Here is a 57671-nt window from a genome sequence, read left to right as displayed (position 1 = left end):
TCATATTCCCCCTATTGCCTATGGCCTAAGGCCTAATGCCTCTTCTCTTTTCTTTCGCCTCGAAACCCTGTTTTTACCGTTTTTTGTGTCGCTGTATTATACTATGAGTCAACTACTTATATACCCTTTCTATACCAATCGTCCAAGATTCGTATAAGCTTCCTATAAGCTCTCTATAAGCTAACCCAACCCTCCTTACAGCCTTTTTTCATCAAAAGACCCCTTAGTCTCCTTCTGAAAATTTCCGTTTCCTTTCGAAAGTTCCTAACAGTCCCAACACATCACTTTTTCATCTCAAACTTTGGCAAAGTTGAATAAACTAACAATATTTTCTCATTTCCTCATTCTCTAATTCTCTCATTTCCTCATTTCCTTATTTTCTCATTTCCTCATTCCCTCATTCCCTCATTCCCTTATTTTGTACCTAAACACATTGTTAAAAATTGTAAATTAATTATAATATGCGTCTCACGCATAACAACTTCACCAAAACCGCCATATCTTTGCTCCGAGTTTTTAAAGTAAGTGCGCATAGCTTAAAAATACTCAAATAACTAAATGTTTAATTTTTTTTAACAAATTTAAAATGACATTAAAAAGAACTCAACAAGTAGAAGCTCAAGGAGTGAAGAAACTTGACAGTTTTAAAGGTTTTGAAACTTTGAACTCAAAAGAACTTCAAGGAATTGAAGGAGGTTGTGGACACCTTAACATTATGAATATTATAGAACGTGATGGTTGCAGACCAAAAGGGCACCGTTGGAAATGGTTTTGGCAAGATGAGTATTAGAAAGAAAGGGCATATGCCCTTTCTTTTCTTTGATTAAAATAATAAATAACACAGAAATATGAATAAATCATTTTTATTATTCTTTTGTATGTTTTCTTTCATTTCTTATAGTCAAAAAACATTGAAGAATACTATAAAAGATGAAAAAGGCACTCCCATCGAATACGTAAACATCGGTATTGTGGGCACTCACAAAGGTACAATTAGTGATGCACACGGCAATTTCTCCTTAGAAAAGTTACAGCCCAAGCCTACTGATAGTATTTACTTTTCACATATTAGTTACGAAAGAAGAGCTATTTGTATAAAAGACTTTCAGAATGATAAACCTATTGTCCTTACAGAAAAAGAAATAATGCTTGCGCCTATAGATGTTTCAGCAAAAACAAAGCAGCTAAAAACTTTAAAGGGAAAAGGAATTCGTTTTGTAGGGGCTATCCTATATTATACGCCTGAAGATATGAAAACGCAAGAGGAATTTCCTGAAACTATTGGTGATTTTGTGAATCTTAAAACCAATTGGGTAGCTACAGAATTTCACATTACTTGTATCAAAAATAATACCGAGAAAGCAGTCTTTCGTTTAAACTTTTTTCAGATGAACAATCAAGAAATGAGTCCTCTTACTGAAAAACCTATCTATATCACTATTCCTAAAACAGAAAGTAAAATAGACGTAGTGGAGAAATTCAGAGTTCCTATCCCAAAAGGAAAAATATGGATAGAATTACAACCTATAGACATACAAGGAGAGGAAAAAGCTCGCATTGTTTTCCCAGCTTCACGTTCTTTAGGCTATGCACGCTACGATACAACTTTTGAGAAAATTCCTTTGGGTGCAGGACTTTCTTTTGCCATAAAAGGGTATGAATACGAAGTTGTAGAATAAACTTTTCTATTTCTTGTTTTTTCAAAATAAAGTTTTACTTTTGTAACCAATTTATAAGCATAAACTATGTGCCTACGCACTTCGCTCTATCTAAGCTACATCTATTACCGAAAACTCTTCCCAAAAGGAGATATCTTAACCATTGGGTTGCTGTTAGGAGTATTATGCTATGCCTTATATGCACTTTATCTGCATTATGAAAGTTGGCAATATGCACTTTGGAGTTTGCCCTTAGGAAGTTTTATGTATCATAATAATCGAAAAGATTTATCATTATTAAAAGTACATTCACATTATAGAGCGATTATCATTACTGAATATATAATCGAAAACCTCCCTTTTCTCATTCTTATGCTCTTAAAAAAGGATTTTATAACAGCAGTTGCTATATCATTATCCTTCGTGCTCATAGGTTATTTACCTCAGAAAAACTTCACCCTAAAATATCCTTTCTCTCTCGCCGACCCTTTTTGGCATATTGCTTTTCGCAAGTATAAACTCATCTTAGGGCTACCCTTAGTTATTGCACTCATCATTATAGGAGCTGTTTATCAAAACCCTAACTTAGCTCTTTTTGCCTTAGCTCTTACCGCTTTCATCGGTTGTATCCCCTTTTTTGAAAGAGAGTTCAAAGCTCATATAAATGTTTCAGCCTATCGAGGAAAAGACTATTTATTACAGCAACTCAAAGCAGGAATATTGAATATATCCTTTCTTTTTGCACCTGTTTTCATCACTTACATCATTTGTTTTCACTGGCAATATACAGAAGTCTTACCTTTGTATATCAGTGTTCCTACCTTAGGTGTTCTTACCAAATACGCCTTTTGGAACAATTCTTTATGGCAAACTTTTGCTTTTTTAGCCGTAAGTATAGGTGCTATTTATATCATTCCAGTGATAGCAATCCCTTATTTTTGCCATTTAGCACTACAAACCATAAAAAGACAGCAATATGCTCAACATTTTCATTAAAGAAAAAAGTTATTCCGATAAACTAATTCTCAAAAACATACAGCTTTCTATTCCTCAAAACGGACTCTATGGGGTAGTAGGTAAAAATGGTGCAGGAAAAACTACTTTTTTCAAATGCTTGTGTAGTTTAACACCTTTCAAAGGAGAAGTAAGCTATCAGCAACAACCTTTAACGCCTCAACAAATCGGGTTTCTCCCTACCGAACCTTATTTATACGAGCACCTTACCGTAGAAGAGTTTTATAAGTTTTACAGCTTGCTATTGGATATAAAACCACAAAACACAATGCCTTTTGAAGTAAATAAAACTCTACTCATCAAAGAGCTTTCCACAGGAATGCGAAAAAAAGTGTATTTCAATGCCGTATTACAAAAGCCCTACACCCTCTACATATTTGATGAACCTTTTAGCGGTTTAGATATTACCTCGGTACTTCAAATCAAAAAATTGCTAAAAAAACTATCAGAGACTCATATCGTACTGTTCGCATCTCATATTTTAGAAACCTTATCCGATTGCAAAGAAATATACTTATTACACGAGGGGAATGCACAAATATTTTTACCCTCAAATCTCAATAAAATTGAAGAATTTTTAAGTTTATAAAACTTTTTAGGCTAAAAATCATTTATAATGAAACATCCTATCTATCTGTCTATCCTCCTACTCCTTACTACTGTAGTTGTTGCGTTGCCCTTTATCAAAGTGCCCATATCCGTATCGGCACGTGGGGTCATACGCTCTAATTTCGAAGATACAGAACTTACTGCTCCTGTGAGTGGTAGGGTAGTAAAGTGCTTTCTCTCTCAAAACAACCAAAACGTTCAAAAAGGTGACACCTTGCTCATTATCACTACAGAACTATTAAACACACAGCAACAACTTGTCAATACTCAACAACAAGATTATAACGCACAATTACAAGACCTTACTGCATTAGTCTCTCACAAAAATACACCCCTGCAAACACCACAATACGCTCAAGAAAGAGCTGCTTTTTTGGAAAGAATAGGCCAGTTGCAAGCACAATTATCCTTAGCTAAAAAGGAACTCGATCGTGCCAATCAACTTTTTAGTAAAGATGTAATCGCTAAAGCTGAGTATGAAAAAATATACTATCGTCACGAAGAACTCTTGCGCCAAGTGCAAAGCACCCAGCAACAACAATATGCCCAATGGCAAGCACAGCGTACAGAAGTAGAACGCAAATTGCAGTCATTGCAATCAGACGAGAAGCGCCTCAGCCAAGAACAACAAAACTATGTGGTAATAGCACCCATCACAGGAACTATTGCACAGTACAAAGGCATTCGTCAAGGCAACTTTCTCTCTCAAGGGCAAACTATCGCTACTATCTCTCCCGAACAAAACCTCATAGCCGAGTGTTTAGTCTCTCCAAAAGACATTGGTTTTATACACCCCTCGCAAAACGTACGTTTTCAAATAGATACTTACAATTATAACCAATGGGGATTGCTCAACGGCAGTGTAAAAGAAATAGATAAAAACTTAGTAGTAAATGAGCAAACAGGCGAAGGCTTATTTAAAATACGCTGTGGAATCAGCAAAGGTTATTTACAACTGAAAAATGGCTATCGTGGTAATATAAATAAAGGAATGAGTTTTACAGCTCGCTTTTATCTTACCAATCGCACCCTTTGGCAACTCCTCTTCGACCGCACCGACGACTGGTTCAATCCTAATATAATTTAACGTCAGTTCGATATATACAATATTGATTTACAATTGCCTTTTCATTACTGTTCCGTGAAATTCCTCAGCTTTAGCTGAGCCAATCCGTGGAACAATGATGTTTTACAAAAGAATCATCTGTGCTAAATCCGTCTAGCTAGCTCCTATCTGTCTTGCTATAGCTTGTTTGATTTGTTGCAATTTGTTTAATTTCTCTACCGAAGACAGATTAAACCATTATTTTCTCTCTGCAACCACGGCATAATATCTATTCGTAAAATACCGCAATAGCGGACGTAAACCTAACTTCTTTACGGGGTGTGTCCATTTCTCTCTATAAATAATACGAAAGCCCGCTTTCTCTACCAGCATATCCAATTGCCAATCTTCAAACTCGTGATAATGACAGTCGCGAGGGTCAGACGTATTGCGGTAAGCTTTGGCAAACCAAAGGCGCAAGGGCACAGTAATGAGTGCCCTTTTAGTAGGGAGATTCTGCAAAACTGCCAAAGGGTTTACCAAGTGCTCTAAAATTTCCAAAGCCACTGTAAAATCAGCCTTAAAGGCTTGTAGGGTGTGTGATTCAAAATCCAAATCCTGCCCCGTAGTGTTGAGCACAGTATAGCCTTCTCGTTGCATTACTGCCGAAAAAGGATTCTCAACCCCCACATCGAGGATAGTGCTTCCCTGAGGGGCATATTGTTTGAGAATACTCAAAGTTTTTTGATAGCGTTTTTTAGGAAATATCTTGTACATAATTTACATTGACAATTAACAAGGAGATAACACCTTTGAGCCACAAATTTCGCCAAAGTCGGCGTCGCCTTACCTTTTACCTTTTATTCACATACCCAGCTGTGAGCCTCGCTGGTTTTACCTTTTACCTCTTACTTCTTACCTAATTCTAGTGTGCATCGAGCCAGTTATCCCCTACCCCTAAGTCTGCCACAAGCGGAACAGCAAGAGTAAAAGCGCTCTCCATCGCTTCTTTAATCAGAGGCTTAACGGTATTGAGCTCTGTTTTAGGTACGTCGAACACTAACTCGTCGTGCACCTGCAAGAGCATACGGGTTTGAAGTTGTTGGCGAATCAACTCGTGCTGTATGCGTATCATCGCAATTTTGATGATATCCGCAGCCGAGCCCTGTATCGGGGCATTCACAGCGTTGCGTTCAGCTGCTCCACGCACTACTTGGTTACGAGAGTGAATATCGGGTAGATAGCGACGCCTTCCCAATACGGTCTCTACATAGCCGTGTTCTTGAGCAAATTGTATTTGCTTACTGATATAGTTTCGCAGATTGGGATACGTAGCGTAATAGGTGTCAATCAATTCCTTGCTCTCTGAACGACTCAAATTGGTTTGAGCCGAGAGCCCAAATGCCGATACACCATAGATAATCCCGAAGTTCACTGTCTTGGCGTGACTGCGCTGTTCGCGAGTTACCTCTTCCAAAGGCACGTGGAACACTTTGGCAGCTGTGGAACGGTGAATATCCTCATTGCGGAGGAATGAGTCAATCATATTGTGTTCTTCGCTCAGGGCAGCGATGATGCGAAGCTCTATTTGCGAATAGTCGGCAGAGAGAAGCACATAATCAGGATTACGTGCGATGAACGCCTTGCGCACCTGCTGACCGCGAGGAGTGCGAATAGGAATATTCTGCAAGTTAGGATTATTACTGCTCAATCTACCCGTCGCAGCTACCGTTTGCATATAGGTAGTGTGTACACGACCGGTGAGTTTGTTCACCTCCAAAGGCAAGGCATCTACATAAGTAGATTTCAGCTTCTGCACTTGTCGCCATTCAAGTATATCGGCTACTATCTTATGCTTAGAAGCAAAGGGGGCTAATACTTCTTCGGAAGTAGCATACTGACCTGTTTTTGTCTTCTTAGGTTTGCTGTCAATTTTCAGTTTTTCAAAAAGAATATCACCTAGCTGTTTCGGCGATGCCAAATTGAAATTTTCCCCTGCCTGCTCGGCTATAGTGGCTTCGAGTTGTGCTATATCGGCATCTAAAGTCTTAGCGTATTCTTTTAAGAAGGGCACATCGAGGTTCACTCCTTCGCGTTCCATAGCGGCTAACACTTTTATCAAAGGCGCTTCCAAATCAGTATAGATTTTCTCGGCGTTCACTTTGGGCATTTCCTCCTTAAATACGTTTTTGAGTTGCCACGTAACATCAGCATCTTCCACGGCGTATTCCTTCACTTGGTCGAGTGGAACGGTACGCATAGAGCGTTGTGCCTTACCTTTACCTATCAAACTCTCAATAGCAATAGGGGTATAGTTCAAATAGGTTTCACTGAGGATATCCATATTGTGGCGCATATCTGGATTCAGCAGATAGTGGGCTATCATCGTATCGAAGAGTGCGCCTCGCACCTCAATGTTGTAGTTTTGCAATACTTTAAGGTCGTATTTCAAATTCTGACCTACCTTACCAATATGCTCATTTTCAAAGAACGGACGGAAAGTTTCAAGCAGTTTTGTTGTTGCTGCTTTATCAGTAGGGAAAGGTACGTAATAACCTTTGTGAGCCGACCAGCAGAAAGAAATCCCTACCAATTCGGCTTCCAGGGCGTTCACACTGGTCGTTTCGGTATCAAAACACACTTCGGTTTGTTGCAATAAATTCTGCAAGAGCAGTTGTTGCGCCATTAGGGTATCGGCTAATTGGTAGAAGTGAGGTGTGTTAGTGCTGTTCTTCTTCTCGCTCATTACCTGCGGTTGGGCAAATAGGTCGCCTTGCGTAAAGAGACTTAACTGTCCCTCTGTGGGCTTATTACCTGTAAGTGGCGGGGGTGTTGTTGTCATCTGGGGCTGATACGTTCTGAGAAAGTTCTGCAATAACTGACGAAATTCTAACTCTTCAAATATCCTCCCTACCGCTTCAAAATCGGGTTCGGACATCGCAAAGTCTTCTTCATCAAACGTTACAGGCACGTCCAGCATAATGGTAGCCAACTGTTTAGAGAGGATTCCTTTTTCCTTGTTGCTCTCAATATTCTCGCGCAGTTTGCCTTTCAGCTGGTCAGTATGAGCGAGAAGGTTTTCCATAGAGCCAAAGTCGGCAAGTAGCTTTTTAGCGGTCTTCTCGCCTACTCCTGGAAGCCCAGGTATATTGTCTACCGCATCACCCATCATTCCGAGGAAGTCTATTACCTGCAAAGGATTTTGTACCTCAAATTTCTCTTGTACTTCTTTTACGCCCCAAATCTCCACATCGTTACCTCCGCGCGAAGGTCGGTATATAAAGATATTATCACTCACAAGTTGTGCATAGTCCTTATCGGGCGTTACCATATACACTAGGTAGTTCTGCTTTTCAGCTTGTTTAGAGAGTGTCCCGATGATATCGTCAGCCTCATAACCCTCTTTTTCGATGATAGGAATATGCAAGGCTTTCAAGATTTCGTGAATATACGGGATTGCCAACCGAATGGCTTCGGGCGTTTCCTCCCGATTGGCTTTATAGTCGGCAAAGAGTTCCGTGCGCTCCACACTTCCTCCCTTGTCGAAAGCCACAGCAAGGTGGTCGGGCTTTTCTTTTTTAATTACTTCTAAAAGAGAGTTCATAAAGCCCAAAATAGCCGACGTGTTCAACCCTTTGGAGTTGATACGCGGGTTCTTGATAAAAGCGTAATAACCCCTAAAAATAAGGGCATAAGCATCGAGTAAGAAAAGCCGTTTTTTCATCCATTAAATAATTTATACTTCATTAAGCCAAAAACATCAAGCATACTCCCTCTTAAATTCGCTAATTCCCTCTTCGAAGGGTGTTTTTAGTTCATTTTATCTTCACTCAATATAGGTAAAAAAGAGGTTGCTCTTTTGGCTGAAAGAGATACATATTTTTGCGCAAAGGTAGTAAAATAATTGTAATTTCCCATTTTATTTGTACTTTTGTCCCGAATATAAATTAACCTTTAATAATTAATCATTCACCATTATGAAAGTATCTGTTGAACTTACTTTTAGCCCGTTGCAAGACGATTACGAGCGTCCTATCATTCACTTTATCAAGAAACTGCGCGCCTCTGGGCTCATCGTACAAGAAAACCCTCTCAGTACCCAAGTCTATGGCGAGTATACCCAAGTGATGAATGTTCTCACCACCGAGATAGAAGAAGCCCTCGACTTAGTAGAACGCGGACTGATGTACGTGAAAATCGTAAAGTCCGACCGCCACGAGTATAAACCTTTCTTCTAAGTAAAGCCAGCGAGCAAGCGTAACTGAACATCTGATATGGAAGCGTTTTTCAATTGGTTTTTTAGTCAGTATCAAGGAGTCCCTACCCATTTAGTGGTTTTAGAAATCATAGGTGTGTTCTTTGGGTTCCTCAGTGTTTGGCTGGCTAAAAAAGGAAATATATGGGTATACCCTACGGGTATCATCAGCACGGTGTTATTTGTATACCTGCTATGGCACTACGTGCTGTGGGGCGATATGCTTATCAATGCCTATTATACAGCGATGAGTATCTACGGGTGGATACTATGGGCAAAGAACGCCCAAGACAATGTGATTACTATCTCCGCTACCACCCGTCGCGATTGGCAAATCTGCACTCTTTTAGGTGTTTTTAGCTTGGTTTTTGTCACTGCGGTATACTACCTGAAACCTTACATCAAAAACAACTTTTCTATGCAGGGAATCTCCTTAGGATTCCACAACTTCCTCCCTACCGAATATGTCGATGTCTTTACCACCTCCATTTTCTTGATAGGAATGTGGCTAATGGCAAAACGCAAAGTAGAAAACTGGGTCTTTTGGATTCTCGGCGACCTCATTTCAGTACCTCTCTACCTCAAAAAAGGAATGCTCTTCACCTCCTTTCAGTACTTTTTATTCACCATTATTGCCATTATGGGCTATAGAGAATGGAAACAACACTTACGCAACGAGACAGCCCGATAAAGCGTATCGCCTTTGTAGGTCCTGAGTGCACCGGCAAAACCACTCTTAGTCGTACTCTTGCCCAGCAGTTCCAAACCGTATGGGCTGAGGAGTATATGCGCACTTACCTACAACACAAGTGGGACACTCAGCATCTCACCTGCACGTGGGACGACCTCCTACCCATCGCTCACGGACAAGTTTCTCTCGAAAACAAACGTATCCAGCAAGCCAATGAATATTTGTTCTGCGACACTTGTCTGCTCGAACTAATGGTCTATTCTTACCTTTACTATGGCAAATGCAACCCACAAATAGAGCGCGCAGCCCTCACACATCATTACCACACCCTTTTTCTCACTTATGTAGATGTCCCTTGGCAACCCGACGACCTCCGCGATAAACCCCACGAGCGCGAGAGCGTATTTGCTTTTTTTGAGCAACATCTGAACGCTCACGGCATACAATACCATATCCTAAAAGGCTCCTTAGAGGAACGCATCGCCCAATGCACCAAAATGCTAACCGCATAACATCTTCTCACAAGACCCCTCTATCCGAACCCCGTCCTACGAGTCCTCCCCACCAAACAACTATTTTCGTCCCTACATTCCTCTTTTTCCCCATCACTACATTCCCCATTTACTAATTTTCTAATTTGCTTATTTCCTAAATTTCTCTTCTCTTTTCCGTCACTACATTCCCCCTCTCTGAGGGGGCTAGGGGGAGGTTTCTTTTGATTTTTCATCACTACATTCCCCCTTTGAAGGTAGCCAGCGACAGCTGGATATGTGCCCCGCGAGAGCGGAGTATGTGTAAAGGGGGAGGTTCCTTTTGATTTTCCGTCACTACATTCCCCTCTCCTTTGGAGAAGTCTCCGAATAGGAGAGTATGTGAACGGGGTGAGGATTCCTCTTTCTTTCGCCTCGAAACCCCGTTTTTACCGTTTTTTGTGTCGCTGTATTATACTATGAGTCAACTATTTATATACCCTTTCTATACCAATCGTCCAAGATTCGTATAAGCTTCCTATAAGCTCTCTATAAGCTACCCCCACCCTTCTCAAAGCCTTTTTTCATCAAAAACCCTCCCTCCCCTCTTCCGAACTTCTCCGTTTCCTTCCGATAGCTCCGATGTGTCACTTTTGCGGTATACACTTTGCCCAAGTTTTTGCCTGTGCGGCTCGCACCTTTGGCAAAATTAATCTCCTCTGACGCAAGCCTGTAACTCGCACCTCATTTCCTAATTCTCTCATTTGCTAATTTCCTCATTTTCTCATTTTCTAATTTGCTAATTTTCTAATTTTCCCCGCCGTGTGGCTCGTATTATTACCATTTCCAGTATTATTAATTTTTGTCAATTAAAAAATATTTCGTACCTTTGTACTATCTTTTAAACAGTAACACACTATGAAAAAAGAACAACTCAAACAAATGAAAGATGGCAAGGGCTTTATCGCAGCCCTCGACCAAAGTGGCGGTAGTACCCCAAAAGCCCTTAAACTTTACGGTGTGAATGAAGACCAATATAGCAATGAAGACCAAATGTTTGACCTCATTCACCAAATGCGTACCCGCATCATCAAAAGCCCCGCTTTTAACAGCCATAAAATTATCGGTGCTATCCTTTTCGAACAGACAATGGATAGAAAAATCGACGGTAAATACACCGCCGATTATCTCTGGGAAGAAAAACATATAGTCCCCTTCCTTAAAGTCGATAAAGGCTTAGAAAGCTTAGACGCCGATGGCGTTCAACTGATGAAACCTATAAACGGTCTTACAGAACTCTTAGAGCGTGCCAATGAGCGCCATATCTTCGGAACCAAAATGCGTTCGGTCATTAAAAAAGCCTCTCCTGACGGTATTGCACGAGTGGTAAAACAGCAGTTTGAGATAGCCAAACAAATCGTAAAAGCAGGACTCGTGCCTATTATAGAGCCCGAAGTAGACATCAATATCCCCGATAAATCACCTGCCGAAGCTATCTTGCGCGACGAGATAAGAAAACACCTCGATGCCCTCCCCGATACTTTCAACGTGATGCTCAAACTCTCTTTGCCAACTATTAACAATCTCTACAAAGAGTTCACCAAGCACCCTCGTGTAGTGCGTGTAGTCGCCCTTTCAGGAGGTTACCCAAGAGAGAAAGCCAATGATATCCTCGCCGAAAACAAAGGCGTAATCGCCAGTTTCTCAAGAGCACTTACCGAAGGACTCTCAGCTCAGCAAACCGATGCTCAGTTCAACGATACTTTAACTCACACTATCGAAGGTATTTACGAAGCTTCAATTAAGTAATCTAAAAAAACAGACTGCTCCAAAAAGATTTTCTGAGGCAGTCTGTTTTTTTGTTATTTCTTTATTATTCAAAAATATTTTATATCTTTGCCACATCTTAACTAAAGAATAGCAATCTATGAAAGAAGAATTAGAACAAAGTTTAGTAGCTCTCGCTACCGAAATTATTGCTAAACAAGGGAAACTTAACCTCATAGAACTCAATAGACAGGCTCATAAATTAGCTGAAAAAATCACTATATTGAGTTTCGTTGATAAATATTATCAAGACTTAGGTGCTAATGAAAACCGAAAAAACTCAATGATGAAAAAAGTATCCAATTTCATTGATGAAAATCAAGAAAAAGATATTTTCGACATCAAAGTAGAAGCTACCGAAGTGCAACCTATTGCTGCTAAAGGACAAACAAAAGAAAAAGCTTCGTTTGTAGCAATGGAACCAAAACCCGTTCAAAAACAAACTACAAAAATAGCGCAACCCCAAGTAGATGTACGCCAGCCCGAACCCGAATGGGCAGTACCTGTGGAACAACCCAAAAGAGTAGAAACATCTCAAATAGATTTTGCAATCGAGCAACCTCAGCAAGTAACACAGCCCGAACAGTTTATTGAGCAACCTCAGTACACCGATGAACAACGTATCTTAAAGCAATCCCCTTCCTTAGAAGAGTTTATCTCTCAGTCTAAGAACACAGTATTCGATAGAAAAGAAACTGATGAGAATATAAAACCCGTACAATCTCTTAACGATAAGTTAGGTAAAAATGCTCAAATAGGTTTAAATGATAAATTGGCTTTTATACAAAAACTCTTCCTTGGTAGTGAAAGCGAATATAACAAAGTTGTAAAACATATCGGAGAACTCAATACAATGCAAGATGCTGTTTTATACTTAGAACAAGAAATAAAACCTACTTACAACTATTGGAAAGACAAAGAGGAATACGAAGAACGCTTCCTTTCTCTCCTTCTCAAACGCTTTGAAGTGTAATGAGCAAACTCTATCTCATTCCTACCCCCATAGGCAATCTCGAAGATATAACCTTGCGAGCACTTCGTTTGCTCAAAGAGGTTGATATCATCTTAGCCGAAGATACGCGCACCAGTAGTAAGCTTCTCAAACACTACGATATCCATACTCCTATGCAGAGTTACCACCTGTTCAACGAGCACAAAGTGGTAGATGGTTGGGTACAGCGCATCAAAGGGGGTACTACCGTAGCACTCATCACCGATGCAGGAACACCTGCCATTTCCGATCCCGGCTTCTTGCTTACACGTGCTTGCCTTACTGAGGGAGTAGATGTAGAATGCTTACCAGGAGCTACAGCCTTTGTGCCTGCCTTGGTAAACAGTGGTTTGCCTAACGACCGTTTTACCTTCGAAGGCTTCCTTCCCGATAAAAAAGGACGACAAACACGCCTCTCTCAACTCACAACTGAAACCAAAACGATGATTTTCTACATCTCCCCGCATAAATTGCTCAAAACCCTCACTGACTTTATCACCACTTTCGGTACCGACCGTCCTGCGAGTCTCTCACGTGAGCTCACTAAACTACACGAAGAGACCCAACGTGGCACCCTCCAACAACTGTTTGACCACTATAAAGACAAAAATATCAAAGGAGAAATAGTTCTTATTGTTTCTGGGAAAAGTGAAAAATAAACAGTCGCTTTTGCGTCACACATTCCCCCTAAGTTGAAAAATACAACAAAAATGATTATCCTTCACATAGAAACTTCAGGGCTCAATTGCTCGGTAGCCCTATCAAAAGACAATCATATTCTTGCAGAAAAATCTGAGAATGCAGGCAAGTTTACCCATTCCGAAAACTTACATCTCTTCATTGAAGACGTAATGCAACAAGCCTCCTTGCCTCTTTCTGCGGTTGATGCTATAGCCGTAAGTGCAGGTGCAGGCTCTTATACAGGTTTGCGCATTGGTATTGCTAGTGCCAAGGGTCTTTGTTTTGCTTTGGAGAAACCTTTAATTGCTATTCCTACCTTGCAAATCCTCGCTCACCAAGCTCAGGGTAATTGTATTATCCCTATGCTCGATGCTCGCCGTATGGAGGTGTATAGTGCTGTGTTTAATAGTGCTTATCAGTTTGTGAGTCCCACTGAAGCTAAAATCCTCGATGAGCATAGTTATCAAGAAGAACTAAATAGGGGTAAAGTAACTTTTTTAGGTGATGGCAGTACGAAGTTTGCTACTATCTGTAAGCATCCTAATGCTGTATTTATACCCAATGCCTTTCCTGAGGCAAAAGATATGCTTCCGTTTGCTATAGAAAAATATACAAAACAAGACTTTGAAGATATTGCTTATTTTGAACCTCAGTATTTAAAATAGAAGTAAAAGTTAATGCCCTACAATTAGGATTTCATCATCGGTTAGAAGCTCTTCGTTCCGGAAACGTAGCAGTATTTGGGCTACTGTAATAGTATCTTTTTCACAATAAGTAGCGATGCGATCTACATCGCCTTCATTGTAGAACACATCACGCACTTCGCTACCATTAATATCGTCCTTAGGCGAAGGAATGCCCAAAATATGAGCCAAGAGCTTCAGCGAAGTGAAGTGTTTATAATCGCCAAATTTCCATAGTTCAAGAGTATCGAGATGCGGAATTTCCCAAGGTTTCTTACCAAAGAGCTGTAGTTTTTGAGGAATAGGAATACCATTGATAATCATACGTCGCGAAAGGTAAGGAAAGTCAAACTCTTTGCCGTTATGAGCACAAAACAATTTATTAGCGCGTGAAAAGTGTTCTTCTACCAAACGTACAAAATCTTTTAACAACACTTCTTCCTCTCCCACAAACGAGGTAACCCTAAAAGTGCGTTGCTGATACCGAAAAGAAAAGTAGCCTACTGATATACATACAATCTTACCAAACTCCGCCCAAATACCTGCACGGTCGTAAAATTCTTCAGCAGTAAACTCATCTTTCCGCTGATATCGTGTCTTTTCCTCCCACAGTTCTTGTTCTAAAACCGAAAGCTCAGCGTGTTGTTCATAGAGTGGTACCGTTTCTATGTCTAAGAAGAGAATATCTTCAAGATTAATCTTGTTAAGCATTTTTACTATTAATTTAAAGTCTCATCGCTCTACTACCCTCTAACACCTAAAACCTTATATGCCTCATCTATATAATCATAAATGTCTTGTGTAAACTTACTGCCTTCAGGAGAGGTATCAGCAGTGCGATGTCCTAAACGCACAATGATGACTTTATCAGTAGGATTTACAATTACGTATTGTCCCAAATGTCCGCGCATCATAAAGAAATGGGTATCTTTATAGTCTAATAACCACCAACCATAGCCGTATTCTGGACTCTCGGCAAAGCGCGGTTGTACGGAAGTCGCCACAAAAGTAGAGTCTAATAGCTGTTTGCCATTCCACTTACCATTATCTCGATAGAGTTTCCCGAGGCGGGCAAAATCACGTGCATTCGAAGCAATACAACAATACGCTTTTTCGAGTCCGCTTTCTTTACTGTCTAATTGCCAAAGAGCATCGCTCTCACAACCCATCGGTTGCCATAAGCTCTCAGTGAGATACTGAGTAAGGGTCTTCTTTGTAGCTTTCTCCAATACCATTCCCAAAAGGAAAGTATTCCCACTGAGGTATTTATAGGCTTTCCCAGGAGGAGAAACAATCCTCAGTTGGAGCATCTTTTCTCTAAAATGTTTATCAAAATAAGCACGTGTGGTAATAGAAAACGGATTGTAATACGCCTCGTCCCAGTCAAGCCCTGATGCCATAGACGAGAGGTCGCCTACCGTAAGCTGAGCTCCGAAGCCTTTTTTGTACTCAGGAAAGAAATCGCTTACTTTTTGGTCGAGACTCTTGATATAACCATCGGCAATAGCCTTACCCAAGAGCGCCGAGACATAACTCTTTGCCATAGAAAACGAATTGCTCTTGCTCTCAGTATTATAGCCTTCAAAATACTGTTCGTGCCATATACTATCACCTTTGATGATAAGGAAAGCTACCGTTCCGTATTTCTTGTGAGCATTTTGTAACTCGGGGGTTTCGGGTATTTTGTTGTAATCCGCTGAAAGTGGCCAAGGCTGAGGAGTAGGACTTTTAGCAATTGTACGATTGTCAAAATAGGTATAATCATCAAGGAAAGTAGTAGTATGCCCCGTGCCGTAGACCACCACTACTGCTTTGAGAATATATCCATAGCCCGCCACGTAAAGGGTTCCTATGAGTAGTAGCAGTACAACAACGAAATTAATGAGAAACTTTTTCATATTTAATTTTTTAATAGGGTTTATTTATGTTTATTCTTCATCAGGTAATAATATAGTTTCGCCATTCTCGGTTTCGTACATTACCCCGAGACGTTTACCTTTTTTCTGAGTGGTAGAAGCATCGGGGGTTGCACCTTCTACTGTTTTATATTTAGTGATTTTCTGCCCTTCACGACGAAGGATTTCCATATCATCACCTTTCTTCTTTACAATGGTAAAATCTTCACCCGAAAAGAAATCTGCCATATTCAGGTTCATCACCATCGATACCATTAAGGCAACGGCAAAGACCATCGCCACGTCAAAGAGGTTTACCACTACACTTAGCGGGTCGGCATCATCGTCTTTGAGTCGGGATATGCGTCGGTTTGTCTTCATTGTCTTGCGGGTTGAGTTAATACTCTACTTACATATTCAAGGTTGTTGATTTCTTTGCTATACCAGCGTTGTTTGAACTGCAAAGTTACCAACCCTACTAAACTAATCACTAAGCCTACAACGGTGGTGGCAAATACCACTTGCATATTACTCGCCATCTTTGAAATGTCTCCGGTGGAGAGCCCCGTAAGTGCCGGACTCATAGCAATAAGCGTACCGATGAGCCCTAAAACGGGACCTACTTTCGCCAACAGCTTGGAGGTGGCTATGTCTTTTTCGCCTTCATTCTCGAAGTTGGAAATCATATAGTCGTAATATGCCTCGTCGGGTATATGACTAAGAATATCACGCAAGTATTGGGTGTAAAGAGCATTATCGCGTGCGGGCAATAGGGCTTTAAGCTGTTCTGCGCTTTCGGGTGTGAGCGTCCTGATGGCTTCATTCAACTGTTTGTCGTTTTTGTATTTAGTGATGATGCGATTGTAGAAACTACCTACCAATAATAAAGCGCGCACAAAAAGTACCAAGAGTACGATAATGTCGGGTATCAGCAAACTATCCGATACCAAGAACAGAATTTTAGAAATTTCACTCATAAAGTTAATGTCTTAATTTACCAATTTGTCAATGTTGCCCCTACTCATTAGCTAACTGACAAATTAGCTAATTTGGTAATTGTTTGTTCGTATCCATATTCGAAGGCGTGATCGAGCATTTTAGTATCGAGTACGCCTACATTGCTGAGATTATGTAGTAGCAAGTGGTCACATTTTTTGAACTTGCGGTTATAATTGCCATCCATAGTGATGTTGTAAATCCGTTGCATAAACTGGAACGAGTTGCTGAGTTCCTTCTCGGTAATCGTTTCTAGCGGATTCACAAAGCTCCCTATAATTCTATCACATCGGTCTTTGAGGGGTTCTATGGGGAAGTTGTTCAGCAGTCCCCCGTCGCAATATAAACTGTCTCCTATTCTCACCGGTGAGAAGTAAGGCGGTAATGCCGACGATGCAATGAGGGGCTGAATGAGCTCTCCTTTGCTAAAATACTGTACTTTACCATTCAGCAGATTGGTAGCTGTTACCACTAAGGGCAATCGCAAGTCTTCAAAAGTCGGACATTGGAATTGTTTTTTAAAGAACTTGGTATATTTAGCACTATCTACTAATCCCACTTTTTTAAAAGTGAGCATCGACCATTTGAACACAGGTGTTTCCTTAAAAAAATGCACCATATCCTCGGGCTTTACCCCACAAGCGTAGAGTGCCCCAATGAGTGCTCCACCACTGGTACCCGAAATAATTGAGGGTTGCAAGCCTTTTTCTTCCAAAGCCTTTAACAATCCAGCGTGTGCCAAAGCGCGCACCCCGCCTCCTGAAAATACTAAACCTAACTTCATAAGTTCCTCACCCCCTCCGTTCTCCCCCTCCCCAAAAGGGAGGGGAGGAGGAAATCCGTAAAAGGGAATTTATTCTTTATATTGTTTGTTACTTTTATAATTTTACTTCCTCTCTCTTTTTAGCTTGCCCCTCTCCTCGGGAGTAGCCAACGAGGGATCGCAGTTGGGTATGTGAGAACGGGGAGAGGATTATCTAATTAAAATAAATGCCAGCATTGCACTCACGTAGGCAACTCCCGTCATAAATATCCATTGGATAGCTGTCCATTTCCAGCTATTGGTTTCTTTGCGCACTACGGCAACAGTGCTGAGGCACTGCATTGCAAAAGCGTAATAGAGCAAGAGCGAAATACCGGTGCCGAGTGTGTATACAGGCGTACCATCAGGGCGTACTTCAGCGCGCATTTTTGTCAAGATAGTACGTTCTCCCTCTTCGCCTTCGGTATCCAAATCTTTTCCTAAACTATAAACCGTTGATAGGGTACTAATGAACACCTCTCGCGCTGCAAACGAGGCTACTACCCCTATACTGATTTTCCAATCGTAGCCCAGCGGACGAAATACGGGCTCTATCCCTTTGCCTATGTAACCCAAAAACGAGTACTCAAGACTTTGGGCTTCTATGTAATGTGCTTTCTGCTCGGCTGTCCACTGGTGAGTTTGTGCCAACTGCTCGGCAGTAGCCTCTATGCTGTTGTACTTTTCTCCTACTCCGTGAGACCCTAAGAACCACAAAAGTATCGAAATTGCTAAAATGAACTTCCCCGCTCCTACTACAAAGCCTTTGGTCTTCTCGTATACAGTGAGGCATACATTGCGCAAAAGCGGAATTTTATAATCGGGAATTTCTGCGATAAAGAAACTGCTGTTCTTGTGCATCTTCAGTACTTTGTCTAAGATGAAAGCCGATAGCAAAGCTACCGCAAAGCCCAAAAAGTACATCGCAAAGAACGTCCACGCTTTATAGCTAATCCAGCAAAAATCACCGTCTGGGATTACCAAGTTAATGATGATGAGATATACGGGCAAACGTGCCGAACAGGTCATAAACGGAGTAACAAGTATGGTGATTAGGCGTTCTTTCCAATTCTCAATATTGCGGGCAATCATCACGGCAGGTACAGCACAAGCTGCTCCCGAAATCAGAGGAACAACACTCTTACCACTAAGCCCAAAACGACGCATTACATTGTCCATCAAGAACACCACCCTACTCATATAGCCACTTTCTTCCAATAGGGCAATCAAGGTGAAGAGTACAGCTATTTGGGGGATAAACACTGTGATACCTGCGATTCCTGGTAGGATACCCTCTATTAGTAATTCGCTAAGTGCCCCAGCAGGTAGTTTAGTAGCAAGCCATTCCCCAAAAACATTGAAACCGTTTTCTATCCAATCCATTGGATAGCTCGACCAAGTAAATACTGCTTGGAAGATAAGCAAGAGTATCGCAGCAAACACCACATAGCCAAAGAAGGGGTGTATGAGGAAGCGGTCGAGACGTGCTCGAAGCGTCTGTGCTTTGCGCTGGTCTACCGTATATGTCTCTTTCAGTATTTTGTTGATAAACTGATAGCGAAGTATCGTTTCTTTTTGCTGTTTGCGCCGTTGCTCACTTTCCGACGTGCCAAAAGTCATCGCCTTTAAGCGAGAGATATCTACGCAAGGAGTAAGCGACAGTTGTTGATAATTTACAATCGCTTCTTTCAGTTCTGTAAGTCCTTCGCCTTTGCGAGTACTAGTGAGCACAACTTTCGTTTGCAAGACCTCAGCTAATTTTTCCACCTCAATACTGATACCCTTTTTGTGCATCTGGTCTACCATATTGATAACAAGTATCGTAGGCAACCCAAGGTCTTTTACTTGGGTAAAGAGCAAGAGATTTTGCTTAAGGTTACTCACCTCACACACCACTACCACCACATCAGGATAATGAGGCTCAGAGCTATGTGTAAGCACATTTACAGCCACGTGCTCGTCTTCCGAGCTTGGGTTGAGACTATAAGCGCCCGGCAAGTCTATGATTTCGGCTTGCTGGGTATCGGAAAGCTTACAGTATCCTATTTTTTTTTCCACGGTAATACCAGGGTAGTTGCCTACCTTTTGGTTCAAGCCCGTCAATGCATTGAAGAGCGAACTTTTACCGGTATTAGGGTTGCCCACAAGGGCGATTTTTAAATTTGCCAATTTGTTAATTTGCTAATTAAATTGCTTGTGCAGCTTGCACCTAATTTGCTAATTCTATCGCTTTTGCCATATCCTTTCTAATCGAAAGATATGCCTCATTCATACGGATATAGATAGGGTCACCAAAAGTAGCTTTTTGGAGCACCTCCACTTCACTACCCGCATAACAACCTAAATCAATGAGTTTCTGAGGTATTTTAGCAATATCAATATCTTGTATAAGCCCTTTTTCGCCTTTTTTTAGATCGGCAACAGTACAAGCACGGTTGCGCACTTCTTCCATAACGATTATTATTATTTAGAATGATTTTGAGTGCAAAGGTAGTAAATAATTTTAATTCTACAATACCATAACTGCCGATAACAAATGTAATATCTATAAAACAAAAACCTAAACACCGCATTACGCTAAATGTTTAGGCTCTAAGTTAATCTTCCCTTCTCAATTCCTTTATTTTGCAATCGCCTGTATGGCTCTCTCCCGCCTGTCGTGCTACGAATGCCTCTCGTGCTACGACCTCACGCCAATTATCTTCCCATATATATCAGCAATATACTGATATCCGCTGGCGATACCCCACTGATGCGTGAGGCTTGCGAAAGGGTAACAGGGCGTATCTTTTTCAGCTTTTCGCGCCCTTCAAACGAGAGCGATACTATTTTGTCGTAATCAAAGTTGTCGGGAATGCGCACACTCTCCAAGCGGTTGAGTTTATCAGCATTATTGCGCTCTTTTTCTATATAGCCGGCGTATTTCACCTCCACTTCTGCGCAGGTTTTTTCTTCTTCGGTAAGTTCGTTATTCTTTATATATTCGGCAATACGGTCTATAGCCTCAAAGTCAGCAAGAGTTACATCGGGGCGAGAAAGTACCTTTTGGAACTTGTCGCCTTGTTTCATTGGTGATGACTCGTATTTTTCGAGTATAGGGTTTACCTCTTCGGGGGTAACACTCAATTCCTTTATATAAGTGATAAATGCACTCACCTTGCGTTCTTTGGCTTCCCACGCACGATAGCGCGCTTCACTTACAGTACCTATTTCATACCCTAGCGGAGTCAATCGCCTATCAGCATTATCCTGTCGCAAGAGGGTGCGGTATTCAGCACGTGAGGTAAACATACGATAAGGCTCTTCGGTGCCTTTGGTAATGAGGTCATCAATCAAAACTCCTATATAAGCCTCGTCGCGTTTCAGTACAAAAGGAGCTCGCTCGCGTATTTTCAGCACCGCATTCACGCCTGCCATTAGTCCTTGTGCAGCGGCTTCTTCATAGCCCGTAGTTCCGTTGATTTGCCCCGCGAAGTATAAGTTTTCTATAAGTTTCGTTTCAAGCGTATGTTTCAGCTGGGTAGGCGGAAAATAGTCGTACTCTATCGCATACCCTGGACGGAAAAACTTCACCTTCTCAAAACCTGCTACCTGACTCAGGGCAGCATATTGCACTTCTTCGGGCAAAGAAGTCGAAAAGCCATTCACGTACATCTCTACGGTATGCCAGCCTTCGGGCTCTACAAACAGCTGATGATGGTCTTTGTCCGCAAAACGATTAATTTTATCTTCTATCGAAGGGCAATAGCGCGGACCCACACCGTGGATAATGCCCTGAAACATAGGCGAACGGTCGAAGCCCGTGCGCAATATATTATGTACGCGCTCGCTGGTGTATGTCATATAGCAGTCTTTTTGCACTGCGAGCGGCTGTGTTTCAGCAGAGAAAGAAAACTTTTGCGGATGCTCATCGCCCGGTTGAGGAATCATCTTACTGAAATCAAGCGAACGCGCATCTACGCGTGGAGGCGTTCCTGTTTTCATACGTCCCGCCTCAAAACCGTGTTGTACAAGGCATTCGGTGATGCCGTATGCTGCGGGTTCACCTGCACGCCCTCCGCCAAACTGTTTCATTCCTATGTGCATCACTCCGTTCAAGAAAGTACCATTGGTAAGCACTACACTCTTCGCTTTGATAGTAATCCCCAACGAAGTGCGTACTCCTACTACCTTGTCTTTCTCAATCAGAAGGTCGTTTACCATTCCTTGAAAGAAATCAAGTGTAGGCAGACTTTCCAACTGTAATCGCCACGCTTCCGAAAAACGCATACGGTCAGATTGTGCACGCGGACTCCACATAGCAGGACCCTTCGATTGGTTGAGCATCTTAAATTGAATGGCGGTTTTATCAGTGATAATCCCCATATAGCCCCCCAAGGCGTCTATTTCGCGCACTATCTGCCCTTTGGCAATACCTCCCACAGCAGGGTTACAGCTCATTTGGGCGATATGTTGTAAGTTCATAGTAATCAGTAGTGTGCTGGCTCCCATATTGGCAGCTGCAGCGGCAGCTTCAGCACCTGCGTGTCCTCCGCCCACTACTATCACATCGTATTCAGTTGTAAACATTTGTCTAATTTGCAAATGTGCTTATCTGCTTATTTGCTAATTTTTCTTTAGAAGTTTATACAGTTCTTTGATACTCTTTTCGAAGCGTTTGATGAGTTTAGGATTAGTTACTTTACTGCGTAACTGAGGTTGTTCATACCAAGCGGTATCAGCTCCTGCCCTACTATGACTCAGTTCCAACTGGTTGTCTATATTTACAATAAAATAATAATCAGAAGGAAAATAAGCGTCTTTTTCATCAAAGAACACAATAGATTTCGGTAGATAAAAATCTCCATATTCATAGGTAGTGTGAGGTTTTTCAGTATTCCACACTACGGCATACTTAAAACCTTTGGCATTGTCCCAGAAAGCCAACGACGATGTTTTCTGAGGAAGCTCAAAAATCTGCAAGGCATCTTCGGGAATGAAAGCACTGAGTTGTATGATTTTATTGAATAAATCAACGGTAATCACCTCGTTCCTTAATGGGTGACCGTGTAGTTTCCTCTCTCTGTAATAGATTCTTGGCATAACAATTCAAACTCTTTTAAGTGTGCAAAGGTACAAAATAAAATCATAACTAAAAAATGATATGCAAAAAATAACATTTTTTCTCTTTCTAAATTCCATTTTACAACCGTCTCACATACACCTCTCCTCCCTCCTACCTCCTCCTTTGTTTCACTACACTTTATTCATCTTATCATTACACTTTGCCAAAATTTCAAACTTAGCAAAGTTAATATAGCTCTCTTTGTCTTTTGCTCTCCCTTTTAAGCCTCTCCCAATCCCCCGATAGCTTACCTTTGACCGCTACAATTTTTCCTCGCTTGTCGTGCTACGACTTCTTTTTCTTTCGCCTCGAAACCCCGTTTTTAACATTTTTTGCATTGTGTATTAAGCTATTAATCAATTATTTATACACCCTTTCTATACCAATCGTCCAAGATTCGTATAAGCTTCCTATAAGCTCTCTATAAGCTAACCCCACCCATCTTACAGCTCATTTTTTACCTTTTACCTCAACGCACCCTTCCGAAACCCTCCGTTTCCCTCCGAATCCTCCAATTCCTCCTCTAACCTGTCTGACCCGTCTGAAAACTCCGACCCATTCATTCCCTTTGGTGGTATTATTGGCATTTCTGGCATTATTGGCATTTACCTCATTTTCTAATTTCCTAATTTTCTAATTTCCTAACTTTCTCCCGCCCGTGCAGTTCACACTTAATTTACTAATTACTCAAACTCTCATTAGCCTAAAAACACTTCAATTTCAATAAAAGAATAATACTCTAAAGTGTTAAATAAAGTTAAATTTCACAGAAAGTTACAGTCTAATAAATAGCGCTTAAAAGCGAATTATAAACCTCTATATATTTGAAAATAAGTATTTTGCAAAGCAATATGTGAAAAACTGAAAAAAACGCAATGTTTTTGGCGATTCTCTGAAAATATTGCAAAGAATTCAGCAAAATGATGAAAAAAAATAGGGTATTTTCAAGAAATGCACTTGTTTTATTCAAAAAATAGTATTAGGAAATTATACACATTTGGTTATTTAACATAGAAAAAAATTACCCATAAAATTTGCTTTTATAATTTTTTTTTCTGAACCTTTGCAAAATTAATTGAACGAAATAATATAATAGCGATGAAAGAAAAATTGATGTATGCACTGTTATGCACTGTGCTGTTCTTTGGTGTTGCCTTTGCCCAAGAACGCACCGTAACAGGGGTAGTAAAAGATGAAGCAGGCACTCCACTACCCGGTGCCTCAGTACTGGTAAAAGGTACTTCTCACGGGGTCGCCACCGATTTCGATGGCAAATACTCCATTAAAGTACCCAATGACAGCGCCGTATTAGTCTTTTCTCAGCTGGGGAGTGCCTCAGTAGAGAAAGTAGTAGGTACTGCCAAAGTGATTAACGTTGTCCTTAAAGAGAACGTAACTGAACTTAAAGGGGTAGTCGTTACTGGTTACCAAGAGTTCGACCGTTCTAAATTTACAGGTAATGCTCAAACCCTCAAAGCCGACAATATCAAAATGGACGGCGTAGTCGATGTAGGTCGTATGATCGAAGGTCGTGCCGCAGGGGTAAACGTGCAGAACATCTCTGGTACTTTTGGTACTTCACCTAAAATTACCATTCGCGGGGGCTCATCTATCTTCGGCGATACCAAACCGCTATGGGTGGTCGATGGTGCCGTACAAGAAGAGGTAGTAAACCTTAGCTTCGAGCAACTTGCTTCGGGTGATGCTTCTACTCTGGTAAGCTCGGCTATCTCTGGTATCAATGCCAACGATATTGAGAGTATCGAAATCCTCAAAGACGCCTCAGCCCTTTCTCTTTACGGAGCACGCGCCCTGAACGGTGCCGTGATTATCACTACCAAAAGTGGTAAGAAAAACGTAAAAACACAGATAAACTATCAATTAGAAGAGTCCGTGCGTATGATTCCTAACTATAATCAGTACGACATTATGAACTCTCAAGAAACAATGGACGTATATCAAGAGTTGGAACGCAAAGGCTACTTCTCGCTTTCTTCTCATACCCAAGCGCGTTACGGTGGGGCTTACAATATAATGTATCGCGCTATCGATACCTTTAATCCCGCTACAGGCACTTTCTTACTCGAAAATACCGATGCAGCACGGGTTGCTTTCTTGCGCAAATATGAATACGCCAATACTAATTGGTTTAAAACCCTCTTCCGTCCGTCGCTCACTCAAAACCATACGGTGAGCCTTTCAGGTGGGGGTGAAAATGCAACGGTGTATGGTTCAGTAGGTTTCTTTGTAGACCCCGGTTGGACAATTGCCGACCGTATACACCGCGTAACCGGTAACCTCAAAACCACCTATACGCTTTCACCTAGCGTAAAGATAGGAGTGCTTACACAAGGCTCTATTCGTACCCAAAAAGCTCCTGGTACTTATAGCCGTGCTGCTAATGCCGTAACAGGAAGTTATGAACGTGATTTTGATATCAACCCTTTTAGCTATGCGCTCAACACCACTCGTGCTTTGCGCCCTTATGGCGATGATGGTAAGTACGAGTTTTACCGTTATAACTATGCTCCTATGAATATCTTGCACGAGCTCGCTAATAACTATATGGATTTGAACGTGCTTGAGTATAAAATTCAGGGCGACTTAGAAGTAAAACTCGCCAAAGGATTGAAGTATAATTTCCTTGGTTCTGTACGCCACGTAAAGAGTTCAAACGAGCACTCTATGAGAGAAGATTCTAACGTAGCAGGGGCTTACCGCGCCAATCAGACTACTGTTGTAACCAAAGCTAATCCTTTCTTATTTACTGATCCTGCCGACCCTGATGCCCTTCCTCAAGTAGCATTGCCTAATGGAGGTATATACAAACGCACTGAAAACAACTTGCAAAGTTATTACTTCCGCAATGCCTTAGAGTACAAACGCTTGTTTAAAGACGTACACGACCTAAAAGTATTCTTAGGACAAGAGTATCGCCATACCGACCGCGATAACTCTTTCTTCAACGGATATGGCTATCAGTTTGCACGTGGAGGAACCGCCTTTACTGATTATCGCATTATTCAAAAAGCGATACAAGAAAATACTCCTTATTTTGGCAAATCATACACCAAAGAACGTGGTATAGCTTTCTTCTTGCAAGGTACCTATACCTATGATAACCGCTATGTATTTGCTGGCACACTGAACTATGAAGGTTCTAACCAATTAGGGCGTAGTCGTTCTGCTCGCTGGTTACCTACTTGGAATGCGAGTGCTCGTTGGAACGCTTCCAACGAGAAATTCCTCGAAGATAATAACACTATCTCTAACCTTGCTTTCCGTCTTAGCTACGGACTTATCGCTGGTTTAGGAGCTGCCAGCAACGCTTTGGCTATCTTTAAAAACGAAGTGGCTAACCGTTACAACCTTAGTGATAGAGAAAGTATGATTACTATTCAGTCCCTACAAAATAGTGAACTCACTTGGGAAAAAGTATACGAAACCAACGTAGGTATAGAACTCGGCTTGTTTAAAAACCGTATCAACTTGTCATTAGACCTTTATCAAAAGAACTCTAAAGACCTAATTGACTATGTTCGCACCTCAGGTATTGGTGGTGAAATTATCAAATTAGCCAACAATGCCACAATGGTAACAAAAGGGATTGAACTCGCTTTGGATACTAAAAATGTCAAAACTGATGATTTCAGCTGGAATACAGGTATCAATTTCGCTTATTTCAACCAAGAAATTACAAGCCTTCTATATAAGCCTAATGTATTTAACTTAGTGCGCGAAGTAGGAGGAAATGTAGTAGGAGGTGCCCGCAACACTTTGTATTCTTATGATTTCAGAGGGTTAAATGATAAAGGTCTCCCTGTGTTTAACTTGCGCAATGGTAGTACCGATTATGCAGATATTGATTTCCAAAACCGTCAAGATATCCTTTCTTATCTCAAAAAAGAAGGAGCGGTAGAACCTAACCTCACCGCTGGACTTTCCAATACTTTCAAATATAAAAATTGGGAATTTAGCTTTTTGATTACGGCTTCAGCTGGTAACAAAATACGCAAAGCAGACCAATATACTGTAGATTACAACGACCTCAGTGTATTCCCTAAGGAAATGAAAAACCGATGGGTAAGAACAGGTGACGAAAAGATAACTAATATCCCTTCTATTCCTTCTAAATTCACTCTGAATGAGGTGGGAGAAGATACTTTGCGTCGCGTGTACAATGCCTACAACCATTCTACTGCCCGTGTAGTAGATGGCTCTTTCATTCGTATGAAAAGTATGAGTCTTTCTTATACTTTTGCCAAAGACGTATTGGATGCCTTGCACGTAAACAATCTTACCTTGCGCTTACAAGCCACCAATCCGTTCTTGATTTATGCCCATAAAGACCTCAACGGGCAAGACCCCGAGTTCTTCCGCACTGGTGGGGTTGCCTATCCTGTAAGTGCTCAATATACATTTACTATCAATTTAGGAATCTAAAAATGAATACACCGATGAAAAATATACTATATACCACCACAAGAATAGTAGCCATAGGATTACTATTCGCTTCTTGTGATAAATTCTTAGACGAAGTCCCTGATACTCGTACCGAAATCGATACTCCCGAAAAAGTACAAGAACTCTTGGTAAGTGCCTATCCTGATGCTTTGTATATGGATATTGCCGAAACAATGAGTGATAATGCAGGTGATAAAATAAGTCTTACCGAAACTTCTATCTTAAACACAGAACTCTATCAGTGGAAAGATAGCAAAGAAACCCGACAAGATGCTCCTACTTTCTATTGGGGGGCAGCTTGGGGTGCCATAGCCTCTGCTAACCACGCCTTAGAAGCCGTAGAAAAACTAGGTGGAGGTTCCTCTCTTAATTACCTCAAAGGAGAAGCACTCGTAGCACGAGCTTACGCCCATTTTATGTTGGGGCTGTTGTGGTGTAAGCCCTACAACCCTGCTACCGCCTCTTCCGATTTAGGATTACCTTATGTAACCGCTGCCGAGAAAGTAGTATTTGCTAAATACACACGCTTGTCGGTAGAAGAATACTATAAGGCTATCGAAAAAGACCTCGAAGAGGGCTTACCTCTTATCGATAATACCTCGTATAGCAAGCCCAAATTCCACTTTACCAAAGAAGCTGCTCATATTTTTGCTACTCGTTTCTACTTAGTAAAAGGAGAATGGGCTAAAGTTATTGCACACGCCAATGAAGCTCTTGGTAGTAATCCTGCTGCCAAAGTACGCGATATAAACAAGATAAACACCCTTACTACTTTACAACGTCAAGCGCAATACAGTAGTACCAGTGAGCCTTCCAACGCTTTGATTACAGGAGCCTCTTCTGTATATCAAAGAAACCTTAGTCGTAATAAATACGGGATGACGGCTACTTTATCTGTCTATTTGTCGCAAAGAAGCTTACACCCACTTGATATGCCTTGGGCATATGATTTCCAAGGAGGTAATGAGAATATACAGAATATTCCTAAATATCAAGAATATTTTAAAGTAAACAACGTCTCAGCAGGTACAGGTTACCCCTACGGAATGGCTACCCTCTTGCTTTATGACGAAGCCCTGCTTAACCGTATGGAAGCCTATGTAATGACAGGACAAACAGCTAAGTTTATCGAAGACCTAAAAGTGTATTTACCTTTTAAAACAGGAGAAACGCTCGATGTAAATAACATTACCGAAACAGCTCTTAATACCAAATACAACGGAAAAGGTACTGAGCTCTCCCCTGCTTATACACTTAACACCCCTCAGCGCCAAATGTTGCAATGTCTGCTCGATTTGCGCCGTATAGAATTTGTTTTCGAAGGATTGCGCTGGTTCGATATTAAACGTTTTGGTTTAAAAGTAATTCACCAAAAGGGGAACCAAACCTTAGAACTCAACAAAGGCGATTTGCGTCGTGAGTTGCAAATACCCGAAGACGCCTTGGCTGCAGGTATTACTCCTAATCCAAGATAAAAAAAACAAGTATCAATTAATAATTTAACAATTGACAATTGTATGAAAAAGATATACTTTATAGCAATGTTCACTCTCTTGTTAGTGGCTTGCAACAGAAAAGAGACACTTAGTGATAAAAGTGTGCTTAAAACCAAAGTAACAGCTCAAACTGAATTGGATACTTATATATACAACAATTTCCAAAAACCTTATAACATTATAGTTACTTACAACTGGAAAGATTCCGATTTCGAGTTTAACAAGTTTCTATATCCCCCTACCGAAAGCAAGATAAAACCTATGCTTGAAGTAGTTAAAAAGGTTTGGATAGATAGCTATTCCGAAATAGCAGGAGCTAACTTTATAAAAGAAGTGGCTCCAAGACAAATTTCATTGGTAGGAGGTTATAACGTTAATGAAAACGGTACGATTACTCTTGGTTTTGCCGATAGTGGTATGAAAATTACTCTTTTTAATGTCGACCAGCTCGACCTTACCAATCACGCTGGCACTCGCCTGTATTTTCATACCATTCAGCACGAGTATTGCCATATTATCAACCAGAAAAAACCCTATTCTACCGAGTTTGGCAAAATAACTCCTAACTACACCTCCGTTTGGGCAAACTATGGAAATGATGAAGCTAACGAGTTAGGCTTTATTACCAATTATGCTAGAGCCAATGATGTAGAAGACTTTGCCGAAATGACCTCTACAATGCTTGGGATGAGCAAAACTGCTTGGGATGCTAAAGTAGAGGCTATTACAGATACCAAGGCTAAAGAAGCTATTCGCAAGAAAGAAGAATTTGTAGTAGCCTATTTTAAAAGCGAATGGAATATAGACTTTTACGCACTACAAGCCAAAGTAGAAGAACAAATGCTTTCTGTATTACAATAAAAACTTGATGAACGATGAAAAAGATAATATTCACACTAATAGTATTGGCAACACTGGTTGCTTGCCAAAAGAACGAACCCGATAGCTTGTTCGACAAGAACCCTTCGGAACGTTTTGAAGAAAGTCAAGCCGAATTGCGCAAAGAACTTACTACTGCTCAGCAAGGCTGGAAACTTACCTATTTTACAAACGATAAAAAGTTTGGAGGTTTCACTTTCTTGATGAAATTTACCCCTGAGGGGTTAGTAGAAATGAACTCTGATATGGGATTAACCTCTTCTTCTACTACTAGTAAATATGAAATACAAGAGGGGCAGGGTACTATGTTGGTATTTACTACCAAGAATTATATTCACGAACTTTCGGATGCCTATACACCCACGGACTTACGAGGTAAAGGTTATGAAGGAGAATTTCAGTTTATTTATCACGGCAAAGAAGGTAACAAACTTAAATTTAGAACTCAACGCAAAGCTACTGAACAATATGTATATTTTGAACCCGCTACAGCAGAAGATTGGAATAATATACATAATACAGCAACAAATGTAGCATTACCTATGATAACTCTTCGTCCATTTAATTTTTATTTTAGGGTAACTACTAACGCAGGAAATGAAGATTATGATATATTTCTTTATCACAGATTTTTAACTCTTACTTCTTTTTCTAATCCAAGTAAAGTGCTAGAAGTTTCTTTATCACCTTCTGCTAATAAATTAGTTTTTGCAAAACCTTTAGTTGTAGAAGGCAAAACTTTTAGAGAAATGACACTTGATAGTAGTGGTTCATTACCAAGATATTTTGCGACGGTTGATGGAGTAAGTATAGAAATATTAGCAGGTAATATTACTGAGGAACATATTAATAACGATTACCAAAATATAGGAACAAAGGTTACACAATTTATATTTTTGACCAGTCCTTTGGGGATTCAGACAGCAAATACATATACTTCTAATGCCTTTATTAGAAATTTTCTGATGATAAATACTAATAATTATTTTGCTCGTATAGATTTCTCATTCAGCAAGACAGGAAAATGTGATATAGTTCTATTCTATGCTTTTCCTAATATGGGAAACTATTCTAAACGTGTCTATACTTATGATTATACTTTAACAGATAAGCGTTTATACTTAACTAATCCTCAATTTAAAGAGCAAACAGATGAAAATCTTTGGAATGACTCTGCAAATGTAGCTATACTAAACGCTTCTAATAGAGTGTTTAATAATATTACAACAGTAGCAACTAATGGTTTCTATATAAAGAAACTCCCTCTTAAATTGAAATATTCCAATGTTATCTATTTATTGCAAAGTTCGACCTATTCTAATATTTCTTTTCCTGTATATGTAAATTAGAAGATAAAAATAAATTAAAAATACATTGCCTATGATTAAAATATCAAAAAGAAAGTGAAGAAGATATATGTATATCATATAGAATAATCTTCCAAGAAGTATTATTCCCTAACTGAGCTATCAGGTTACTGTCTTCATAAGAAGAAATGTGCAAAACGATTATTTTTATAAACAAAAATTTTTAAAATTATGTACAGAAAAATTGTAACATTAGTGATTGTTAGTTTGTTATTTTCTTGTGCTAAAGAGAATAATGAAACCGAGAACCAGTTAAATCAAAATGGTTCTGATGCCAAAATGAAAGTAGTAAATGCTCAAACGTACGAAAAATATCAAGAAGCATTGAACTTTCAAAACCTTAATGATTTCGCAGGAGTGATTCATAATGAAATTCTAGACGAACTCAATACTAAGGAGAATAAAACCCAATTAGTAGGGCTTAGTGAAGATGAGATTATTACTAAAATAATTGATGAGGTATCAATTAAGTTAAACCAAAAATATGCTAATAAGGGTATAGATTTAGGTAAAACTCCATCTGTAGCACAAATGAAATTTATTATGAGTGATGCAGAAAATCTCTATTTAAATGTAATAGAGCAAAGCACTGCTTTACGTAGCTTAGAAACACAAAAAGTCTCAAAAGAATTCTTTTCTACTATGGCTAATCTTTCAAAAGAAAAAGAACTTGATTATAATAGAATAAAGACTGAAATTGAGAGTTTTGAAAGAGGAATAATGGAGAATAGTAAATTATCTAAAGAGGAAAAGGTGGTCGCGGTTTTTGGAAAAAGTTTACTGTTGTATTAGCAGATGTTGCAGGTTTTTTTATTGATTATAGTCTCACATCATCAGTTGCAGCTAGTGAACTAGCTGAAAAAGCTCTTTCAGATTATAGTCAACCACAAGTCTCTGTTGATATAACTTCTGTTGATATAACTTCTGAAACACCTAATAAAACAAAATCTGAAACACCTAATAAAACAAAAGAAGAACCTGTGGATCTTTCGGATGAAGGGGTGTTAGTATATGAATATGAGGAAATAGATACTCCTAGAGGAAAAATGTTTAAGATTGTAGGAAAACGTTATGATGATCCGGCTACCTATGATCCAAGAAGAAAAAAGGCTTTAGATAAAGCTCTTAAAGCTAAAGCTGAAGGTGTTATGTTACCAGTAGATGATATCGGTAAGAAACCTTAAAAGTCCTCAATATCTTTAATATTTTCCAAGCCTTAAAAAGGCTTGGAAAATATTATAAAAACTAACTTTCTCTCTATAACAACACCTTTGGCAAAGTTATTTAATCTCTAAATTCTAACCCAAATGTACAAATTTATCCTTATAGTATCCCTACTCCTGCTCATTACCCATATTTTCTATGAGCCTTCAGTATTAGGCATTACTGCCCTATTACTGCTTATTGTGCTATCTATTTGGAAAATAAAAAACAGTACTAACACCTAAACAAAATACAAATGAAAAAGTTATTATTATCCCTGTTATTATTATGCGCTACTGTTAGTGCTTTTAGCCAAGAAAAAGGAACCGCCAAAGATAGTATTCCATATGCGAAATGGTCATTCATACCCTCTGCCGGTATAGGTTTTGCCGAAATGGTAAGCAACGATTTTCAAACCTTCGGGATTTTTGAACACGGTCATTTACAAATACACTATTATCCCGAAAGAAACTTCCGTTTGGAAACAGGATTAGGAGTATCTCATTTTTCACAAGGAAACTTTAAAGAGAGTGAAAAAGAATACTCCCTGCTAAGGGTAGCCACCCTTGAAGTACCTGTGAGATTAGAAGTGCTTACTCCTGTAAATAACAATGTTTATCTCCTTACAGGTGGGGGATTACAGTTCAACGCTCCTATATGGCATCAGTTTAAAACCCAAGACGTAAACTACCAAAGCTCCACAGGAGGTACTCTCAACCTCTCTCTTCACCTCCTCGCTGGGATAGAAATCTACGCTACCGATAAAACCATACTCTCTATTTATGGAGAATACGGAGGCTCTTTTTGGCAAAAAGGAAACTATGTAACTCGCCATCAAGCTACTATTAACGTTGGTTACACTTATATATTCTGAAAAACGTCAGTTCTCACAGGTGCGAGCCACACGGGCAGGAGAAAGTTAGCAAATGGGTAGTGATAAAAAAGGTTTTTTGATAGGTCTAACTTGTCAGACAAATAGGACTGGTCAGGTTTTTTCGAAGGGAAACGGAGAAGAACGGAAGGGCGTGTTGGGGTAAAAGGTGCAAAATAAGGAGTAAGATGGGTGTGGTTAGCTTATAGAGCTTATAGGAAGCTTATACGAATCTTGGACGATTGGTATAGAAAGGGTGTGTAAAAAATTGATTAATAGCTTAATACAATAATACCAAAAATGTTAAAAACGGGGTTTCGAGGCGAAAATAAGAGAAAGGATAGACGGCTTACTGAAGGTCTCGGAAAAACTCTGAGAAACTTGGAGGTGCGAGCTATAAGGTCGTAAAGAGGGGAGTATGGCGATATAAAAGAGAAAATAGTATTGGGTTATACCCCACTGATGTTAATCAAAAAGAGAGGGGAGACAGTTTATGTAAACTGTCTCCCCTATTGTTATATAAAATAATAGCGATGGGATTTTTCTATGTTTTAAAATACTTCTCTAAACTCTACTTCTTTATCAGTTTTGTTTATGATGAGTATTTCAGAAGACTGGGCAGTATAGCCTAAATCTTTACCTTCATCTATGGTATATTTTACCAAAATACCACCTGTAAGTGTGGTTTCTAAGGCTTTTACCACTATTTTTACTTCCTTATTGCTGGCAGGGGCTACGATAGCTAAAACGCTCTGTTTGCTGAAATCAATAGCGGTAGGGCGAGCCGTGATAGTAGTAGCACCTCCAAAGATACGGTCAAAATCAACTTGTGAGTCGATTTTTAAAGTTTCTACTTTTGTATTTTGGAAAGTATTATTGACAAAATAGTTCTCAGCGGGAGTGTAACTCACAGCGTTTTTACTGTTGCCACAACTAGCGAGGAACGTTGCTATTACTGCCATACTTAGGATAAGTCTTTTCATTATTTGTGAGTTTTTAATGATAAACTGCTAACATATAGACAAAAACCGTGCCAAGGCTATAAAAGGTCACGTGCAATAAGGCGTTCCATACCTATTTTTTTTGCTGCACGGTCACCTTGTAAACCGTGTAAAAAGACACCTAAGCAAGCAGCTTCTACCGCACTATAACCCTGAGCTCGTAAGCCCGTAAGCATTCCGGTAAGCACATCGCCACTACCTGCCGTTGCCATTCCTGCATTTCCAGTGGAATTTATCCAATACTTTTCTCCATCGGTTATCATCGTATAGGCACCTTTGATGAGAAGTATTACTTTGTGCTCTTTGGCAAAGGCTTTGGCTTTGGTGAGCTTGTGTAGGTCGTCGTCCCACTTACCTATAAGACGCTCTAATTCCTTAGGGTGTGGCGTGAGAATTGCATCTTTTGGAAGGGTTTTTAATTGTTCAGGGTGTTGAGCGAGGATATTCAGCGCATCGGCGTCTATTACAAAAGGAGTATCAGGGTACTGCTGAAAAAGACCAAAGAGTGCTGAGGCGGTTTCGAGATGCGTACCCCAACCGATACCCACGCCTATGGCAGAGGGTGTAAAAGGAATCTCTGCTGTCTTATAGTGTTTTTCTTCCTCACAGGTGAGTACCATCGCCTCGGGCAGAGCAGTTTGCAGTATGTTATAACCACATTGGGGAATAGCAACGGTAAGCAGACCTGCCCCTGCGCGCAATACGGCTGTCCCGCTAAGCACTACTGCCCCTATTTTACCATAACTTCCCCCTACAAGCAACGCGTGCCCATAAGTACCCTTGTGCGAAAATTTAGCACGTCGTCGTTGTAATTGCTGAATATCGGATTCGAGATAGTAGAAATCGGGGTGAAGAGTCTTTAAAAAATGCTCGTCCAAACCTATGTTGAGCACTTCCCACTTACGGATATAGCAACCTGTGGAAGGAAGGAAGAGAGGCAATTTTGGGGCTTGAAAAGTGAGCACTTGGTGAGGGTGTACCCAAATCTCCTCGGGAGACGGAATACGTTCGGTAGGAAGACCCGAGGGCATATCTACACTTAATATATAGCTGTTAGAGTCGTTTAAATTCCCAAATATTTGTTGTATCCATTTAGGAGCTGGACGATTGAGTCCAATGCCAAAGACAGCATCTATCACTATCTTACCAAACGTAATATTATTTACTTGTTCGGCTCGTATTTCGGCAATCGCAATTCCTTGTGCTTCTAAGAGCTCTTTATTCTGCTGGCAATCGGGCGATAGGTGTTCGCTAAAGCAAAGCAGATAAATATTCACTTGCCAACCATCAGCTATGAGCATACGCGCCAAAGCAAGACCATCTCCTCCGTTGTTCCCTGTACCTGCCAATACGGTAACAGTTCGCTCTTTGGGGAGGTGTTCTTTTATCCACTCAAAGAGTTTGGTTGTGGCGCGCTCCATCAGTTGCCACGAGGTGATACCTTCAGCAGAGATAGTATGCGCATCAGCTTCGCGCATTTGTTGTGTGTTTAGAATTTTCATTTCTCCAAAGTAAAAAGATATTAGCTAATCAAAACATTTGCTCATCTACTAATCTGCTAATTTCTAAATTAAATTGCGTGCGTAACTCGCTTTTAATTCTTATCAGGTTTATAGAGTGATTGCTTAAAGAGCTCATCGGGTTTCATTGCCAAAATTTTCAACATAGATTCCTCTTTATGATTTTTAGCATAGGCTTGTACTATGCGTAGTCCTATAAATCTACCTATTTGTCCTGGTGATTCATTATCTAATTCTAAGTAAAACTTGGAGAAGGGGGCTGGATACAAAAAGCGGGTGAGCAGTTTCTTATCTGTTTGATACAGCAATTCTTTTTCTATAAAATAACGCCATATCTCAGCTTCGTTTGCCTCAGCCCAAGCGTACTTCTTCGCATCATACCGCAAAAGGTCAGCGGGTGTTTTTTTGGGTAATAGCTCACTTTCTAGATAGAGCTTTTTGCCCTCGTAAATCATATTGTCCAAGAAAGTGAGGTGTATGCCACGAGGTACGAGTTTATCGGCAAAAGCATCAGCTACATCTATCACAAGGTTTTTCTTGTCTAAATCAGCCCTGATGTACTTATCCATATCTTGGTAGTATTTGTGTTGAGTTCCTAAGTAATTATCTGTACCGATAAGTAAGAGACTATCGGCATAAATCACTCGGGTTTCATAAGCTACCCTACTGATGAGCATCACTACTTTAGGTGGCTCAAACTTGGGGAAATAGTACTTAATATGCTGAAACAAGTTCTTAATCTCTTTCTTCTCAGCAGAAAGTGTACCTACACTCTTTTCAATTTCTCCGTACAAATCGGCATAATGCAGATTCGCAAAAGCAGGAATATCAGGGAAGATAGAACCCTTGCGTATCTCACACCACTCTTCGGGGGTAACGCTCTGAGTGAAAAAATAAGGATACTGTGCACATAACTCACCCATTTTTGCATCAGGAGTTTTCATAAAGAGCGAATCAAGACGTATCCAATCAAAGTCCATCGGAATCGCTGCTATTTCTTTCTCTTTTTTGTCGCTACAAGCCATTGCTAATAGCAGACTCGTAAAAATGAATATTTTCTTTATCATAGTATTTGTTATTAGTCGTTAGTTTTAGCTCTTAGATTATTGTCCAATTTAGCTAATTATTCCACTCCAAAAACTGGGTATCTATTCCTCTTTGGGTGCAAAGATAAAGCAAATTTATCAATTTAACAATTAGTCGTCAGCCTTCAACCTCGTATAACCAGTCCGGCTCGCCCAAGTAATCGCCTGTCGTACTGCAACCAATAATAAGAAAAGTCGTTCAGCACCTTGCCAAACGACCTTTCACAAATATTAATCCTCTAAAATTATTTCTTCTTTTTCTTCTCAAAATTCACCGCACACGAGTCGATTTCCGATACGCGCAAAGTGTTTACCATTCCCTTGCCTTGCATTGGCATCGACACGAGACTTATCATTATATCACCCATATCCACGTAGCCTTTTTCGTTGGCAATGTGGTTAATGTCTTCAATAAGCTCATCAGTAGAAACAAAGCGGTCGTAGTAGAAAGTAGTTACCCCCCACAAAAGGTTCAACTGGGTGAGGATACGCTTGTTGGCAGTAAAGATGAGAATGTGCGAATTAGGTCGGTACGACGAAATGCGGAAAGCAGCATACCCACTGTTTGTAAGCGAGGTAATCACTTTGGCATTGGTGTCGTTCGCCATCTTGGCTGCGTGAAAACAGATAGTGTTAGTTACATAGCGCAACGAACGGATAAAAGGTGTAACAAGTGGTACTTGTATTAAATTCGAATCCTCTACACTCTTGATGATGCGAGTCATTTGTTGGATTACCTGTACAGGATATTTTCCTACCGAAGTTTCGCCTGAAAGCATTACCGCATCAGCACCGTCCATTACCGAGTTTCCTACGTCGTTTACCTCTGCACGGGTAGGTGTCAAGCTGGAAATCATACTTTCCATCATTTGGGTAGCGATGATTACCGGAATATGGTGTGATTTAGCCTTGCGTACCAATTCCTTTTGGATAAGAGGCACTTCTTCTGCTGGGATTTCTACACCAAGGTCTCCACGAGCCACCATTATACCGTCGCAAGCCGCCATAATCTTATCGATATTCACCAAGGCTTCTGGCTTTTCTATCTTAGCGATGATAGGAATGCGGTGTCCAGCATTTTCTTCGATGAGGTCTTTTAAATCCTGAATGTCTTCAGGGTGACGCACAAAAGAGAGCGCAAACCAGTCTACGTCTTGTGTGATAGCAAAAAGGGCATCACGCACGTCTTTTTCGGTAAGCGCAGGAAGCGAAACTTTGGTGTTAGGCAAATTCACGCCCTTTTTAGATTTCAGCGGACCGCCTTGCACTACTACCGCTACTACCTCGTCTTCGCGGTTGGTCGATTCTACTTCAAAGATGAGTTTCCCATCGTCTAACAAGATACGCTCTCCGGGGTTCACATCGGTAGGGAACTCTTTGTAGTTCATATATACGCGCTCTTTAGTTCCTACGAAGGGCTCTCCGGTAACGAAAGTAACTCGGTCACCAGGGTATACCGTAACGTCGTCCTCCATTACCCCCACACGCAATTTAGGACCTTGTAGGTCAGCGAGGATAGCAGTATGAAAGCCGTTTTCTTCGTTGATTTGGCGAATCATTTGCACGCGGTTGCGTACATCGTCGTAATCGGCGTGCGAGAAGTTGATGCGGAATACATTTACCCCCGCAACCATCATATCTCTTATCACCTCAGGACTCTCGGTCGCTGGACCTAAGGTCGCTACAATCTTTGTTTTCTTTGTATTTAACATTCTTGAAAAATCAATTTATATTTTTTATCTAGGGTATCAATTGCTATTTCTCGTGCGGTAGTGGCAGGCACTTCACGAAGCCGATTTAAAATTTTCGGTATATCCAGCCGCCCTTCAGTATCTATCTTCAAAAAGTAATCCACCTTCTTTTCGTTCTCAACCAAATATTGCACCTGTGGCAGTTCTTCAAAAAGGGTAACCACAGCAGTAGGAGTTTGTGTGTCTTGCAATTTGTTAGCTATACAATGCCAAATAATATCCGCAGAGGTGTCCTCCCAAGTATAATAAGAAAACTGTTCTCCCGAAGGCATCGTCAAACAAGCCTTTCCTTTTGTCTTAGCCAACTGCAAATGTAGCGTTTTATTTAAAAAATACGCCAGCTGATAGTCTTCCAAATGGGTGTGAAGAGCGATAAGTTTATAATCGCAAAAAAACTCTGTCGATAGCTTCAGTTTTGCCATAACCACTCATTTCGGGTGCAAAGATACAAAACAATTCACAATTAGCAATTAACCATTGATAATTTTAACACGATAGCTTCTTCTACTATCAAAACCGCACTCCAAAGCTAAACCCTATCCCTCTATACTCCATCATCTCAGGAGTTTCACTCCAAAGGAGAGGTTCTGCTACGTCAAAACTCGTGTAAGAAGTATAAGCCGATAAAAACATACTATACTTGTTTCTCACTAAAAACGGAATGGACAGCCCCACCTTCACTTCCCCCATAGATGGTTTTACTAGGGTGCTCAAAGGCAAAAAGCCAGCTACTTGAACAAAAATATTTCCCTGATAATTCTTCACAGGGTTCAAACGGAGTATACTACCCAATTTTAATCCTGAGGCTACAGGGTTTTGAAAATGTGTAAAGCCTCCCACAGCCCCTACACTCAATATCCTAAACAAGCGGTAATTTACTGTAAAATCACTTGAGATAATAGGCTTCTCAGTTAGTAATGCCTCGTCGCCTTCATACAAATTCGTACGAGAGTTTAACCAGCTATAAGAGTATTTTGCGCCACCATTTCGAGGAAAAGTAAAACTTAATTCCCCTTGATAAAACCACCTACTTTCTTTCTCAGGCACTACTTGCGTTATAGTTTCCGTGCTTACATTTCCTATAACCGATGTGCTTTCCATATTTTCCTGTGCCGTAGCCAATCCCACAGCAAAAAAAGGTATTATATAAAGTATTTCTTTCATTCTATAATTATTAAGTTTTAAAACCGTATCCCAAAGCCAAAACCGACTCCGCGATACTCTACTAAGTCCGGTGTTTCATCAGCAAATAAGGGTTTAGCAGGGGTAAAACTTGTATAAGAAGCGTGTAGAATAACCCCGACACTGTATGATTCTTCAACAAGAAGAGGTATACTCAATCCTATCTTTGCCTCTCCTGTTGAAATTTTTACGTTATGTAAAGGAAAAAAACCAGAAAACTGAGCAAAGACATACCCAAAAGAGTCTTCAATAAGCTCATATCGTATGACACCTCCTAATTTTAAAGCTGTAGCAATAGGATTTCTGAAATGATTTATCCCTGTTAATGCTCCTATGCTAAATCTCTCAAAGAGTAAATAATTCATAGAAAAATCCGTGGAATATATTACTTTTGTTTTTAATACAATATCTTCATTTCCTTTTATATTTGCTGTCTTTGTATTAAAAGAATAAATAGATTTATCTTTATTGGGTACCGTAAGGTTTACCTCAGCTTGTGAAAACCAACGTTTGTCTTCAAGATTTTGTCCTTTTACTAAATATGGAAGTACTAAAAAAAATATTATATAAACTATTTTTCTCATAATAATCTCTTTTTATTTTTCATAAACCATTCTCACACCTCTCCAAGTACCTCCTACTCTTGCCATACCGTAAAAATCATATTTTACAGTCTTATATTCTCTTAATTCGGGAGGTTTTACTCCAAAATTGTTATACCATTTACCTCCCTTCTTGTCAACAGAACTTGTAAAGGTAAGAAGAAATCCATAGTCAGTGCTTAGATGTATTTTTTTCTTATTTGTATTCTCACCTTGGTAACGTTCTGCAAAATACATTGCTTCTATTTCATCTTCAAACTGAGGGGTTCTAACCACAGCAAACTCTTTATCTTTTGAACCTATATTTCTCAGAAAATCAAAACCCATTTTATAGAGTGTTGCAATATTTTTTTGTGACAATAAATCTGATACAAAAAGCTCTTTTTCATAGTCTATTTTATACCCAGCGACACTTGGAATATAAATTGTAAGTAATTTTTCATTATTATATTTTATAAAAGGAAGTTTTGCTTCCTCTACTTTAAAAGTTGATTTTAAATAATTATTTTGTGCGTGAAAGTAAAAATCTCCTTTGTAAGCAAGTATAATAAACTCATTTTCATCCTTAGCCGCTTGTAACTCTTTAAGAGGGGCTGTAGGCATTTTGTATGTCATATAAATATAATTAATTCCTAAAACTACTTCATTAGCCTTTGATGCCCACCATATCCTAAAGCGACGTGTTTGATTTCTTACTGAAATACCTACTGACTTATAAAATCCGTAGTTTTGATTAAAAAATTCTATTTTCACACGATGTCTTCTGTCAAAATGCTCTGTTGCGACTCTACTTTCTCCAAATATTCTATGAAGAAACCAATTTCTATCTCCTCTTGTTATAGGCAATCCATCAATAATAGGTTGTAATTCATTAGCTGGCGTTAAGTTTGCTATTCTTTTTTGCTCTTCTTTAATATTGTTTCTCTCTAATTCAGAGATAGGAGCTATAAATCTGTATACCCCGTCTGCTACTTGCTGTTTTCCAGAAGCAGTCTCCCGAAGTTTTAATAATTCCTCAGCTGAAAGTTGAGGTTGACGATCTTTTAGATAGTTTTTAAGTTTAAGAGAATCCTTTAGATGAGAAGAAAAAACTCCTCTTGTAGTAAACTTGTATAAAGTGTCTTTTACAACTATTTCATTATTTTCATCAATAAAAGAAGCTAAAAGAGGGTCAGAAATCATATTTTCTTCCTCTTTCTCCTCTTCTGTTTCATCATCAACCGTATCTGGTCTTCCTTCATAAAGTTTTATGAGTTCAGGGTCATTTTCTATATCCCCTATAGGATATTTAGGACGAAACCCTTTTAAATAAAGTTCTTTCATCTTTTTTTCTAAAAGCTCTTCATCATTTCTCAATTCTCCCATCATTTTAGATAAACTCTCAGAAGAAGAAAACTGGTAACGTCCTCCAACTACCCCATCGGTTACAAGAGTTTGTTGTGGCTCTTCGTTTTTTTGGTCTTCTACAAATGTGTCATTATCTTTCTTACAGCCAGTAATGATAAATGACAGCAAAATTGTACTTAAAAAAATTCTTTTCATATAACATCTTCTTTTATTTCGGTGCAAAAATACAAAAATAACACACAATACCAAAAAACAATTTTCAGGACACATCTCACCGCCCTTTGTTTTACTTTCGTTTTTCTTCTCGTTTATCACCTCCTAATCCTTCTCCTTTAACTATTCACTACCAACTACTTACATACCCTTTCTATACCAATCGTCCAAGATTCGTATAAGCTTCCTATAAGCTCTCTATAAGCTAACCCCACCCTCCTTACACCCTTTTTTCATCAAAACCCTCCCTCCCTTCTTCCGTTCTTTTCCGATATCTTTCTATTTCCTCAGCGCTCCCAAATAAAGCCTTCTATCTCGTCTTACCTCCGTCCAACAAGTCCGAATCGTCCGATACTCCGAATATATACAACAAAAAAAGGCTGTCCTATTTTAGGACAGCCTTTATTATATAACTTATACGGTTCGTACGCGTCTATGTGGCTCACACGCTCGCACTATTTTACTCCGTGCATCATCGCTTGAAGTTTCTTGTTAAGGAGTATCATTCCTAAACCACAGAGGATTACAAATCCTGAAACCGCAGCAAATACTACACTTGCCCCAAGTTTCTCTACGTAAGAAGCAATCACTCCTCCTGCTGCATTGGCGAAGAAAGCAGCCATCATCCAAACACCCATCATAAGTCCTGCTAAACGCGGAGGTGAAAGTTTTGTAACCGTAGAAAGTCCTACGGGTGATAAACACAACTCACCAATGGTATGAGTAAGGTAAGTAAGCACCAACCAAGCTAAGCTCGCTTTCACTGCTATATCTTTAGGGTCTACCCCTATAGAGCCACCGCGCTCGTAAACAGCGCCAAGCATAAAGAAGAACCCTACCCCTAAGAGTATCATTCCCATTCCCATTTTAAACGGAGTAGTGAGACGTTGTCCCATTTTAGTACCCCAAAACGATGCAAATACCGGTGCTAACAATACAATAAACAATGGGTTTACTGATTGGAACCAAGCAGTAGGAATTTCAAAGCCCATCACCGTCCTGTTGATATAGTTATCGGTATAAAGGGTAAGCGAAGAGCCCGCTTGCTCAAATCCTGCAAAAAAGAAGATGGCAAAGAAGAAATAAATAAAGATAACAGCAATGCGCTCTTTTTCTTCTTTGGTAAGTGGTTTTTGCACTTCGGCTTCCGAAAGTTCTTGTACTTTTTTCTTACCACCTTTTGGTTGCAATCCAAGGTCGCCTAAGTATTTCTGTGCAAAGAAAACAAATATCAACTCTCCTATAAGCATACCGATAGCAGCTGCCAAGAATCCATATCTATAACCGTAAGAAAGGATTATTTCTTTTCCTTGTGCATCTACACCGTGAGTAGCAAAGATGTTATCAGTAAGGAATCCAGTAATGAGTGGTGCTAAGAAAGCCCCTAAGTTAATACCCATATAGAAAATCGAGAAAGCCGAGTCTAAACGTTTATCACCTGATTCATAGAGTCCTCCTACCAAGGCTGAAATATTCGGTTTGAAGAACCCGTTACCTATAATCAACAAAAATAGCCCTAAATATAAGCCAAAGTGAGTGTTTATAGAGAACAACGCAAACTCACCGAAGAACATTATGAGTCCCCCTAACAATACTGCCCTGCGTTGTCCTAAAAAGTTATCGGCTATCCAACCGCCAATTAGCGGGGTGAAATAGGTAAGTCCTGTGGCAAAGCCATAGATAAGACTCGCTGTAGCTTTATCGAAAGCCAAACCGCCTTCAAGCCACGTCTTGGTGAGGTATAACATCAAAATACCACGCATTCCATAGTAACTGAAACGCTCCCACATACCTGTTAGGAACACCAAATAAAGCCCCTTAGGGTGCTTCTTTTTCGCATTTTCTACGTTTGTATCCATTTATTTAATAAATTAAAAAGTTTGTTTATAAATTAAAATTCTACATTAAATATTTTTAATCCAGTAAAGTTTTTCTTTTACAGATTGTCCCCCTTCGGGGGGACGGGGGCTTTGTTTATAAATTTTCTATGATAAAATTCGTCATTTTTGTATATAACTGATAGCGTGTGCTACCTGTGTTGTCGTAAATACCGTGATTCTTATCGGGGTAAATTAACCAATCAAAATCTTTTTGCAAACTCACCAAGGTATTGATGAGTACCATTGCGTTTTGCACGTGTACATTGTCGTCGGCACTACCGTGAATGAGCAAGTATTTACCTTTAAGTTTGGCAGCGTGAAACAACGGTGAATTTTCGTCGTAACCTCTTGCGTTCTCTTGGGGGGTACGCATAAAACGCTCGGTGTAAATAGTATCGTAAAAACGCCAATTGGTAACAGGGGCTACTGCTATCGCCATTTTAAATATATCGCCTTTTTGAAACAGACAGTTAGACGACATAAAACCTCCAAAACTCCAACCCCAAATGCCTATTCTGCTCTTGTCTATATAAGGATAAGCCCCTACGAGCTGAGCGACTTCTGCTTGGTCTTCAACTTCGTATTTACCCAGTTGCTGATAAGTGCATTTCTTAAAATCTGCTCCTTTGTAACCTGTGCCCCTGCCGTCTACACATAGCACTATATATCCTTTTTGGGTGAGCATTGCGTGCCAAAAGTCGTTCATATCCCACCATTGGTCAGCTACTTCTTGTGAACCTGGTCCTGAGTATTGGTACATCAAGAGGGGGTATTGCTTTTTAGGGTCGAAATCCTTAGGTTTGAGCATATAAGCGTTGAAAGTACCCTTAGCAGTTTTCAGTTCCATAAACTCTTTTTCGGGCAAATTATAGGCTTTTAATCGCTGAGCGTATTCGGCATTGGTAACGATTTCTTTGAGTTGTTTACCACTTTTGGTATCGTTTAGCGTATAGCGTGGAGGCGTAGTGGCATTGGCAAAAGCGTGAATATACATTGTATAATCGCCACTGAATGTGCCTTTGTTTGTTCCTGCCTCAGTAGAAAGCGCGCGAGGGGCTTTGCCTTTGAGGTTTACCGCATAGAGCCCTCGGCGGGTAGAGCCCGTCTGGGTAGATTGGTAGAACAACTGCTGGGTTTTAGGATCATAGCCATAGCAATCGGTTACTTCCCAATTGCCACGTGTGAGCTGGCGTACTAATTTCCCTTTGGCATTACAATAGTAAAAATGGTTATGCCCGTCTTGTTCCGATTGGTAAATAAAGCTATTATCGGGTAAAAATAGTATCTCCTTGTTGATGCTTACATAAGTCGCGCTAGTTTCCTTCACTAAGGAAGTCGTTGCCTTCGTCTGGCTATTCACTTGCAAGAGTTGCCAATCGTTTTGGTGGCGATTGAGAGTTTGTACCGTCAGCTTATGAGGGTCGTTTGTCCATTGCAAACGTGGGATATAATAGGCTTTCAAGGGTATTTCAGCCACCGATTTATCAGCCACAGTATAGATGTGCAAACTCACCACCGAATTAGCTTCCCCTGCTTTGGGATATTTGAAAGTATAAGGTGTAGGATAGAGGTCGTAACCGTAGATGTCCATTGAAAATTCAGGTACTTTGCGCTCATCTGAACGTATAAATGCTAATTGTGTACCATCAGCATTCCAAGCGAACAATCGCACAATCCCAAATTCTTCTTCGTACACCCAATCAGCAGTACCGTTAATGATAGCGTTCTTCTGTCCGTCGGTAGTGATTTGGGTTTCCGCACCCGTCGTAAGGTCGTATAAATACAAGTTGTTTTCGTATACAAAAGCCAATTGCTTACCATTAGGCGAAAAAGTGGGGACTTGTATGCGCTTATCGCTCACTTTTTTAAGGTCGCCAGTGGCGAGGTCGTACAGAAAATAATCAGCTATAAACGAATGTCGGTAGATATCCTCTTTTCGGGTAGCGATAAGGAGCTTTTTCTCATCAGGAGAAAACTCATAGCTCTCAATCCTGTTCACTCTTTCATTAGTTTCAAAGAGTGTTTGTACTTTGCTGAGCGTTGCAAAGTCGTAAAGGTTAATTTCCTGAATGTGTTTGTCACGGTTATATTCGAGCACTGTATATTGTGGGGTTTTCTTCAGTGCCTTCAAGTTGTACATACGTTCGGGGTAAAAAGCGTGTTGCGTCCAGATATTCTCTAAAGAAATAGACTGTGCAGATAACAAGTAAAAGCTAAGAAATAAAGCCAACAAAAGCTGGGTATGTAAGTATTGGTGCACTCTATTGCGTCTAAATACAGCCACCTTTTGTAATTCATAATTCGCCATTTCTAATTAGTCTTTTGTCATTTATCATTAACCTCTAACCTTTGATTATTAATTTCGCGGTCAATATTAGTCAATATTTTTGATATAGAAGCTATCTTTTAATCTGTTTTTTTATATTTATTTTCTATATGATTGATTTTGAATAGCTCTCACTGTTCAACCTATTTTCATATTCCCCTAATACTTTTAGCTCTTCTGTCATAATATCCAAAAGTTGTATCGCTTGTTGGTATCGGGCATAACTATCAAACACCACATCTACAAAGAATGCGTATTTCCAAGGAGTCTCTATTACAGGCAACGACTGTATTTTAGTCATATTCATATCGTAATCGCGTAACACGTTCAGCACCGTTGCCAAACTACCACTCTTGTCATATACTTGGAATTTAAGCGTTGCCTTATTGATACCTCTTTTGGGTAGGTGTGCATCAGTAGTTCTGAGTACCACAAAGCGGGTAGCATTACGCTTAATGGTTTGTATGCTTTCCGCAATAATAGGCAAGCCGTAGAGCTCAGAAGCCGATGCCGAAGCAATAGCCGCTACACCTTTGAGTTGTTGCAAGTGTATCTGTCGTGCTGCCTCAGCTGTATCAGGAGATTCCACCAGTCGTATATCAGGATAATCGTGAAAGAAATCCTTACACTGCAACAGTGCCATATAGTGCGAATGCACCTCAGTAATATCCTCTAAGCGTTGCCCTCCTAGCGCCATCAAGTGGTGCTGTATGTTCATATAGTGCTCCCCTGTAATATGCAGGTTATGGCGGTCTATAAGCGCATAATTAGGTAATATTGCTCCTGCAATGCTATTCTCAATAGCCATCACGCCCCAGTCAGCATCGCCTTTCAGCAGTGCTTTCACTATCGCATCAAAAGTACGACATTCCAGCACCTCTATGTCTTTGCCAAAGTAACTCTCAGCCGTCTGATAGTGAAACGAACCTTTGATACCCTGTATTGCTATTTTTTCACTCATTTACATATTAAAAATCACCCCTTGCGTCTCTTTTTATGGCAATATCGCTCCTACCGCTATATCACAGCGGTGTCCCGGTTGCCCGTGAGGCGGATTAGGCTTCCCTGAAAAACCCGGTTCAGTAGTCCCCGTGTGCTGTTGTGCCATTTTGGGGTCGATAACTATTTGTTGCTCTACCGTTTTAGGCGTAGCTGGTGCTTGTTGTTTCACAGGCTTACTGTTCAGCGGAGCGCCCACCGGTATATCACAACGGTGCCCTGGTTGCCCGTGAGGCGGATTCAGTTTCTGACCCTTCGTCGCCACCCCTTGCTGTGTCTGAGGTTGTGCCACCTGCACCTGTTGCACTTGTGGCATACCTCCCGAAACTACGGGCTTAGCATCGGCACTGCTCACAGGCTGTGCTTGTGTTTGCGTTTGGGCTATCACATTGCCGTCGTTGGGTAGCGGAGCCCCCACGGCTATATCACAACGGTGTCCTGGCTCTCCGTGAGGCGGATTGAGCTTTGCTCCTTGCTGTGTAGCTGGTAGCGATACGTTGTTAGAAAAATTCGCCCCACCCGCACCAAACGGATTTCTTTCGTTGCTCTTATCGCGTGCTTCCTCAGCTTTTTGAGTGTTAGCAAGAGCATCTTCGGCAACAGCTATTTCCTGTTGCTGGTTATTACAAGCCATTAGGGCAAACATTGTGGTAGTGAGTATAGTAAATCTTACATTCATAAATGGGTAAATTTTCGGCAAAGATAGAAAATAATTATCAATTAGCAATTCACCCATAAATATTTTCTCACCCCCAGCGCTCCAAGTCCTTACATTCGTTATATATCCTACACAATCCCTGTTTACACAGTTCTTTTTTCTACGAAAACGCTTCCTTACAGATACTCTCTCGTCATTCATCTCCCGTCATTTCTTCCTTTTTCCGTCACCACATTCCCCCTCTCCGAGATAGCCAACAATAGCTGAATATGTGCCCCTCGAGAGCGAAGTATGTATAAGGGAGGAGGTTTGTCTCCTTTTCCAGCTTGTCCTCCTTCGGGGGTTCGGGGGCTTACCCAATAAATGACTCGCCACATTCCCCTTCTTTGAAGGTAGCCAGCAAGAGCGGAGTATGTGAGAAGGGGGAGGTTTCTTTTGATTTTCCGTCATACTCCCTCCTAGTGCCTATGACCTAAGGCCTAGTGCCTTTTCTCTTTCTTTCGCCTCGAAACCCCGTTTTTACCGTTTTTAGCCTTGTTGTATTATATTATGAATCAATTATTTATATACCCTTTCTATACCAATCGTCCAAGATTCGTATAAGCTTCCTATAAGCTCTCTATAAGCTAACCCCACCCATCTTACACCCTTTTTTCATCAAAATCCCCTTCAACCTTCTTCTGAATTTCTCCGTTTCCTTCCGCTCTCTCTAACCTATCCAATTTGTCCGACAAGTCTGACCTGTCAAAAAATGATTTTTATCACTATTCATTTTCTAATTTCCTAATTTCCACATTTGCTAATCTGCTAATTTAACAGCCCGTGCGGCTCACACTGCCTGCGCGGCTCACACCGCCCGTCGTGCTACGACCTTTGGCAAAAGTTAATTATCAGTATTTCTGGCATTATTGGCATTTTTAGTATTATTAGCATCATTATTTTTGTTTTATAAGTAATAATTCACTACCTTTGTACCGAATTTTAATCACATACGTTATGAAAACACGTACAAAAATCTTAATTGTAATAGTTATAGCTCTTTTGGTCGCTCTCTTAGCACAAGACATCGACAGTCTATTAAACTCCTTTTATGAGGGGTATGAAACAGGTAAACAACGCTGATGACTTTTACAATGCCTATATGTGATGACTCTCCCAACATTTCCCTTAATTCGCATTTTAATAATAAGCATATGAAAAAATCAAAACCAAACCGAATTATAGGCGCTTTCCTAATACTAATGGCAATCGCCTATCTGTACAACAACTGGACTTCCGCCAAACAAGGGTTCCTTGAAGGATTGTTCGGACAATAGTTATTAACATTAATACTCGTTTGTAATATGAAAACAAAAGAATCAGAAACAGTATCCATACCCAAAATGTTATTCTTAGCCATTCTACTATGGTGGTTCTTATATGGCGTTTTTTATGCCTTAGGAGAATTTGTAGGGAATATCCAGAAAGACTTATGAATTTTCTTACCTCAGTCCGTCGCCTTATTCTTAGTGACAAAAGACTAACCCTTGTAGCTGTTATCTTATCCTTATTTTTTATTTATAGATTAGGGAAAACTACAAACGAATTTTTGTATTATATCTCTCATTAAACCCTTATATTATGTGGTTAGTTATTGTATTTTTATGTATCTTTTTAGTCAGTGCTTATCGCGAGAAAAATAAAGAAAGACGTTTGGTACTTTCTATTATTGGGGCGATAGCAATACTCCTTACCATAGGCTTTCAAATAGGAAGAGACCGCGCAAAAGCCGATATAACTACAGAAGAATCTGTGGTTTCAAAAACTAAATAATAAGAATACTCGTATAGCTCGCTCCTCCGAGTCCCTTTGTTAGCGTGAGCTACAAGCTCACGCTCCATTTCTCATTTTCTCATTTTCTCATTTTCTCATTTTCTCATTTTCTCATTCTCTAATTTGCCACATACTCAGCTGTCATAAATTTTACCTTTTATCTTCCAAAAACTTTTTTTGCTTTTTATTTGCTTTTATCTTTTTTTGTTTATATCTTTGTCCTCTAAAACAATCGTAAGTTTTAGAATGTTAAACGAAACTATTATATTATGAATGAATTAACAGAAAAAGACCGCCAATTGCTCATTAAAAAAGGGATCTCCGAAGAAATACTCGAAGCCCAAATAGCGCAATTCAAACAAGGAATTCCTCCTATACAACTGTATAAAGCCGCTGTGATAGACGATGGTATTATTCCGCTCAGCAAAGAAGAAGCCGCCAAGTACGCTGCTATTTACCAAAAACGAAAGCGCGGTAACACTATCCTCAAATTCGTTCCTGCCTCTGGTGCGGCTACCCGTATGTTTAAAGCTCTTTTCGCTTTCCGAGACGATTTCGAACCCGATCGTGAGTCATTTATAGCTTATGTCAATAGAACAGGTAACAAAGAAGTTAAAACCTTCTTCGAAGGTCTCGAACGCTTTGCCTTTTATCCTATCTTAAAAGCTGCTATTGATAAAAATCACCCCGACTTTTCCTCACTAAACGAAGATATCCAAAAACACATCATCGTCAATACGCTTCTCAATGAAGAAGGGTTGGGCTATGGCAATATGCCTAAGGGATTACTACCTTTCCATAAGCATTCCGAGAAAATCGCCACTCCTTTTGAAGAGCACTTCCGCGAAGCAGTACTTTATGCCTCCGATGAGGAAGAAGCACACCTACACTTCACCATCACCGAGCAGCATACCGAAGCTTTTTATAAGGAACTCAACCATATCAAACCTATACTCGAAGAACGCTATAACATTACTTTCGATGTGACTTTCTCTTACCAAAAACCAAGTACTGATACAATTTCGGTAACCGAAGATAATGAGTTTTTCCGCGACGAAGAAGGTAATTTAGTCTTTCGCCCTGCGGGGCACGGAGCGCTACTCAGCAACCTCAACGATATCGATGCCGACATCATCTTCATCAAGAATATTGATAATGTGGTAGTGAAAAAGTATACCGATGAGACCGTGTTTTACAAAGAAGCGCTCGCCGGAAAACTATGTGAAGTACAAGACGAAGTGTTTAAAATCTTACATCGTATAGATAATGATAAGATTAAGAAGAAAGAGATTAAGCATATTCTCGATTTCCTCAAAGAAATTAATATCTCTGTTCCCGATTATCTCTATAAATTCCGCCGTCAATATGCTATGGAGTTCATCAAAGAGCAACTGAATCGCCCTATACGCGTATGCGGAATGGTGAAGAACGAAGGCGAACCTGGTGGAGGTCCTTTCTGGGTGAAAGATGGAGAAAACTATAGTTTACAAATCATCGAATCTGCACAGGTGAATATGGCAGATGCCAAGCAAAAGGAAATTTTCCAGCAATCTACTCACTTTAACCCCGTAGATTTGGTTTGTGGCACTAAGAACTACAAAGGCGAAAAATTCGATCTACAACAGTACGTAGACCCTAACCAAGCCTTTATAACTTCCAAAACCTTTATGGGCAGACCGCTAAAAGCTCTCGAACTCCCTGGTTTGTGGAATGGCTCTATGGCTCACTGGATTACCCTATTCGTAGAAGTACCTATCATCACCTTCAACCCCGTAAAAGTAGTAAACGATTTATTGAAGAAAACGCACCAAGGATAATTCTTTATTAACAATTGATATTATAAGAAAGCGTTGGCAAAGGTCGTAGCACGACCTTTGCCAACGCTTTTTGTGTAATAACCTTTTACTTTTTATCTTTTACCTTTTACCTAACTATACACTCCCCCGTTGATATTAATCACTTCTCCGGTGATATACGAAGCTTTTTTAGAGACTAAAAACGATACGAGGTCAGCTACTTCTTCGGCTTCCCCAAAACGACCTACCGGTATAAGTTTCACGAGGTCTTCTTCGTTGAGCGAAGAGGTCATATCAGTGCGGATAAACCCAGGAGCAATGGCATTCACGGTAATGTGTCTTTTGGCTACTTCTTGCGCCAAGGCTTTGGTAGCCGCAATAATCGCGCCTTTGGCAGCCGAATAGTTGGTTTGTCCTGCGGTTCCCTTCACCCCCGATACCGATGAGATGTTGATAATACGTCCATAACGATGGCGTAGCATCTTTTGGATAAAGAAATTAGTTACATTGTAGAAGCCGTCGAGAGTAGTGGAAATCACTTTGCTCCAATCCTCTTGGGGCATCCACATAAAGAGTCCATCGCGGTTAATACCCGCGTTGTTCACAATCACTTCTACCACGGCATCTTTATTGTCGTGTTGCCATTTGGTAAGGGCTTCGGTAGTACTTTGGTGGTCAGATACGTCAAAGCGTATAATCTCTCCTTCACGTCCTAATTTCTTGATGTGATTGAGGGTTTCAAGTGCAGCAACCTCATTGCTTTGGTAAGCAATGAGTAAATGATAATCGGTGTCTTGTGCGAGTTTTTCGCATATAGCACGCCCTATACCTCGCGAACCACCTGTAATAATAGCATACTTTCTCATTTGTTTTTTTATTTAGTTTTACTTCTTTTTTTGTTTTCTATCATTAGTGCGACAAGTCAGATTATTCTATTTTTTCAACCGCGCTGTCGTTACACTTTGGCAAAGTTTGAAACTTTGCCAAAGTTGAAAAACATTCTATTTCTTTAACCACGATGTGGCTTCCTTCAAGTAAGCATAAAACACCAAATCTTCCTTAAAGAACGGTATAATCTCTCTTATTTCCCTATACCATTCTTTTGTAGTGCTCGAAAGCTCGTCATAACAGCCCAAGATATCGATAGCCTGCGCAATGGTGATAGCCTCAATAGCAAGCACCTGAAAAGCGTTGTTTATCACTTTATGGGTAAGAGTCGCCGCATTGGTACCCATACTCACTATATCCTGATTATCGTTATTGTTCGGGATACTATGCACATACATCGAGGTAGAGAGGGTTTGGTTTTCGGCAGTGGTAGAAGTAGCGGTAAACTGTACCCCTTGCATACCGAAGTTAAAGCCCAATTTCCCTGCGTTCACAAATGGTGGCAATAGCTCGTTGATTTTGGGGTTCAAAAGGTAGTTGAGCTGTCGCTCAGCAAGCATTGTCATACGGGTAACTACCAGTTTAAGCTTGTCCATTTCAAGAGATATATAATCGCCGTGGAAGTTACCCCCGTGATATACCTGTTGGGTAGGCACATCTACTATTGGGTTGTCGTTAGCCGAGTTCAGTTCCTCTTCTACGATGCGCTCAGTATGCGCAATGGTGTCGTATACAGCCCCGAGTATCTGTGGCACACAGCGCAAGGAGTAGTATTCTTGCACCTTTTCTTTAAATACAGTTTCGTTGTGCTGCCCTTTGTAAAGATGTTCTGCACGTTTGCGGGTGCGCTTGCTGTCGTGCAAGAAGTCGCGCATCATTCGGGCGATTTCTTTTTGCCCAGTATGTTGTTTGGCGTTGTTTAATTCAGATGAAAAATGGTCGTCATAAGTCTGTACTAGCTCGTTGATAGCCGTTGTGAACTTCACTGTCCAATCCAATAGCTTTTGTGCGTAATACACATTCACCCCTGCCAAGCCCGTCATTACCGACGTGCCGTTCATCAGCGAAAGACCCTCGCGTAAGTGTATTTGTAGCGGTTTGAGTCCCACTTCGGCAAATACTTCAGCCGTAGGTCTGCGCGCGCCTTTGTAGAACACTTCTCCTTCGCCTATGAGCACTAAGGCGAGATGGGCTAACTGCACAAGGTCGCCACTAGCTCCCACGCCTCCGTGTTGGAAAATAAGCGGGGTAATGCGGTAGTTCAATAGGTCGCGCATCAGTTCAATTGCCTCTATATGCACCCCCGATTTGCCTAACGACAAGCTCGTAAGTCTACACAATATAGCCGCCCGCACGGTTTCTTCATCAAACACCTCCCCTAAGCCCGAACTATGACTGCGGATAAGGTTGTATTGCAACTGCAATTGGTCTTCTTTTTCAATGCGATATTGCGCCATCGGTCCAAAGCCCGTATTCACGCCATAGATGATTTTGTTCTCTGCAAAGTCTTTTAAGAAAGCGTAACTCTCTTCAATGAGGGCTTTAGTTTCTTTGCTAATAGCCACTTCTTTCTTATCAAAAACGATATCTTTAAAATCGCTGTAAGTACGCAATGTTTTCATTAGTATTTAGTTCTTAATATAAATCAAGTTTTGTGTTATGTCGTAGGGGCAAAGTCAGCGAGCTGGCACAGCTGAGTATGTGAGGCAATTCACCCTATTAATATCAACAAGGCAATTCTCTCCATTAGTAATCTGGCGACAAAGATAATAACTAATTTGTAAATTAGCAAAATTTAGTACTTAGTTTTTAGTCATCAGTGATGTCCTGAGCCTCTCCGAGATTTTCTGAGAACTCCGATTAACTACACACCCTCATTTTCTAATTCTCTAATTTTCCACCTGCTCGTGTAGCTCTCTCCTCGTCGTGCTATGACCCTTAGTAAAATTGACACACTGATAATCAGTCGCTTTTTCAGTATATTGTAGGGGGCGATTTGCAAAACGCCCTCTAAAAACAAGCCTATTGAGTCGTAATCTATTTTTGTTTGACTATAATATCTATTCAATATATACAATACTGATTTACAATTGTATTTGTATTATAATCTGTGTGTAGTTTGCGAGCTGGCATAGCAGAATATGTGTCTAAAGGCAACTTGTTGCCTATTTGTTTGATTTGTAAAGAATTGTAAGATTTCTGTAGCGTAAGCTACACTTTTCTTACATCGAACTTACGTTAGTTATTTTATGTCCGACAAATCTAACCAGTTGCCAATGATATTAGCAGATAGTATCGCTATAAACTCAATTAATCTTCAATTATAATTTGATTAATCATTATTGTAGACCCACTGTAGAGCCACTGTAGAGCCACTGTAGACCCACTCATCGTTCACCCTACCTTTATCTTACCTTCGCTCTACCTCCTGACAAACCTTGTCTTTCACCCTAATAGCTATCACTACTTTTCCCTTTTATCTTTTATCTTTTACCTACTTTCTCACCCCTAATGCACATTATTTAATTTTTTTTCGTACCTTTGTCGCTCACTATTGTGCGATAGATATGAAGCACTTCATCATCTTACTTATCATTCTTTTGGGGCATTTCCCCACCACAACAGCTCAAAATCAGGACTTGCCCTTTGTCCCACCTATCTATAACTACTCTCAAACTCAATACAAGGCAGGCTTGCAAAATTGGCAAATAAGCCAATGTAAAACGGGCGTCCTCTACGTGGCTAATAACCAAGGGCTACTTACTTTCGACGGACAGGTATGGCAACTCCACTACCTGCCCCAGAAAAAAATAGCCCGTTCTGTTCTTGCCGATAATAACGATCCTAAACTGCGCGTCTATGTAGGCTCTTTCGAAGAGTTTGGCTACTTCCAGCGCAATGCTCAAAACCAATTGGTCTACACTTCTCTAAAAGACCAACTCAAAGATTACCGCTTTCACAACGATGAAGTCTGGCGCATATTCAAGCATCAAGATAAGATTTACTTCCAAACTTTCTCCTCCTATTTTGTGTTCGACGGCAAGCAAGTACGCGCTTTCAGTCCTAAACCTGCCCCTTTTGCAATGTTCTCCGACGGCAATACCCTCTATATGCAAGGCGTAAATGCCGACTTTTATACCATCGACCCTCAACATCGCCTCCACCAAAAACTCTCTACTAACAGCTTAGGAGGATTGGTAATCGCTACTATCCCCTATCAAAAAGAACTCCTTCTGGTAACCGACAAGAACGGCTTGTTCTTTTTCAACCCTCAAACCGACCAGTTGCGCAAGTTCACTACCGATATCGACGCTCTATTACCCTCCATTAGGCTGAACCGTGCGCTCATTACCGATGAAGGTAACCTCATCTTAGGAAGCCTTTCCGAAGGTCTGTATGCTATCAATGTCAGCACAGGTAAACTCCTGTGGCATATCCACAAGAAAAACGGACTGAACAATAACACCGTACTCGGGCTTTATGAAGATATCCAGCACAACCTCTGGGTAGCCTTAGACAACGGTATTGCTATGATTGAAATCCCTAGCAAACTCCGCTTCTTAAATTTAAATGGCGATGTAGAACTTATCAGCGATATGGCTGAGCAAAGCAACTCTTATTACTTAGCCTCTAATAAAGGAGTCTTTTCCCTTACTAACGGAAAACTCAACAAACTGCCCAACTTCTCAAGCCAAGTGTGGTTCGTAAAGCAGTTCGACCACCAGTTATTTGTAGGACATAACAAAGGAGTCTCCGAACTCGTAGGTGACCAATTACGTCCCCTCAGCAATGTAGGCGTCGGAGGTATGGATTTAAAGAAGGGAACGATTCACGGTCAGGAGGTGCTCGTCGGCTCTTCGTATTCTGTACTTACTATTTACAAGAGAGACAAAGCTGGCAGGTGGGAGCCCTCACATATCGTCGATGGCTTCTTCGACCTTACTTATCGTATCGAAATAGACCCTATGGGCAACATCTGGACAAATCACATCTATAAAGGCGTCTGCAAACTTTCACTTACCGAAGACCTAAAAAAGGTGAAACACAAAGTAGTGTTCAGTAAACCTAAAACCAAAGAAGCCCTCCGCCTCCTCAAAATACGCGGAAAAGTAGTCTTTGCCGACGGCTCTCAATTCTACTACTATAACGAAGATAAAGAAGAAATTGTACCTTATACTATCCTCAATGAACAACTCCCTCAGCTCACCAAAACTCGCAATATAGTACCCGTAAACGATAATCGGTTCTGGTTTATCACTGCCACCGATTACTTTTTAGTTTCCTTTGCCGATGGTCAATACAAAATAACCGAAAAGATTGCCTTCGATGAGCTCCAACACCCCACCACCGAAGACCGCGCCTCAGTATTCGTGTCCTCCGATGGTGCTTCTTTCTTTTGTTTAGACGGTAGTATCGCCCGTTATACTGATAATGCCCCTCAAACCACCTACCCCTATAATCTCAGCCTAAAAAGCCTCCGCTCCTACGAACGCGATACCGACCAATATCTTTTGGAAGAAATTACCGCCAACCCTTCTTTCCCTTACGCCAAAAACAATTTGGTGTTCCAATTTCAGTATCCCAATTTTAGTAAAGAACACTACCAACTATGGTACGTCTTAGAAGGATATGACAAGCGGTGGACGCAAGCCGACCCCGATTTTAGCATCAGCTATCAAAATCTCCCCCCTGGTAAATACAGGCTCAAGGTAAAAGTGCTCAACGAACTAAACAAAGAGCTCTCCCTCTATTCCCTCCCGTTTCAAATCACTACCCCTTGGTATAAAAGCCTTTGGGCTTATATATTGTATTTCGTCAGCTTCATCGGGGTAAGTATTGTAGCAACAGCTATCTACTTCCGTTATAAAATGAAGAAAAAAGAGCGTTCCTTCTTGCGTGAAAGAATACGTCGCCAACGCCTGCTCGAGTCACGCGAACAAGAAGTAACTAAACTCCAAAACCAAATGCTTGCCAACCAGTTAGAGTACAAGAGTAAGGCTCTTGCCGAAGCCACTATGCTAAACATCAGGCGCGACGAGTTCCTTACCAACCTCATAGTAGAGCTGGAACAACTAATGGACAACCAGAAAGTAAGTAAAGCCAAAAGTCATCTCATTTTGCAACATATCCGCGAGAATATCTCAGAAGAAGACCAATGGGCAGTATTCCAAGAAAACTTCGATATGATTCACAAGAACTTCTTCAAGAATCTCAAAGAGCGTTTCCCTTCACTCACCACCACCGATTTGCGTATTTGCGTACTGATAAGGCTTAATTACACAACCAAAGAAATCGCCACTATGCAAGGCGTATCCATTCGTGGAGTTGAAACTGCCCGTTACCGTATCCGCAAAAAACTCAACCTTTCCGAAACCGATAACCTATACGACTTTTTTGTAAAATTCCAGTAAAAAACACCTTTCCACCACCTCTCCTTTGTCTTTCCTGTTCCTACACTCCCCCTTTGAAGGTTGCCAGCAAGAGATTTTCATTACATTCCGTTCGTCATTCCTCATTCATCACTCGTCATTACACCCCCTCTCCTTGGGAGAGGGACGGGGTGAGGATTCTTTTTCTTTCGCCCCGAAACCCCGTTTTTACCATTTTTAT

General features: G+C 40.4%; 51 protein-coding genes. 25 read left to right on the top strand and 26 right to left on the bottom strand.

The window, feature by feature from the left end; all coding sequences use genetic code 11:
• Positions 1-586 precede the first annotated feature (586 nt).
• The 5 genes from COCH_RS05520 (at position 587) to COCH_RS05500 (ending at position 4368) form a co-directional block, all read left to right on the top strand.
• Positions 587-790 (top strand): bacteriocin, encoded by a 204-nt coding sequence (locus COCH_RS05520; protein ID WP_015782294.1) that lies wholly within the window; start codon positions 587-589, stop codon positions 788-790.
• Between the two features lie 121 nt (positions 791-911).
• Positions 912-1679 carry a carboxypeptidase-like regulatory domain-containing protein gene (locus tag COCH_RS05515; protein ID WP_223375703.1) on the top strand — a complete coding sequence of 256 codons (768 nt, stop codon included), beginning with the start codon at positions 912-914 and terminating at the stop codon, positions 1677-1679.
• A 66-nt stretch (positions 1680-1745) separates the two neighbouring features.
• The gene (locus COCH_RS05510) at positions 1746-2654 is read left to right on the top strand and encodes a hypothetical protein (RefSeq protein ID WP_015782292.1); all 909 of its coding nucleotides are present in this window, start codon (positions 1746-1748) and stop codon (positions 2652-2654) included.
• Positions 2635-3261, top strand: a complete 627-nt coding sequence (locus tag COCH_RS05505; protein WP_015782291.1) for an ATP-binding cassette domain-containing protein — start codon at positions 2635-2637, stop codon at positions 3259-3261. Before COCH_RS05510 ends, COCH_RS05505 begins: the two co-directional genes overlap by 20 nt.
• Before the next feature lie 27 nt (positions 3262-3288).
• Positions 3289-4368 (top strand): HlyD family secretion protein, encoded by a 1080-nt coding sequence (locus COCH_RS05500; protein ID WP_015782290.1) that lies wholly within the window; start codon positions 3289-3291, stop codon positions 4366-4368.
• Positions 4369-4584: 216 nt separating this feature from the next.
• On the opposite strand, the gene COCH_RS05495 is transcribed toward COCH_RS05500, so the two are convergent.
• Complete coding sequence (locus tag COCH_RS05495; RefSeq protein ID WP_015782289.1) at positions 4585-5103, bottom strand: class I SAM-dependent methyltransferase; 519 nt, start codon at positions 5101-5103, stop codon at positions 4585-4587.
• Positions 5104-5251: 148 nt separating this feature from the next.
• Entirely contained in the window at positions 5252-8050 is a 2799-nt protein-coding gene (polA, locus tag COCH_RS05490; RefSeq protein WP_015782288.1) for a DNA polymerase I, read from the bottom strand.
• Positions 8051-8303: 253 nt separating this feature from the next.
• Here polA and COCH_RS05485 point away from each other — a divergent pair, with 253 nt between their 5' ends.
• From COCH_RS05485 to tsaB, 7 genes are all read left to right on the top strand, one after another.
• Positions 8304-8564: a thiamine-binding protein gene (locus tag COCH_RS05485; RefSeq protein ID WP_002674885.1), complete on the top strand. Its 261-nt coding sequence runs from the start codon at positions 8304-8306 to the stop codon at positions 8562-8564.
• 36 nt (positions 8565-8600) lie between these two features.
• Positions 8601-9272, top strand: a complete 672-nt coding sequence (gene pnuC, locus COCH_RS05480) for a nicotinamide riboside transporter PnuC (RefSeq protein ID WP_009410835.1) — start codon at positions 8601-8603, stop codon at positions 9270-9272.
• The gene (locus COCH_RS05475) at positions 9236-9784 is read left to right on the top strand and encodes an AAA family ATPase (RefSeq protein ID WP_015782286.1); all 549 of its coding nucleotides are present in this window, start codon (positions 9236-9238) and stop codon (positions 9782-9784) included. The genes pnuC and COCH_RS05475 overlap by 37 nt, the downstream gene beginning before the upstream one ends.
• Before the next feature lie 876 nt (positions 9785-10660).
• Positions 10661-11551 carry a fructose bisphosphate aldolase gene (locus tag COCH_RS05465; RefSeq protein ID WP_015782285.1) on the top strand — a complete coding sequence of 297 codons (891 nt, stop codon included), beginning with the start codon at positions 10661-10663 and terminating at the stop codon, positions 11549-11551.
• Positions 11552-11669: 118 nt separating this feature from the next.
• Positions 11670-12542, top strand: coding sequence for a hypothetical protein (locus tag COCH_RS05460; protein WP_015782284.1), 873 nt, complete (start codon positions 11670-11672; stop codon positions 12540-12542).
• Positions 12542-13219, top strand: coding sequence for a 16S rRNA (cytidine(1402)-2'-O)-methyltransferase (gene rsmI, locus COCH_RS05455; RefSeq protein ID WP_015782283.1), 678 nt, complete (start codon positions 12542-12544; stop codon positions 13217-13219). Before COCH_RS05460 ends, rsmI begins: the two co-directional genes overlap by 1 nt.
• Before the next feature lie 51 nt (positions 13220-13270).
• Positions 13271-13906 (top strand): tRNA (adenosine(37)-N6)-threonylcarbamoyltransferase complex dimerization subunit type 1 TsaB, encoded by a 636-nt coding sequence (gene tsaB, locus COCH_RS05450; protein ID WP_015782282.1) that lies wholly within the window; start codon positions 13271-13273, stop codon positions 13904-13906.
• 9 nt (positions 13907-13915) lie between these two features.
• Here tsaB and COCH_RS05445 read toward each other — a convergent pair whose 3' ends face one another.
• The 9 genes from COCH_RS05445 to COCH_RS05405 form a co-directional block, all read right to left on the bottom strand.
• Positions 13916-14635 carry a 3'-5' exonuclease gene (locus COCH_RS05445; RefSeq protein ID WP_015782281.1) on the bottom strand — a complete coding sequence of 240 codons (720 nt, stop codon included), beginning with the start codon at positions 14633-14635 and terminating at the stop codon, positions 13916-13918.
• Positions 14636-14667: 32 nt separating this feature from the next.
• Entirely contained in the window at positions 14668-15822 is a 1155-nt protein-coding gene (locus tag COCH_RS05440; protein WP_015782280.1) for a serine hydrolase domain-containing protein, read from the bottom strand.
• 30 nt (positions 15823-15852) lie between these two features.
• Positions 15853-16200 carry a DUF2149 domain-containing protein gene (locus COCH_RS05435; RefSeq protein WP_002674860.1) on the bottom strand — a complete coding sequence of 116 codons (348 nt, stop codon included), beginning with the start codon at positions 16198-16200 and terminating at the stop codon, positions 15853-15855.
• Entirely contained in the window at positions 16197-16796 is a 600-nt protein-coding gene (locus COCH_RS05430) for a MotA/TolQ/ExbB proton channel family protein (protein ID WP_015782279.1), read from the bottom strand. Before COCH_RS05430 ends, COCH_RS05435 begins: the two co-directional genes overlap by 4 nt.
• Before the next feature lie 47 nt (positions 16797-16843).
• Positions 16844-17599 carry a patatin-like phospholipase family protein gene (locus COCH_RS05425; protein ID WP_009417408.1) on the bottom strand — a complete coding sequence of 252 codons (756 nt, stop codon included), beginning with the start codon at positions 17597-17599 and terminating at the stop codon, positions 16844-16846.
• A gap of 189 nt (positions 17600-17788) precedes the next feature.
• Positions 17789-19786: a ferrous iron transport protein B gene (gene feoB, locus COCH_RS05420; protein WP_015782278.1), complete on the bottom strand. Its 1998-nt coding sequence runs from the start codon at positions 19784-19786 to the stop codon at positions 17789-17791.
• A 40-nt stretch (positions 19787-19826) separates the two neighbouring features.
• On the bottom strand, positions 19827-20069 hold the full coding sequence (locus COCH_RS05415) for a FeoA family protein (RefSeq protein ID WP_009419080.1): 243 nt from the start codon (positions 20067-20069) through the stop codon (positions 19827-19829).
• 245 nt (positions 20070-20314) lie between these two features.
• Positions 20315-22186 carry a tRNA uridine-5-carboxymethylaminomethyl(34) synthesis enzyme MnmG gene (gene mnmG / locus COCH_RS05410; protein WP_015782277.1) on the bottom strand — a complete coding sequence of 624 codons (1872 nt, stop codon included), beginning with the start codon at positions 22184-22186 and terminating at the stop codon, positions 20315-20317.
• 36 nt (positions 22187-22222) lie between these two features.
• Complete coding sequence (locus COCH_RS05405; RefSeq protein ID WP_015782276.1) at positions 22223-22699, bottom strand: hypothetical protein; 477 nt, start codon at positions 22697-22699, stop codon at positions 22223-22225.
• 1120 nt (positions 22700-23819) lie between these two features.
• On the opposite strand from COCH_RS05405, the gene COCH_RS05400 reads away from it, so the two are divergent.
• The 8 genes from COCH_RS05400 to COCH_RS05370 all read left to right on the top strand — a co-directional run bounded on the left by COCH_RS05400 (position 23820) and on the right by COCH_RS05370 (position 33004).
• Positions 23820-27164 carry a SusC/RagA family TonB-linked outer membrane protein gene (locus COCH_RS05400; protein WP_015782275.1) on the top strand — a complete coding sequence of 1115 codons (3345 nt, stop codon included), beginning with the start codon at positions 23820-23822 and terminating at the stop codon, positions 27162-27164.
• A gap of 14 nt (positions 27165-27178) precedes the next feature.
• Positions 27179-28660 carry a RagB/SusD family nutrient uptake outer membrane protein gene (locus tag COCH_RS05395; RefSeq protein ID WP_041546934.1) on the top strand — a complete coding sequence of 494 codons (1482 nt, stop codon included), beginning with the start codon at positions 27179-27181 and terminating at the stop codon, positions 28658-28660.
• A 42-nt stretch (positions 28661-28702) separates the two neighbouring features.
• Positions 28703-29542, top strand: a complete 840-nt coding sequence (locus COCH_RS05390) for a zinc-binding metallopeptidase (RefSeq protein ID WP_015782273.1) — start codon at positions 28703-28705, stop codon at positions 29540-29542.
• A gap of 14 nt (positions 29543-29556) precedes the next feature.
• Entirely contained in the window at positions 29557-30909 is a 1353-nt protein-coding gene (locus tag COCH_RS05385; RefSeq protein WP_015782272.1) for a DUF4302 domain-containing protein, read from the top strand.
• A gap of 189 nt (positions 30910-31098) precedes the next feature.
• Positions 31099-31719 carry a hypothetical protein gene (locus COCH_RS05380; protein ID WP_015782271.1) on the top strand — a complete coding sequence of 207 codons (621 nt, stop codon included), beginning with the start codon at positions 31099-31101 and terminating at the stop codon, positions 31717-31719.
• A gap of 188 nt (positions 31720-31907) precedes the next feature.
• Positions 31908-32111, top strand: a complete 204-nt coding sequence (locus COCH_RS05375; protein WP_015782270.1) for a hypothetical protein — start codon at positions 31908-31910, stop codon at positions 32109-32111.
• A 123-nt stretch (positions 32112-32234) separates the two neighbouring features.
• On the top strand, positions 32235-32375 hold the full coding sequence (locus COCH_RS12170; RefSeq protein ID WP_015782269.1) for a hypothetical protein: 141 nt from the start codon (positions 32235-32237) through the stop codon (positions 32373-32375).
• Positions 32376-32386: 11 nt separating this feature from the next.
• Positions 32387-33004 (top strand): outer membrane beta-barrel protein, encoded by a 618-nt coding sequence (locus tag COCH_RS05370; protein WP_015782268.1) that lies wholly within the window; start codon positions 32387-32389, stop codon positions 33002-33004.
• 548 nt (positions 33005-33552) lie between these two features.
• Here the strand turns inward: COCH_RS05370 and COCH_RS05365 are convergent.
• The 13 genes from COCH_RS05365 to COCH_RS12445 all read right to left on the bottom strand — a co-directional run bounded on the left by COCH_RS05365 (position 33553) and on the right by COCH_RS12445 (position 47942).
• The gene (locus COCH_RS05365; RefSeq protein ID WP_015782267.1) at positions 33553-33984 is read right to left on the bottom strand and encodes a hypothetical protein; all 432 of its coding nucleotides are present in this window, start codon (positions 33982-33984) and stop codon (positions 33553-33555) included.
• A gap of 56 nt (positions 33985-34040) precedes the next feature.
• Positions 34041-35504 (bottom strand): bifunctional ADP-dependent NAD(P)H-hydrate dehydratase/NAD(P)H-hydrate epimerase, encoded by a 1464-nt coding sequence (locus COCH_RS05360; RefSeq protein WP_015782266.1) that lies wholly within the window; start codon positions 35502-35504, stop codon positions 34041-34043.
• A gap of 92 nt (positions 35505-35596) precedes the next feature.
• Positions 35597-36589, bottom strand: a complete 993-nt coding sequence (gene gldB / locus COCH_RS05355; protein WP_015782265.1) for a gliding motility lipoprotein GldB — start codon at positions 36587-36589, stop codon at positions 35597-35599.
• 263 nt (positions 36590-36852) lie between these two features.
• Positions 36853-38319: a pyruvate kinase gene (gene pyk, locus COCH_RS05350; protein ID WP_015782264.1), complete on the bottom strand. Its 1467-nt coding sequence runs from the start codon at positions 38317-38319 to the stop codon at positions 36853-36855.
• Positions 38313-38780, bottom strand: a complete 468-nt coding sequence (locus COCH_RS05345; protein WP_015782263.1) for an IPExxxVDY family protein — start codon at positions 38778-38780, stop codon at positions 38313-38315. Before COCH_RS05345 ends, pyk begins: the two co-directional genes overlap by 7 nt.
• 88 nt (positions 38781-38868) lie before the next feature.
• Entirely contained in the window at positions 38869-39522 is a 654-nt protein-coding gene (locus COCH_RS05340; protein ID WP_009421578.1) for a hypothetical protein, read from the bottom strand.
• 17 nt (positions 39523-39539) lie between these two features.
• Positions 39540-40124, bottom strand: coding sequence for a hypothetical protein (locus tag COCH_RS05335; RefSeq protein WP_009419064.1), 585 nt, complete (start codon positions 40122-40124; stop codon positions 39540-39542).
• Between the two features lie 12 nt (positions 40125-40136).
• Positions 40137-41684 carry a hypothetical protein gene (locus COCH_RS05330; RefSeq protein ID WP_015782262.1) on the bottom strand — a complete coding sequence of 516 codons (1548 nt, stop codon included), beginning with the start codon at positions 41682-41684 and terminating at the stop codon, positions 40137-40139.
• A gap of 473 nt (positions 41685-42157) precedes the next feature.
• Positions 42158-43561: a peptide MFS transporter gene (locus tag COCH_RS05325; RefSeq protein WP_009410808.1), complete on the bottom strand. Its 1404-nt coding sequence runs from the start codon at positions 43559-43561 to the stop codon at positions 42158-42160.
• Positions 43562-43676: 115 nt separating this feature from the next.
• Positions 43677-45890 carry a S9 family peptidase gene (locus COCH_RS05320; protein WP_015782261.1) on the bottom strand — a complete coding sequence of 738 codons (2214 nt, stop codon included), beginning with the start codon at positions 45888-45890 and terminating at the stop codon, positions 43677-43679.
• Between the two features lie 124 nt (positions 45891-46014).
• Entirely contained in the window at positions 46015-46869 is an 855-nt protein-coding gene (locus tag COCH_RS05315; RefSeq protein WP_015782260.1) for a prephenate dehydratase, read from the bottom strand.
• Positions 46870-46902: 33 nt separating this feature from the next.
• Entirely contained in the window at positions 46903-47586 is a 684-nt protein-coding gene (locus COCH_RS05310; protein WP_041546719.1) for a hypothetical protein, read from the bottom strand.
• 176 nt (positions 47587-47762) lie between these two features.
• Positions 47763-47942: a hypothetical protein gene (locus COCH_RS12445; protein WP_015782258.1), complete on the bottom strand. Its 180-nt coding sequence runs from the start codon at positions 47940-47942 to the stop codon at positions 47763-47765.
• Between the two features lie 619 nt (positions 47943-48561).
• Here COCH_RS12445 and COCH_RS12595 point away from each other — a divergent pair.
• From COCH_RS12595 to COCH_RS05285, 4 genes are all read left to right on the top strand, one after another.
• Positions 48562-48687 carry a hypothetical protein gene (locus tag COCH_RS12595; RefSeq protein ID WP_015782257.1) on the top strand — a complete coding sequence of 42 codons (126 nt, stop codon included), beginning with the start codon at positions 48562-48564 and terminating at the stop codon, positions 48685-48687.
• Between the two features lie 71 nt (positions 48688-48758).
• On the top strand, positions 48759-48881 hold the full coding sequence (locus COCH_RS12590) for a hypothetical protein (RefSeq protein WP_009421580.1): 123 nt from the start codon (positions 48759-48761) through the stop codon (positions 48879-48881).
• A gap of 304 nt (positions 48882-49185) precedes the next feature.
• Positions 49186-49377, top strand: coding sequence for a hypothetical protein (locus COCH_RS05290; RefSeq protein WP_009410611.1), 192 nt, complete (start codon positions 49186-49188; stop codon positions 49375-49377).
• Between the two features lie 269 nt (positions 49378-49646).
• Positions 49647-51194 carry a DUF4301 family protein gene (locus COCH_RS05285; protein WP_015782254.1) on the top strand — a complete coding sequence of 516 codons (1548 nt, stop codon included), beginning with the start codon at positions 49647-49649 and terminating at the stop codon, positions 51192-51194.
• 110 nt (positions 51195-51304) lie between these two features.
• Here COCH_RS05285 and fabG read toward each other — a convergent pair whose 3' ends face one another.
• Both fabG and COCH_RS05275 read right to left on the bottom strand, forming a co-directional pair.
• Positions 51305-52039: a 3-oxoacyl-ACP reductase FabG gene (gene fabG / locus COCH_RS05280; protein WP_002674825.1), complete on the bottom strand. Its 735-nt coding sequence runs from the start codon at positions 52037-52039 to the stop codon at positions 51305-51307.
• 135 nt (positions 52040-52174) lie between these two features.
• Positions 52175-53683 carry an HAL/PAL/TAL family ammonia-lyase gene (locus tag COCH_RS05275; RefSeq protein ID WP_015782253.1) on the bottom strand — a complete coding sequence of 503 codons (1509 nt, stop codon included), beginning with the start codon at positions 53681-53683 and terminating at the stop codon, positions 52175-52177.
• A gap of 945 nt (positions 53684-54628) precedes the next feature.
• Here COCH_RS05275 and COCH_RS05270 point away from each other — a divergent pair.
• The gene (locus COCH_RS05270; RefSeq protein ID WP_015782252.1) at positions 54629-57472 is read left to right on the top strand and encodes a triple tyrosine motif-containing protein; all 2844 of its coding nucleotides are present in this window, start codon (positions 54629-54631) and stop codon (positions 57470-57472) included.
• The last annotated feature ends 199 nt before the right edge of the window (positions 57473-57671 follow it).

It is taken from the genome of Capnocytophaga ochracea DSM 7271, from assembly GCF_000023285.1.
Taxonomy (GTDB): domain Bacteria; phylum Bacteroidota; class Bacteroidia; order Flavobacteriales; family Flavobacteriaceae; genus Capnocytophaga; species Capnocytophaga ochracea.
Note: the sequence above shows the minus strand (reverse complement) of the source record. Positions and strands in the feature narration are given on the sequence as shown.

Bases quoted from the DNA above. Each gene is read 5' to 3' on its own strand.
- COCH_RS05520 (WP_015782294.1), top strand. From the start codon at position 587: ATGACATTAAAAAGAACTCAACAAGTAGAAGCTCAAGGAGTGAAGAAA.
- COCH_RS05510 (WP_015782292.1), top strand. From the start codon at position 1,746: ATGTGCCTACGCACTTCGCTCTATCTAAGCTACATCTATTACCGAAAA.
- COCH_RS05505 (WP_015782291.1), top strand. From the start codon at position 2,635: ATGCTCAACATTTTCATTAAAGAAAAAAGTTATTCCGATAAACTAATT.
- COCH_RS05500 (WP_015782290.1), top strand. From the start codon at position 3,289: ATGAAACATCCTATCTATCTGTCTATCCTCCTACTCCTTACTACTGTA.
- COCH_RS05495 (WP_015782289.1), bottom strand. From the start codon at position 5,103: ATGTACAAGATATTTCCTAAAAAACGCTATCAAAAAACTTTGAGTATT.
- polA (WP_015782288.1), bottom strand. From the start codon at position 8,050: ATGAAAAAACGGCTTTTCTTACTCGATGCTTATGCCCTTATTTTTAGG.
- COCH_RS05485 (WP_002674885.1), top strand. From the start codon at position 8,304: ATGAAAGTATCTGTTGAACTTACTTTTAGCCCGTTGCAAGACGATTAC.
- pnuC (WP_009410835.1), top strand. From the start codon at position 8,601: ATGGAAGCGTTTTTCAATTGGTTTTTTAGTCAGTATCAAGGAGTCCCT.
- COCH_RS05475 (WP_015782286.1), top strand. From the start codon at position 9,236: ATGGAAACAACACTTACGCAACGAGACAGCCCGATAAAGCGTATCGCC.
- COCH_RS05465 (WP_015782285.1), top strand. From the start codon at position 10,661: ATGAAAAAAGAACAACTCAAACAAATGAAAGATGGCAAGGGCTTTATC.
- COCH_RS05460 (WP_015782284.1), top strand. From the start codon at position 11,670: ATGAAAGAAGAATTAGAACAAAGTTTAGTAGCTCTCGCTACCGAAATT.
- rsmI (WP_015782283.1), top strand. From the start codon at position 12,542: ATGAGCAAACTCTATCTCATTCCTACCCCCATAGGCAATCTCGAAGAT.
- tsaB (WP_015782282.1), top strand. From the start codon at position 13,271: ATGATTATCCTTCACATAGAAACTTCAGGGCTCAATTGCTCGGTAGCC.
- COCH_RS05445 (WP_015782281.1), bottom strand. From the start codon at position 14,635: ATGCTTAACAAGATTAATCTTGAAGATATTCTCTTCTTAGACATAGAA.
- COCH_RS05440 (WP_015782280.1), bottom strand. From the start codon at position 15,822: ATGAAAAAGTTTCTCATTAATTTCGTTGTTGTACTGCTACTACTCATA.
- COCH_RS05435 (WP_002674860.1), bottom strand. From the start codon at position 16,200: ATGAAGACAAACCGACGCATATCCCGACTCAAAGACGATGATGCCGAC.
- COCH_RS05430 (WP_015782279.1), bottom strand. From the start codon at position 16,796: ATGAGTGAAATTTCTAAAATTCTGTTCTTGGTATCGGATAGTTTGCTG.
- COCH_RS05425 (WP_009417408.1), bottom strand. From the start codon at position 17,599: ATGAAGTTAGGTTTAGTATTTTCAGGAGGCGGGGTGCGCGCTTTGGCA.
- COCH_RS05415 (WP_009419080.1), bottom strand. From the start codon at position 20,069: ATGGAAGAAGTGCGCAACCGTGCTTGTACTGTTGCCGATCTAAAAAAA.
- mnmG (WP_015782277.1), bottom strand. From the start codon at position 22,186: ATGTTTACAACTGAATACGATGTGATAGTAGTGGGCGGAGGACACGCA.
- COCH_RS05405 (WP_015782276.1), bottom strand. From the start codon at position 22,699: ATGCCAAGAATCTATTACAGAGAGAGGAAACTACACGGTCACCCATTA.
- COCH_RS05400 (WP_015782275.1), top strand. From the start codon at position 23,820: ATGAAAGAAAAATTGATGTATGCACTGTTATGCACTGTGCTGTTCTTT.
- COCH_RS05395 (WP_041546934.1), top strand. From the start codon at position 27,179: ATGAAAAATATACTATATACCACCACAAGAATAGTAGCCATAGGATTA.
- COCH_RS05390 (WP_015782273.1), top strand. From the start codon at position 28,703: ATGAAAAAGATATACTTTATAGCAATGTTCACTCTCTTGTTAGTGGCT.
- COCH_RS05385 (WP_015782272.1), top strand. From the start codon at position 29,557: ATGAAAAAGATAATATTCACACTAATAGTATTGGCAACACTGGTTGCT.
- COCH_RS05380 (WP_015782271.1), top strand. From the start codon at position 31,099: ATGTACAGAAAAATTGTAACATTAGTGATTGTTAGTTTGTTATTTTCT.
- COCH_RS12170 (WP_015782269.1), top strand. From the start codon at position 32,235: ATGTACAAATTTATCCTTATAGTATCCCTACTCCTGCTCATTACCCAT.
- COCH_RS05370 (WP_015782268.1), top strand. From the start codon at position 32,387: ATGAAAAAGTTATTATTATCCCTGTTATTATTATGCGCTACTGTTAGT.
- COCH_RS05365 (WP_015782267.1), bottom strand. From the start codon at position 33,984: ATGAAAAGACTTATCCTAAGTATGGCAGTAATAGCAACGTTCCTCGCT.
- COCH_RS05360 (WP_015782266.1), bottom strand. From the start codon at position 35,504: ATGAAAATTCTAAACACACAACAAATGCGCGAAGCTGATGCGCATACT.
- gldB (WP_015782265.1), bottom strand. From the start codon at position 36,589: ATGATAAAGAAAATATTCATTTTTACGAGTCTGCTATTAGCAATGGCT.
- pyk (WP_015782264.1), bottom strand. From the start codon at position 38,319: ATGTTAAATACAAAGAAAACAAAGATTGTAGCGACCTTAGGTCCAGCG.
- COCH_RS05345 (WP_015782263.1), bottom strand. From the start codon at position 38,780: ATGGCAAAACTGAAGCTATCGACAGAGTTTTTTTGCGATTATAAACTT.
- COCH_RS05340 (WP_009421578.1), bottom strand. From the start codon at position 39,522: ATGAAAGAAATACTTTATATAATACCTTTTTTTGCTGTGGGATTGGCT.
- COCH_RS05335 (WP_009419064.1), bottom strand. From the start codon at position 40,124: ATGAGAAAAATAGTTTATATAATATTTTTTTTAGTACTTCCATATTTA.
- COCH_RS05330 (WP_015782262.1), bottom strand. From the start codon at position 41,684: ATGAAAAGAATTTTTTTAAGTACAATTTTGCTGTCATTTATCATTACT.
- COCH_RS05325 (WP_009410808.1), bottom strand. From the start codon at position 43,561: ATGGATACAAACGTAGAAAATGCGAAAAAGAAGCACCCTAAGGGGCTT.
- COCH_RS05320 (WP_015782261.1), bottom strand. From the start codon at position 45,890: ATGGCGAATTATGAATTACAAAAGGTGGCTGTATTTAGACGCAATAGA.
- COCH_RS05315 (WP_015782260.1), bottom strand. From the start codon at position 46,869: ATGAGTGAAAAAATAGCAATACAGGGTATCAAAGGTTCGTTTCACTAT.
- COCH_RS05310 (WP_041546719.1), bottom strand. From the start codon at position 47,586: ATGAATGTAAGATTTACTATACTCACTACCACAATGTTTGCCCTAATG.
- COCH_RS12445 (WP_015782258.1), bottom strand. From the start codon at position 47,942: ATGTGGCGAGTCATTTATTGGGTAAGCCCCCGAACCCCCGAAGGAGGA.
- COCH_RS12595 (WP_015782257.1), top strand. From the start codon at position 48,562: ATGAAAACACGTACAAAAATCTTAATTGTAATAGTTATAGCTCTTTTG.
- COCH_RS12590 (WP_009421580.1), top strand. From the start codon at position 48,759: ATGAAAAAATCAAAACCAAACCGAATTATAGGCGCTTTCCTAATACTA.
- COCH_RS05290 (WP_009410611.1), top strand. From the start codon at position 49,186: ATGTGGTTAGTTATTGTATTTTTATGTATCTTTTTAGTCAGTGCTTAT.
- COCH_RS05285 (WP_015782254.1), top strand. From the start codon at position 49,647: ATGAATGAATTAACAGAAAAAGACCGCCAATTGCTCATTAAAAAAGGG.
- fabG (WP_002674825.1), bottom strand. From the start codon at position 52,039: ATGAGAAAGTATGCTATTATTACAGGTGGTTCGCGAGGTATAGGGCGT.
- COCH_RS05275 (WP_015782253.1), bottom strand. From the start codon at position 53,683: ATGAAAACATTGCGTACTTACAGCGATTTTAAAGATATCGTTTTTGAT.
- COCH_RS05270 (WP_015782252.1), top strand. From the start codon at position 54,629: ATGAAGCACTTCATCATCTTACTTATCATTCTTTTGGGGCATTTCCCC.